At 65.8% G+C, this 54949-nt stretch carries 56 protein-coding genes (2 of these 56 cut by a window edge); 17 read left to right on the forward strand and 39 right to left on the reverse strand.

The genetic code is table 11. The features are described 5' to 3' along the window. The 11 genes from AC5P9W_RS04065 to AC5P9W_RS04115 all read right to left on the reverse strand — a co-directional run. Window positions 1-244, reverse strand: partial view of a PTS sugar transporter subunit IIA gene (locus AC5P9W_RS04065; RefSeq protein WP_111103436.1) — the 5' portion only. It extends 149 nt beyond the left edge of the window; the window shows 244 of its 393 coding nt (coding positions 1-244); it begins with the start codon at window positions 242-244; its stop codon lies beyond the left edge, outside the window. Between the two features lie 493 nt (window positions 245-737). Continuing rightward, window positions 738-1622, reverse strand: a complete 885-nt coding sequence (gene rapZ, locus AC5P9W_RS04070) for an RNase adapter RapZ (RefSeq protein ID WP_188250360.1) — start codon at window positions 1620-1622, stop codon at window positions 738-740. 27 nt (window positions 1623-1649) lie between these two features. After that, on the reverse strand, window positions 1650-2600 hold the full coding sequence (gene hprK, locus AC5P9W_RS04075) for an HPr(Ser) kinase/phosphatase (protein ID WP_019659452.1): 951 nt from the start codon (window positions 2598-2600) through the stop codon (window positions 1650-1652). Continuing rightward, a complete protein-coding gene (locus AC5P9W_RS04080; RefSeq protein ID WP_019659451.1) occupies window positions 2597-3049 on the reverse strand; it encodes a PTS sugar transporter subunit IIA in 453 nt (150 codons plus the stop codon). Before AC5P9W_RS04080 ends, hprK begins: the two co-directional genes overlap by 4 nt. A 21-nt stretch (window positions 3050-3070) precedes the next feature. Further along, window positions 3071-3388, reverse strand: a complete 318-nt coding sequence (gene hpf / locus AC5P9W_RS04085) for a ribosome hibernation-promoting factor, HPF/YfiA family (protein WP_004147311.1) — start codon at window positions 3386-3388, stop codon at window positions 3071-3073. Window positions 3389-3446: 58 nt separating this feature from the next. Further along, entirely contained in the window at window positions 3447-4868 is a 1422-nt protein-coding gene (locus AC5P9W_RS04090; protein WP_233653164.1) for an RNA polymerase factor sigma-54, read from the reverse strand. Window positions 4869-4907: 39 nt separating this feature from the next. Then, the gene (gene lptB, locus AC5P9W_RS04095; protein ID WP_019659449.1) at window positions 4908-5627 is read right to left on the reverse strand and encodes an LPS export ABC transporter ATP-binding protein; all 720 of its coding nucleotides are present in this window, start codon (window positions 5625-5627) and stop codon (window positions 4908-4910) included. Further along, window positions 5627-6178, reverse strand: coding sequence for a lipopolysaccharide transport periplasmic protein LptA (gene lptA / locus AC5P9W_RS04100; protein ID WP_019659448.1), 552 nt, complete (start codon window positions 6176-6178; stop codon window positions 5627-5629). The genes lptB and lptA overlap by 1 nt, the downstream gene beginning before the upstream one ends. 103 nt (window positions 6179-6281) lie before the next feature. After that, window positions 6282-6857: an LPS export ABC transporter periplasmic protein LptC gene (gene lptC, locus AC5P9W_RS04105; protein WP_021202590.1), complete on the reverse strand. Its 576-nt coding sequence runs from the start codon at window positions 6855-6857 to the stop codon at window positions 6282-6284. Continuing rightward, window positions 6854-7402, reverse strand: coding sequence for a KdsC family phosphatase (locus tag AC5P9W_RS04110; protein ID WP_019659446.1), 549 nt, complete (start codon window positions 7400-7402; stop codon window positions 6854-6856). Before AC5P9W_RS04110 ends, lptC begins: the two co-directional genes overlap by 4 nt. A 66-nt stretch (window positions 7403-7468) precedes the next feature. Then, window positions 7469-8470, reverse strand: a complete 1002-nt coding sequence (locus AC5P9W_RS04115) for a KpsF/GutQ family sugar-phosphate isomerase (protein ID WP_495218887.1) — start codon at window positions 8468-8470, stop codon at window positions 7469-7471. Between the two features lie 54 nt (window positions 8471-8524). Between AC5P9W_RS04115 and AC5P9W_RS04120 the strand changes: the two genes are divergently transcribed. Genes AC5P9W_RS04120 through AC5P9W_RS04130 form a run of 3 tightly spaced genes read left to right on the forward strand, consistent with a single transcriptional unit; the run spans window position 8525 to window position 10362 of the window. Next, window positions 8525-8755, forward strand: a complete 231-nt coding sequence (locus AC5P9W_RS04120) for a BolA family protein (protein WP_107230079.1) — start codon at window positions 8525-8527, stop codon at window positions 8753-8755. 21 nt (window positions 8756-8776) lie between these two features. Next, a complete protein-coding gene (gene murA, locus AC5P9W_RS04125) occupies window positions 8777-10048 on the forward strand; it encodes a UDP-N-acetylglucosamine 1-carboxyvinyltransferase (RefSeq protein ID WP_288041615.1) in 1272 nt (423 codons plus the stop codon). Then, on the forward strand, window positions 10045-10362 hold the full coding sequence (locus tag AC5P9W_RS04130; protein WP_155029068.1) for an EF-hand domain-containing protein: 318 nt from the start codon (window positions 10045-10047) through the stop codon (window positions 10360-10362). Before murA ends, AC5P9W_RS04130 begins: the two co-directional genes overlap by 4 nt. Window positions 10363-10476: 114 nt before the next feature. Here the strand turns inward: AC5P9W_RS04130 and AC5P9W_RS04135 are convergent, their stop codons facing one another. The 7 genes from AC5P9W_RS04135 to purM form a co-directional block, all read right to left on the reverse strand. Then, window positions 10477-11160, reverse strand: a complete 684-nt coding sequence (locus AC5P9W_RS04135; protein WP_171952374.1) for a DUF3108 domain-containing protein — start codon at window positions 11158-11160, stop codon at window positions 10477-10479. A gap of 2 nt (window positions 11161-11162) precedes the next feature. After that, on the reverse strand, window positions 11163-11981 hold the full coding sequence (locus AC5P9W_RS04140) for a DUF3108 domain-containing protein (protein ID WP_155029070.1): 819 nt from the start codon (window positions 11979-11981) through the stop codon (window positions 11163-11165). Between the two features lie 68 nt (window positions 11982-12049). Beyond that, window positions 12050-12709: a phosphoribosylglycinamide formyltransferase gene (gene purN / locus AC5P9W_RS04145; protein WP_495218888.1), complete on the reverse strand. Its 660-nt coding sequence runs from the start codon at window positions 12707-12709 to the stop codon at window positions 12050-12052. Beyond that, complete coding sequence (locus tag AC5P9W_RS04150; RefSeq protein ID WP_019659439.1) at window positions 12706-13365, reverse strand: DUF2238 domain-containing protein; 660 nt, start codon at window positions 13363-13365, stop codon at window positions 12706-12708. Before AC5P9W_RS04150 ends, purN begins: the two co-directional genes overlap by 4 nt. Window positions 13366-13405: 40 nt before the next feature. Further along, window positions 13406-13828, reverse strand: a complete 423-nt coding sequence (locus tag AC5P9W_RS04155) for a hypothetical protein (RefSeq protein WP_155029072.1) — start codon at window positions 13826-13828, stop codon at window positions 13406-13408. After that, window positions 13825-14313 carry a hypothetical protein gene (locus tag AC5P9W_RS04160; protein ID WP_019659437.1) on the reverse strand — a complete coding sequence of 163 codons (489 nt, stop codon included), beginning with the start codon at window positions 14311-14313 and terminating at the stop codon, window positions 13825-13827. The genes AC5P9W_RS04155 and AC5P9W_RS04160 overlap by 4 nt, the downstream gene beginning before the upstream one ends. Before the next feature lie 21 nt (window positions 14314-14334). Continuing rightward, window positions 14335-15393, reverse strand: a complete 1059-nt coding sequence (gene purM / locus AC5P9W_RS04165; protein WP_188250362.1) for a phosphoribosylformylglycinamidine cyclo-ligase — start codon at window positions 15391-15393, stop codon at window positions 14335-14337. 99 nt (window positions 15394-15492) lie between these two features. Here purM and AC5P9W_RS04170 point away from each other — a divergent pair, with 99 nt between their 5' ends. Genes AC5P9W_RS04170 through hda form a run of 3 tightly spaced genes read left to right on the forward strand, consistent with a single transcriptional unit; the run spans window position 15493 to window position 18505 of the window. After that, on the forward strand, window positions 15493-16632 hold the full coding sequence (locus AC5P9W_RS04170; RefSeq protein ID WP_019659435.1) for a DUF2066 domain-containing protein: 1140 nt from the start codon (window positions 15493-15495) through the stop codon (window positions 16630-16632). Continuing rightward, window positions 16629-17798 (forward strand): AI-2E family transporter, encoded by a 1170-nt coding sequence (locus AC5P9W_RS04175; protein ID WP_111099197.1) that lies wholly within the window; start codon window positions 16629-16631, stop codon window positions 17796-17798. Before AC5P9W_RS04170 ends, AC5P9W_RS04175 begins: the two co-directional genes overlap by 4 nt. Then, entirely contained in the window at window positions 17798-18505 is a 708-nt protein-coding gene (hda, locus tag AC5P9W_RS04180) for a DnaA regulatory inactivator Hda (RefSeq protein WP_021202582.1), read from the forward strand. Before AC5P9W_RS04175 ends, hda begins: the two co-directional genes overlap by 1 nt. Before the next feature lie 621 nt (window positions 18506-19126). On the opposite strand, the gene murU is transcribed toward hda, so the two are convergent. The 4 genes from murU to AC5P9W_RS04200 all read right to left on the reverse strand — a co-directional run bounded on the left by murU (window position 19127) and on the right by AC5P9W_RS04200 (window position 22756). Next, complete coding sequence (murU, locus tag AC5P9W_RS04185) at window positions 19127-19837, reverse strand: N-acetylmuramate alpha-1-phosphate uridylyltransferase MurU (RefSeq protein WP_188250642.1); 711 nt, start codon at window positions 19835-19837, stop codon at window positions 19127-19129. Then, entirely contained in the window at window positions 19834-20859 is a 1026-nt protein-coding gene (locus tag AC5P9W_RS04190) for an aminoglycoside phosphotransferase family protein (protein ID WP_495218889.1), read from the reverse strand. The genes murU and AC5P9W_RS04190 overlap by 4 nt, the downstream gene beginning before the upstream one ends. 63 nt (window positions 20860-20922) lie before the next feature. Next, window positions 20923-21192, reverse strand: a complete 270-nt coding sequence (locus AC5P9W_RS04195; protein ID WP_019659430.1) for a GlsB/YeaQ/YmgE family stress response membrane protein — start codon at window positions 21190-21192, stop codon at window positions 20923-20925. 70 nt (window positions 21193-21262) lie between these two features. Beyond that, window positions 21263-22756, reverse strand: a complete 1494-nt coding sequence (locus AC5P9W_RS04200) for a M20 family metallopeptidase (RefSeq protein WP_495218979.1) — start codon at window positions 22754-22756, stop codon at window positions 21263-21265. A 214-nt stretch (window positions 22757-22970) separates the two neighbouring features. Here AC5P9W_RS04200 and AC5P9W_RS04205 point away from each other — a divergent pair, with 214 nt between their 5' ends. From AC5P9W_RS04205 to AC5P9W_RS04220, 4 genes are all read left to right on the forward strand, one after another. Then, window positions 22971-23282 carry a ComEA family DNA-binding protein gene (locus tag AC5P9W_RS04205; protein WP_224329378.1) on the forward strand — a complete coding sequence of 104 codons (312 nt, stop codon included), beginning with the start codon at window positions 22971-22973 and terminating at the stop codon, window positions 23280-23282. 351 nt (window positions 23283-23633) lie between these two features. Beyond that, on the forward strand, window positions 23634-24719 hold the full coding sequence (locus AC5P9W_RS04210; protein WP_495218890.1) for a L,D-transpeptidase: 1086 nt from the start codon (window positions 23634-23636) through the stop codon (window positions 24717-24719). 17 nt (window positions 24720-24736) lie between these two features. Then, window positions 24737-25462: a murein L,D-transpeptidase catalytic domain family protein gene (locus AC5P9W_RS04215; protein WP_019659426.1), complete on the forward strand. Its 726-nt coding sequence runs from the start codon at window positions 24737-24739 to the stop codon at window positions 25460-25462. Between the two features lie 34 nt (window positions 25463-25496). Further along, window positions 25497-26105 carry a HutD family protein gene (locus AC5P9W_RS04220; protein ID WP_206621316.1) on the forward strand — a complete coding sequence of 203 codons (609 nt, stop codon included), beginning with the start codon at window positions 25497-25499 and terminating at the stop codon, window positions 26103-26105. Window positions 26106-26318: 213 nt separating this feature from the next. Here the strand turns inward: AC5P9W_RS04220 and AC5P9W_RS04225 are convergent, their stop codons facing one another. The 13 genes from AC5P9W_RS04225 to AC5P9W_RS04285 form a co-directional block, all read right to left on the reverse strand. Further along, complete coding sequence (locus tag AC5P9W_RS04225) at window positions 26319-27923, reverse strand: sulfite reductase subunit alpha (RefSeq protein ID WP_495218891.1); 1605 nt, start codon at window positions 27921-27923, stop codon at window positions 26319-26321. Next, entirely contained in the window at window positions 27920-28891 is a 972-nt protein-coding gene (locus AC5P9W_RS04230) for an FAD:protein FMN transferase (RefSeq protein ID WP_495218892.1), read from the reverse strand. Before AC5P9W_RS04230 ends, AC5P9W_RS04225 begins: the two co-directional genes overlap by 4 nt. A gap of 52 nt (window positions 28892-28943) precedes the next feature. Next, window positions 28944-29747 (reverse strand): DUF4198 domain-containing protein, encoded by an 804-nt coding sequence (locus tag AC5P9W_RS04235; protein ID WP_021202574.1) that lies wholly within the window; start codon window positions 29745-29747, stop codon window positions 28944-28946. 74 nt (window positions 29748-29821) lie between these two features. Next, window positions 29822-30340, reverse strand: coding sequence for a DUF2271 domain-containing protein (locus AC5P9W_RS04240; RefSeq protein ID WP_021202573.1), 519 nt, complete (start codon window positions 30338-30340; stop codon window positions 29822-29824). A gap of 26 nt (window positions 30341-30366) precedes the next feature. Then, window positions 30367-31005, reverse strand: coding sequence for a PepSY-associated TM helix domain-containing protein (locus tag AC5P9W_RS04245; protein WP_010483588.1), 639 nt, complete (start codon window positions 31003-31005; stop codon window positions 30367-30369). Between the two features lie 176 nt (window positions 31006-31181). Next, window positions 31182-33602, reverse strand: coding sequence for a TonB-dependent receptor domain-containing protein (locus AC5P9W_RS04250; RefSeq protein WP_495218893.1), 2421 nt, complete (start codon window positions 33600-33602; stop codon window positions 31182-31184). Between the two features lie 145 nt (window positions 33603-33747). After that, window positions 33748-34149, reverse strand: coding sequence for a hypothetical protein (locus tag AC5P9W_RS04255; protein ID WP_021202570.1), 402 nt, complete (start codon window positions 34147-34149; stop codon window positions 33748-33750). A 164-nt stretch (window positions 34150-34313) separates the two neighbouring features. After that, window positions 34314-34991, reverse strand: a complete 678-nt coding sequence (locus AC5P9W_RS04260; RefSeq protein ID WP_134735822.1) for a Fe2+-dependent dioxygenase — start codon at window positions 34989-34991, stop codon at window positions 34314-34316. 10 nt (window positions 34992-35001) lie between these two features. Then, the gene (locus AC5P9W_RS04265) at window positions 35002-35721 is read right to left on the reverse strand and encodes a tetratricopeptide repeat protein (RefSeq protein ID WP_206621313.1); all 720 of its coding nucleotides are present in this window, start codon (window positions 35719-35721) and stop codon (window positions 35002-35004) included. A 68-nt stretch (window positions 35722-35789) separates the two neighbouring features. Then, window positions 35790-38096 carry a TonB-dependent receptor gene (locus tag AC5P9W_RS04270; RefSeq protein ID WP_206621312.1) on the reverse strand — a complete coding sequence of 769 codons (2307 nt, stop codon included), beginning with the start codon at window positions 38094-38096 and terminating at the stop codon, window positions 35790-35792. A 148-nt stretch (window positions 38097-38244) separates the two neighbouring features. Then, entirely contained in the window at window positions 38245-38649 is a 405-nt protein-coding gene (locus AC5P9W_RS04275) for a hypothetical protein (RefSeq protein WP_111098221.1), read from the reverse strand. A 204-nt stretch (window positions 38650-38853) separates the two neighbouring features. Next, window positions 38854-39186 (reverse strand): non-heme iron oxygenase ferredoxin subunit, encoded by a 333-nt coding sequence (locus tag AC5P9W_RS04280; protein ID WP_010483575.1) that lies wholly within the window; start codon window positions 39184-39186, stop codon window positions 38854-38856. Further along, window positions 39183-39722 (reverse strand): GNAT family N-acetyltransferase, encoded by a 540-nt coding sequence (locus tag AC5P9W_RS04285; protein WP_021202565.1) that lies wholly within the window; start codon window positions 39720-39722, stop codon window positions 39183-39185. Before AC5P9W_RS04285 ends, AC5P9W_RS04280 begins: the two co-directional genes overlap by 4 nt. Window positions 39723-39963: 241 nt before the next feature. Here AC5P9W_RS04285 and AC5P9W_RS04290 point away from each other — a divergent pair, with 241 nt between their 5' ends. From AC5P9W_RS04290 to AC5P9W_RS04320, 7 genes are all read left to right on the forward strand, one after another. Then, window positions 39964-45294: a wall-associated protein gene (locus tag AC5P9W_RS04290; RefSeq protein WP_495218894.1), complete on the forward strand. Its 5331-nt coding sequence runs from the start codon at window positions 39964-39966 to the stop codon at window positions 45292-45294. 3 nt (window positions 45295-45297) lie between these two features. Further along, window positions 45298-46257, forward strand: a complete 960-nt coding sequence (locus AC5P9W_RS04295; RefSeq protein ID WP_495218896.1) for an RHS repeat domain-containing protein — start codon at window positions 45298-45300, stop codon at window positions 46255-46257. Next, window positions 46254-46721, forward strand: coding sequence for a hypothetical protein (locus tag AC5P9W_RS04300; protein ID WP_146256797.1), 468 nt, complete (start codon window positions 46254-46256; stop codon window positions 46719-46721). Before AC5P9W_RS04295 ends, AC5P9W_RS04300 begins: the two co-directional genes overlap by 4 nt. Window positions 46722-47206: 485 nt before the next feature. Further along, window positions 47207-47650, forward strand: a complete 444-nt coding sequence (locus AC5P9W_RS04305) for a hypothetical protein (RefSeq protein ID WP_146256798.1) — start codon at window positions 47207-47209, stop codon at window positions 47648-47650. Window positions 47651-47720: 70 nt separating this feature from the next. After that, window positions 47721-47915: a hypothetical protein gene (locus AC5P9W_RS04310; RefSeq protein WP_049413427.1), complete on the forward strand. Its 195-nt coding sequence runs from the start codon at window positions 47721-47723 to the stop codon at window positions 47913-47915. Window positions 47916-49648: 1733 nt separating this feature from the next. Next, a complete protein-coding gene (locus AC5P9W_RS04315; protein ID WP_111098227.1) occupies window positions 49649-50086 on the forward strand; it encodes a hypothetical protein in 438 nt (145 codons plus the stop codon). A gap of 699 nt (window positions 50087-50785) precedes the next feature. After that, window positions 50786-51088 carry a hypothetical protein gene (locus AC5P9W_RS04320; protein ID WP_021203140.1) on the forward strand — a complete coding sequence of 101 codons (303 nt, stop codon included), beginning with the start codon at window positions 50786-50788 and terminating at the stop codon, window positions 51086-51088. A 176-nt stretch (window positions 51089-51264) separates the two neighbouring features. Here AC5P9W_RS04320 and AC5P9W_RS04325 read toward each other — a convergent pair whose 3' ends face one another. The 4 genes from AC5P9W_RS04325 to sufB all read right to left on the reverse strand — a co-directional run. Beyond that, window positions 51265-52521, reverse strand: a complete 1257-nt coding sequence (locus tag AC5P9W_RS04325; protein ID WP_010483557.1) for a cysteine desulfurase — start codon at window positions 52519-52521, stop codon at window positions 51265-51267. Next, window positions 52518-53780, reverse strand: coding sequence for a Fe-S cluster assembly protein SufD (gene sufD / locus AC5P9W_RS04330; RefSeq protein ID WP_057502964.1), 1263 nt, complete (start codon window positions 53778-53780; stop codon window positions 52518-52520). Before sufD ends, AC5P9W_RS04325 begins: the two co-directional genes overlap by 4 nt. Further along, window positions 53780-54544: a Fe-S cluster assembly ATPase SufC gene (sufC, locus tag AC5P9W_RS04335; protein WP_111098228.1), complete on the reverse strand. Its 765-nt coding sequence runs from the start codon at window positions 54542-54544 to the stop codon at window positions 53780-53782. Before sufC ends, sufD begins: the two co-directional genes overlap by 1 nt. A 74-nt stretch (window positions 54545-54618) precedes the next feature. Continuing rightward, on the reverse strand, window positions 54619-54949 hold the final stretch of the coding sequence (gene sufB, locus AC5P9W_RS04340; protein WP_019659402.1) for a Fe-S cluster assembly protein SufB. It continues 1145 nt past the right edge of the window; 331 of the gene's 1476 nt are visible here — the last part of the coding sequence; its start codon lies off the right edge, out of view; its stop codon occupies window positions 54619-54621.

Raw genomic sequence — 54949 nt, forward strand, 5'->3', positions numbered from 1 at the left:
CCAGCTGCCCGGCTAGGTTGGCGGGGCTGGCGCCGTACAGGTCGGTCAGGATCAGCACGCCATCCCCTGCATCGACCCGCCGCAGGGCGGCCGAGGCGAGCGGGAGCAGGGCGTCCAGGTCTGCGTCGAACGGTACTTCGAAAGCTTCGGTTTTCAGCGGCAATTGCCGCAGGAGCCGGGTCGCCACCTCAAGCAGGGCGGGCCCGACCCCCGGATGTGTTACGAGGAGAATGCCACAGGTCATTACTGCACGTTAACAGGTCAAGGTGAATTGGCGATAGCAGCAGGAGAGGGGCACTGTGTCCCGTATTCAGTGTTGCTCGCGTGGGAGCCCTTTTCCGTTGGAGAAGAGATTCGACCCCATCCGTTTTTCGATGCCTGGCAGAGATTCATCCACGCATGGCGTGGATCGTGTCGACCAAGGTCGACACCCACCAACAGCACACGGAATCTGTCAGAGGCGGGGCGGTGTGGGCAGGAAGGACCGTTGGCGCCATGGATGGCGCCATCGAGCCCCCAGGGGTGAGGGCGCTTTGCTTGCGAAGCACTGCTTCGCAAGCGCCCGAACGCCCAGCCGCCAGCGGCTGGGCCGGACCGCGGAGCGTGGTTTACGGCGTGTCCTGCAGATCCACACCGCCCCGCCATCCCACGGAATGCCGCTTCTGCTGTTGCTGTTGCTGTTGCCGGCCAGCGGCCGGCACTCCCGGCGGGTGCCGGGCGCAGCCCGGCCGACTCTCTCAATCCTGTTCGCGGTGATACGTGGCCACATCTTCCCAGCCCATCTCGCGGGCATGCCGGGCCAGGCGCTCGGCCAGGAACACCGAGCGGTGCTTGCCGCCGGTGCAGCCGAACGCCACCGTCACATAGCTGCGCGTGCCATCACCCAGCTTCGGCAGCCACGTATCGAGGAAATCCATCAGCTGGCCCAGATAGCGCTGCACATCCGGCTGCGCTTCAAGGTAGTCGCGTACGCCCGGTTCGCGGCCGCTCAGCGCACGCAGATCGGGGTCCCAGTGTGGATTGGGCAGCACCCGCGCATCGAATACGAAGTCCGCCTCGGCCGGCACGCCGCGCTTGTACGCGAACGATTCGAACAGCAGGGACAGTCCGGTGGCATGGTCCAGCGTGAACTCGGTGATGATCCGCCGCCGCAGCTGATGCACGTTGAGGTTGCTGGTATCGATCACCGCATCGGCCTCGCGGCGCAGCGGTGCCGTCAATTCACGTTCGCGTGCGATCGCTTCGGGCAGCGACAGGCCCAGCTGGCTCAGCGGATGACGGCGCCGGGTGTCGGCGTAGCGCTTGAGCACAGCCTCATCGCTGGCCTCGAAGAACAGTACCTTCACTTCCACGCCGGCGTCAGTGGCCAGCTGCCGCCAGTTGCCCAGCTGGCTCAGATCGGCCTGTCCGCGAACGTCGATGCCCACGGCCAGGCGGCGCGGCGCGCTGCCGTCATGGTTGGCCAGCAGGCTGCGCACGAAGTCGGGCAGCAGATTGATCGGCAGGTTGTCCGAGCAGTAGTAGTCCTGGTCCTCGAAGGTCTTCAGGGCGACGGATTTACCCGAGCCGGACAGGCCGCTGACGATGATCAGGGTCGGGGCGGAGGGGGTGACGGTGCTCATGGACAGGCTCTTCGAGGGGCAGGGAAATCAGGGTGTTCGCCGTTCCAGCAGGTTGCTGTGGCGGGCGATGAACATAGCCGCCGGGTCGATGCCCTTGGTGCGCAGGATGTGCAGGCGGGTCGCGGCTTCGGTCAGTACGGCCAGGTTGCGGCCGGGCATCACCGGCAGGGTGATCAGCGGAACGTCCAGGTCCAGCACATGGCGGGTGCCCGAATCGCCGGTCAGGCGTTCGTAGCCATGTGGGGTGGGTTCGGTCATCGGCTTGGTCAGGTGGACGATCAGCCGAAGGTACTTGTTCTTCTTTACAGCCGTGTCGCCGAACATCTCGCGCACGTTGAGCACGCCCAGGCCGCGCACTTCCAGCAGGTCCTGCAGCAGTTCGGGGCAGGTGCCGTCGAGTACGTCCGGGGCGATCTGGGTGAACTCGGGGGCATCGTCGGCGACCAGGCGATGGCCGCGGGTGAGCAGCTCCAGCGCCAGCTCGCTCTTGCCCGATCCGGCCTCGCCGGTGATCAGCACGCCGATGGAATAGATCTCCATGAACACGCCGTGCAGGATCACCCGCGGCGCCAGCGTACGCGCCAGATGGTAGGACAGGTGGTTGAGCAGTTCGTGGCCGCGCTTGGGCGAGAGCCACAGCGGCGTGCCGGATTCGTCAGCAGCGGCGCGGAGGTCTTCCGGGCAGGGCTGGTTGCGGGTCAGCACCAGCGCCAGCGGGTGCGACTGCATGATCTTTTCGATGGTCTCCCAGCGCTGGCGTGGTTCCAGTGCATCCAGCCAGGACAGTTCCTCGGTGCCCAGGATCTGCACCTTGTTGGGATAGATCGCGTTGAGGTAGCCGGCCAGCGAGGGACGCCGCGAGACGGTATTGCCGGCCTCCAGCTCGCGCTTCTCACCGGACTTGCCGGCGGCCCAGCGCAACCCCAGCCGCTCGCGCTGCTGTTCGAACAGTTCACGGGCGGTGATGCTGGTATTCATGCGGCACTCGCAGGAGGGGTCATGTCCAGCGCCTCGCGCAGCGCCCGGGCATCGCCCGCTTCGCGCAGGGCCTGGCGGATGTCCGGCGCGGAAAACAGTTCGGCCAGCTCGGACAACAGCATCAGGTGCTGGTGGGTGTAGTGGGCGGGGACGGCCATGGCGAACACCAGGTCCACCGGTTCGTCGCCGCCGAAATCGACCGGGGCGGCCAATCGCAGCAGGGCGCCACGGGGGCGATCAAGGGTAGGCGCGCGGCCGTGGGGGATGGCGATGCCGTGGCCGATCGCGGTGCTGCCCAGGGCTTCGCGCTGGCACAGGTTCAGGTAGATCTGTTCGGCATTGGCCTGGCGGCAGGCCAGCAACCCGGCGGCGGCCTGCAGGACGCTGTCACGGTCGGTGGCCGTGCAGAGCTGGGTCTGCACGGCCGCCAGGAGGTCAGTCAGGGGCATGTCTGCGGGGAACGGTGGCGATCAGCCACCATTGTCGCCCACCGGCAGCGGCGCGTGCTGCTGTTTTTTCTCCTTGTGCTTGATCACCAGGCGGTCAAGCTTGTCCGCAAGCAGGTCGATCGCGGCATACATGGTCTGGGCATTGGCCTCCGCGTGCAGGGTCTGGCCCGGGATGTTGAGGCTGGCGTCGACATGGTGTTCGGTCTTCTGCAGCTTGAGGGTCACCCGCGCTTCGCAGTGCTGGTCGAAGTGCTTTCCGATCCGGGCCAGCTTTTCCTCCACATAGGACTGCAGGGCCGGGGTGACTTCGACATCTTTGCCAAACGTTTCGATGCGCATCGGGTTTCTCCTGTGTTCGGATGTGCCAATGAACCTCTCCGCCGGGCGCGGCGGCGCGTCAAGCGATTCTGACCCTTTCGTGCGAGGCGGAAATGTTCATGGCTTCACGATACTTCGCCACGGTGCGCCGCGCTACTGGGATTCCCGACGATTTGAGCAGGTCAGCCAGCTTGGCGTCAGAAAGCGGCTTGCGCGGATTCTCATCGTCGATCAGGCGCCGGATCATCGCCTGGATGGCGGTGCTGGACGCCTCGCCGCCGCCGTCGGTATCGATGCCGGAGGCGAAGAAGGCCCGCAGTGGCAGGGTGCCGCGCGGGGTGCGCACGTGCTTGCGGGCGATCGCACGCGACACCGTGGATTCGTGCAGGCCCAGTTCGGTGGCAATCTCGCGCAGGGTCAGTGGGCGCAGCGCCTGCTCGCCGAATTCAAGGAAGCCGGCCTGCTGCAGGATCAGGCTGCGCACGACGCGCAACAGGGTTTCGCCGCGCTGCTGCAGGCCTTTCAGCAGCCAGCGTGCTTCCTGCAGCTGGGCACGCAGGTAGCCGGCATCGGCGTCGCCGCAACGCCGGATAAGCTGTTCGTAGCCGCGGTGGATCACCACCTTCGGCCCGGCATGGGCGGCCAGTGCAGCGCGCCACACGCCGTTCTGCCGCCATACCACCACGTCCGGCACCACGTAAGTGTCCTGCGACAGCGGTGCGATCTGCGTGCCCGGGCGCGGGTCCAGCGAGCGCAGCAGTGCGACGGCAGTCTCGACCTCGTCCATCGGCTGCTTCAACTCATGAGCAAGCCCGGCGACGCCACTGCGTGGCAGCCGTTCCAGCGGGCCTGCGGCAATCTGTCGCGCCAGCGCCAGCCCGGGCGTTTCGCCGGGCAGCACATCCAGCTGAAGCAGCAGGCATTCGCCCAGCGTGCGTGCAGCCACACCCACCGGATCGAAGCGCTGGATGCGATGCAGCACGGCGAGGATCTCGTCCTCGCCGGCGTGGATCGCCGGCAACAGGGTGTCGGCGATGGTGCCCAGCGGTTCGCGCAGATAACCGTCATCGTCCAGTGCATCGATGAGCGCGGCACCGATGCTGCGATCACGTGGGGACAGATGCGACAGATGCAGCTGCCACAGCAGATGGTCGGCCAGCGTTTCGGTTTCGGCTACGCGCTCGGCGGCGCTGCCATTGTCGTCGTCATCGTCGAAGCTGCCGCCGCTGCCGGACGCGTTCCAGTCCAGTTCCGCCGGCGCCCAGTCGTCGCCGGCATCGGCGCGTTCTGCGGGCGCATCGTTGCCGTTGTCGTCGCCTTCGCCGGCAGGACTGCTGCTGTCACTGCTGTCGGCCCAGTCCAGCAGCGGATTGCTTTCCACCGCCTGGGCGATTTCCAGCTCCAGCTCGGTGGTGGACATCTGCAGCAGCTTGATCGCCTGCTGCAACTGGGGCGTAAGCACCAGTTGCTGTCCCAACGATGTCTGCAGCCGAGTCTTCATGCCTGTGCCGAAAGGAAGGAAAGGGACCCGGCGACTGCTTCACAGCTTGAAGGAATCCCCGAGGTAGACGCGGCGTACATCGGCGTTGTCCAGGATCGCTTCCGGCGAACCCTGGGCCAGCACGCTGCCCTCGGCGAGGATATACGCGCGGTCGCAGATACCCAAGGTCTCGCGCACGTTGTGGTCGGTGATCAGCACGCCGATGCCACGCTGCTTGAGATGGGTGACGATGCGCTGGATCTCGCCGACCGAAATCGGATCGACACCGGCGAACGGCTCGTCAAGCAGGATCAGGCGCGGCTGCGCTGCCAGGGCGCGGGCGATCTCGCAGCGGCGGCGTTCGCCACCGGACAGGCTGGCGCCAAGCTGGTCGGCAACATGGCCCAGCTGCAGTTCGTCGAGCAGGCTGTTCAATTCGCGCTCGCGGCCGGCCGCATCCAGGTCTTCGCGCAGCTCCAGCACCAGGCGGATGTTGTCGGCCACGGTCAGCTTGCGGAATACCGACGGTTCCTGCGGCAGATAGCCCACGCCCTGCTTGGCGCGGGTATACATCGGGTCGCCGGTGATGTCCTTGCCGTCGAGCACGATGCTGCCAGCGTCAGCCGCAACCAGGCCGACGATCATGTAGAAGCAGGTGGTCTTGCCGGCACCGTTGGGGCCCAGCAGGCCGACCACTTCGCCGGCGTCGAGGGTCAGCCCGAAATCCTTGACGACTTCGCGCTGCTTGTACTTCTTGCGCAGGCCCTTGGCGACGAGCATTACTTCCTGCTCCCGGCCGGCTGCGCCGGCGTGGTGGCCTTGGGCTGTGCCGCAGGCGCGGCCGGGGTCTTGTTCTTCGGCGGGATGACGGTGCGCACACGGCTGCCGTCACCACCGGAGTTCATTTCGCCGGTGCGGGTGTTGTAGACCATGCGCTGGCCGGCATTGGTGCCGCGCGCGCTGGTGACCTTGTAGTTGCCGGTCAGGGTGATGATCTCGGTCTTGATGTCGTAGTCGATGCGGTCGGCAACGGCATCCATCCAGGTGCCGTCATCGAGCTGCTGCTTCATCTTGGCCTGCTTGCCAGTGAACACCGCGCGCACGGCTTCGCCATCCTTGAGGTAGATCTCGGCCTCGGACGAGCGCAGGTCCAGCGTGCCCTGGGTGATGATCACGCCCTGCGACAGCACGGTCTTGCCGTCGCCGGTGAGCGTGCCGGACTGGGCGCCGGAATCGATGTGCATGTCTTCGTTGCGGTCGGTGGACTTGGCGAAGGCGGCGCTGGGGACAAGAAGACCGAGCGCGAGTACGGCGGCAAAGGAAATCTTCATCGGGGTCCGTTCTACCGGTGGGGGCCTCCCGGGCGGGCCGGGGGCGGAGGGTGGGGCTGCCGGCCCTGCGCCTGTCCGGAGACGTCGCGGGCTGGCGGCGGAATCAGCGTTTGGGCGTGTAACGGCCCTTGGACTGGCTGAGGAAATGATACGTGTTGTTCTTCGAATCCACTTCGAAGCCGACGCCGGACTGTTCCATGCCCGGGCGGGTCATGGTCACCAGAGCGTCGGTGCGGGCGCGGTTCTCCTTCGGGAACACGTCCAGATGGTCGGTGCGGAAGGTGGTCGGCACCACGCCCGGACCGGCCGGGCTGTCGCCGGCCACATTGCCGCGCAGCTTCATCTGGTCGCCCTTGGCGCTGAGCCAGCCGGTCTCGGCCCGCAGGGTCCAGTGCTTGCCATCCTTGTCCGGCATCTCGAACAGCGGCGTGGCGATGTTGATGGTCTGGTCGCCACGCTGGCGCTCCAGCCGCGGCGCACGCAGGGTGGTCGACTCCTTGCCGTGCTCATCCAGGGCCACGATCTGGAAGTCGTGCAGAACGTAGTCCACACCCGGCTCCTGGCTGTCGTTGGCCGGGCCCTTGTCGCGGTTGCGCAGGGCGGCCCAGCTGCTGAGCAGCGCCGCCAGCAGCAGGCCGACGCCCAGCAGGGTGCGCCAGTTCAGTGTCGGCAGGCTCATGCGCCGAACCTCGCCAGCACCGCATCCACGTGGCCCTGTGCGGCCAGCAGGATGTCGCACAGTTCGCGGGCGGCGCCACGTCCGCCGTCGGCGCGGGTCTGCCAGTGCACGCGCTCGGCGATCCACGGGTGGGCGTTGGCCGGGGCCACTGCCAGGCCGACCGCGCCCAGCGGCGCCAGGTCCGGCAGGTCGTCGCCCATGAAGGCCACCTGCTCCAGGCCGACGCCGTGCTGCGCGCACAGCGCCTGCACGCTGGCCAGCTTGTCGCCCACGGCGATCTGGGTGTCGATGCCTAGGTCGGCGCCGCGCTTGAGCGCGGACTGGCTGTTGCGCGCGGTGATCAGCACGGGGTGGATACCGTGCTGCTGCAGCAGTTTCAGGCCCAGGCCATCCTGCACGAAGTACGCCTTGCTCTCGTTCCCTTCCTTGTCGTAGTACAGCCGACCGTCAGTGAGGGTGCCGTCCACGTCGAAGCAGGCCAGGCGGACGCGGGCCGCAGCGGCATGCAGGTGGGCAGGGAAGGCGGGCAGCGGGGACCAGGGCATCAGGGCAGCAGGCTCGGTGGGGTCGGGTGGGGCATTACAGACTGAATGGGGTCTACGGACTGTCGGTTAAACCACCCGGGCCCGCAACAGGTCATGAATGTTCAGGGCGCCTACCGCACGGCCCTGGTCATCGACCACGATCAGGCCGTTGATTTTCTGGGTTTCCATCTGCCGCGCGGCCTCTACGGCCAGCTGGTCGGCCCCGATGGTGCGCGGGTTGCGGGTCATCACGTCGGCGATCTTCGCGGTGCGCACGTCAAGCGCGCTGTCCAGCGCGCGGCGCAGGTCGCCGTCGGTGAACAGGCCGATCAGCACGCCATCGGCGTCGACCACGGCGGTCATCCCGAGTCGCTTGCGGCTCATTTCCACCAGCGCCTCGCTGAGGCTGGCGTCGGCACCCACGCTGGGCAGGTCCTCGCCGCTATGCATGACGTCGGTGATGTGCAGCAGCAGGCGGCGGCCGAGGCTGCCGGCCGGGTGCGAGCGGGCGAAATCGTCGGCGGTGAAGCCGCGTGCGTCGAGCAGGGCCACGGCCAGCGCATCGCCCATCGCCAGCGAGGCGGTGGTGCTGGAGGTCGGCGCCAGCGCCAGCGGGCAGGCCTCGGCCGGCACGCTGACGTCCAGGTGGATATCGGCGCCGGTGGCCAGGCTGGACTGCGGGCGGCCGGTCATGGAGATCAGCAGGTTGCCCTGGCGCTTGAGCACCGGCAACAGCATGAGCAGCTCGTCCGACTCCCCCGAATAGGACAGCGCCAGCACCACATCGTCCTCGGTGATCATGCCCAGGTCACCGTGTCCGGCCTCGCCAGGGTGCACGTAGAACGCCGGGGTGCCGGTGGAGGCCAGGGTGGCGGCGATCTTGCGGGCGATGTGCCCGGACTTGCCCATGCCGGTGGCCACCACACGCCCGCGGCTGGCCAGGATCGCCTGGCAGGCCTGCTGGAAGGCCTCGCCGAGGCGGTCAGCCACGGCCTCCAGCGCCTGCCGCTCGATCTCGAACACGCGGCGGCCACTGGCGATCAGGCCGGCAGGGTCGGCAGAACGGGGGGGCAACAGGGATTCGGCCATGCGGACGCCACGCAGCGGAAGTAGAATGGATGCACATTTTATTAGGAAAGCCCGTTGGACGCCGACACCATCCGCAATCTGATCGAAACCGGCCTGCCTGGCGCCCGCGCCGATGTGCGTGGCGACGATGGCGTGCATTTCGAAGCGACCGTGGTCTGCGAGGCCTTTGCCGGCAAGATGCCGCTGACCCGCCACCGGATGGTCTATGCCACCCTCGGCGACCTGATGGGCGGCGCGATCCACGCGCTGGCGCTGAAAACCGTGACCCCGGCCGAAGCCGGCTGAACCGCAGAAGATTCCCAATACATGGCCAAGATCGTTGTGACCGGCGGCGCTGCGCTGCACGGTGAAGTGAGCATCTCCGGCGCCAAGAACGCCGTCCTTCCCATCCTCTGCGCGACCCTGCTGGCCGATGCGCCGGTGGAGATCACCAACGTGCCGCACCTGCACGACGTGGTCACCACGGTGAAGCTGCTGGGCGAACTGGGTGCCAAGGTCACCATCGACCAGGGCACGCTGTCGCGCGGCAGCGCGATCGTGGTCGACCCGCGTTCGGTCAACCAGCACGTGGCACCTTACGAGCTGGTCAAGACCATGCGCGCCTCGATCCTGGTGCTGGGCCCGCTGCTGGCCCGCTTCGGCGCGGCCGAAGTGTCGCTGCCGGGCGGCTGCGCGATCGGTTCGCGTCCGGTCGACCAGCACATCAAGGGCCTGCAGGCACTGGGTGCCGAGATCGTGGTCGAGAACGGCTTCATCAAGGCCAGCGCCAAGCGCCTGAAGGGCGGCCACTTCACCTTCGACATGGTCAGTGTCACCGGCACCGAGAACGTGCTGATGGGCGCGGTGCTGGCCGAAGGCACCACCATCCTCGACAACTGTGCGATGGAGCCGGAAGTGACCGATCTGGCGCATTGCCTGATCGCGCTGGGCGCGAAGATCGAAGGACTGGGCACCGCCCGCCTGGTGATCGAAGGCGTCGAGCGCCTGTCCGGTGGCCGCCACGAAGTGCTGCCCGACCGCATCGAGACCGGCACCTTCCTGGTGGCCGCAGCGATGACTGGCGGCAAGGTCACGGTCAACCGTGCGCGCCCGAACACCATGGACGCGGTGCTGTCCAAGCTGGTCGAGGCCGGTGCGAAGATCGAGACCACCGACGACACCATCACCCTGGACATGCAGGGCAAGCGGCCGAAGGCGGTCAACCTGACCACCGCGCCGTACCCGGCATTCCCGACCGACATGCAGGCCCAGTTCATGGCGCTCAACTGCGTGGCTGACGGCGTGGGCGTGATCAACGAAACGATCTTCGAGAACCGTTTCATGCACGTCAACGAACTGCTGCGCCTGGGCGCGGACGTCCAGGTTGAAGGCCACACCGCCATCGTGCGTGGCAGCGAGCACCTGAGCGGTGCGCCGGTGATGGCCACCGACCTGCGTGCGTCGGCCTCGCTGATCCTGGCCGGCCTGATGGCCAGCGGCGAGACCACCATCGACCGCATCTACCACCTTGATCGTGGCTACGAGAACATCGAAGAGAAGCTGTCTTCGCTCGGCGCCACCATCCGGCGCGTGCCATGATCCTGCGCGGCAAGTTCAGCCCGCGCCGCAAGGCGCTGCTGGTCCTGGTGCTGATCGTGCTGGCGTGGCTGGGCTATGCCTGGTACGCCAACATCGCCATCACCCAGGGCATCGAGCAGAAGGACATGGACTGGAATGGCGACGGCACGGTCTCGCGTGACGAGATCATCGAATCGTTCTACGCGGTCGCGGTGAACGACAGCCAGGACGGCAACCGCCATTGCCGCACCTTCGTCTGGCGCAGCACCGGCGAGCAGATCCGCGTGGACTGCCGCACCGAGTTCAAGCCCGCTGCGGCCGAGGAAAAGAAGTAAGAAAAACGCCCGCGAAAGCGGGCGTTTTTCCCGGGGCGTCCATCCACGCATGGCGTGGATCTACTCCAGGTTTCCAGTAGATCCACGCCATGCGTGGATGACGTGGATCTCCGGTCAGTTCAGCGCCTTGATGGTCAGGTCCAGCGCATCGCGTCCGCCCTCACGCTGCAGCATGCGCGCCGGCACCGGGAACTCCGGCACGATCCAGGCGATCAGCTCCTTGTTGCCGTCGGCGCGCGAGACCTTGGTGGCCTCGTAGCTCTTGCCGCCCACGCTGATCGATTCCTTGCCGACCACGCGGTAGGTCATGTTCTTGATGCGGCCTTCGTCGACCATGCGATAGGTCAGCGGCTTGCCGGCGGCCAGGTCACGGGTGATCGCCAGGTTGATCAGCAGCGCATCCATGTCACCGGCCTTCAGCGCGATGGGGCCGGCACGGTCCGGCTTGATGTCGCCGGTCCAGGTGGCCTGGTTGCTGGTCCAGTTGTAATTGGCCTGCACGTTGCGCTTCTTCACCAGCAGCGCCGAGCGGTCCTGGCTGCTCAGCGGGCGCAGTTGCCCACGCACTTCCTCGAACACGGTGCTCTGGCTCAGGTCGGCCAGCTGGTTCTTCACCTGCAGGCTGTAGCGCCACTTGTTGCTGCCTTCGTTGGACAGGGTCATCGTGCCGTTGGCCTGCATGCCCATGTAGCTGGCCAGGTAATCCGCCTTGAAAGGTTGCAGGGCCATGGCCGGCAGGCTGGCCACGGACAGGGCAGCGGCCGCGATCCAGGCGAGGGGGCGGGTCGGGATGCTCATGCTCAGACTCCTTGGTATTCGATCAGGCGCAGATCGACGCGGTCTTCGCCGTCTTCGCGTTGCAGGATGCGCACCGGGGTGGGGACCCCGTTGGCGATCCAGAGGATGGTTTCATTTTTGCCGCCGTTGGTCCGGTAGACCCGCAGCGCGTTGTAGGACAGGTCGCCGACCTCGACGTTCTCGGTCTGCGGCGCGGCCTGGTAGTCATGCTGGCGGACCTTGCCCATGTCCACGTAGCGGTAGTGCATCGCGGCGCCTGGGCGGGCGTCGCGCATGATTGCCAGATTGATCAGCAGCGCACTCTGGTCGCCCGGCTGCAGCGGAATCGGCTGTGCGCGCTTCTTCTCGACATCGCCACTCCACTGCGCGGTACCGGCCTGCCAGTTGTACGTGCCGACCGCCTTCTTGCCGAGAAACAGGCCCTTGCGCACCGTGCTCTGGCTCAGCGGTGCATAGGTGCCAGCGCGCTCCTCGAAGACCGTGCTCTGCTCGATGTTCAGTCCCAGCACGCTGGCGAACCCGCGGCGGCCGACCACCTGCATGTCCACCCGCCACTGGTTGCCGCCGGTGTGGGTGACCTGCATGCTGGCGTCGCCGGCCTCCTTGCCCTTGTAGAAGGCCTGGTAGGTGGCGCTGAACGGCTGCAGCGGCGGCGGTTCCCACGCCAATGCCGGCAGGGCCGGGGCCGTCGTTTCGGCCGGCGGTTGCACCGCTGGCGCCGGAACCGGCGAGGCAGGCGCCTGTGCCTGGCCCCAACCCACGCCGGGAAGCACGACAAGCGACAGCAGCAATGAAGTGGACAGCAGGGTCGTGGTCTTCATGGAGGACAGGAGCTGCAGGAGGGGGGCAGGATGCCAGCCCCGCAGTCAGCGGGGCGTGTGCGTGGGCGTTACCGGTTCAGGTTCCCGGCGGAATCTAGGACCAGTGGGCTAAACAGGGGGTGACCATCCAGCAGTGGCTGGCCCTCCCGTTCAGCCAGGCGGCCGGCGCACAGCAGCTGCAGGGTGGCGATCAGCAGCGGATGCTCCACCGCCAGCACACGCGCCGCCAGGCTGTCGGCGTCATCGCCGGGCATCACCGGCACCCGCGCCTGGGCCAGCACGGCGCCGGCATCCAGCTCGGGCACCACCAGGTGCACGCTGGCCCCATGCTCCGCATCGCCGGCGTGCAGCGCCCGCGCATGCGTGTCCAGCCCCTTGTGCAGCGGTAGCAGGGAGGGGTGGATGTTGACCAGCCGGCCATTGAAGCGCTGCACGAAGTCGGCGCCGAGAATGCGCATGTAGCCGGCGCAGACGATCAGATCCGGCGCGACCGCGGCCAGTGCATCGCCCAAGGCCTGCTCGTAGGCGGCGCGGTCACCGAATTCTTTCGGTGCATGCGCCCAGCGCAGGCTGTCGCCGACCCGTTGCAGCGCGGCTGCGGCTGGGCGGTCGGAGAACACGCCGACAACCTCGGCGGGCAGGCGGCCGTCAGCAATTGCGTCAAGGATGGCCTGCAGGTTGCTGCCGCGGCCGGAGGCGAGCACGGCAATGCGGCTGGGCGTGCTCATTGCCGGGCACTCCGGCGGATCAACGGCCAGGTCAGCAGACTGCCCAAGGTCGCCAGCAGCATGTCGGCATGAGCGTCCCACATGTCGCCCTGCTGCCCGTTGTAGGCCTCGGCGGCGTCGGGCGACAGGGCCAGCGCGATGGCCCACTCGAACCACTCGTAGACCAGGCTGGCGCACATCACCGTCATCACCGCCAGGCTGAAGGCCTGGCCCAGGCGCAGCGCCGGCCAGGCATGCCGGGCCAGCTGCAGCAGCGCGGGGGTGAAGCAGACGCCGAACAACAAGTGGATGAGACGGTCGAAGTGGTTGCGCTGCCAGCCGAAGGCGGCATTCGGCGACCAGCCGGCCAGCGCCTGTGCCCAAGCGTCGTAGGGCACGTTGGAGTACAGCCAGCGCGCGCCCACGCAATGCAGTGCGATGAAGCCACAGATCGCGATGAAGGCGCCATTGCCCAGCCAGCCACGCCGGTCCACCCAGAGCAGGGCAGCCAGGCCGACGACGGTCAGCGAGCTGTGCAGGGCCTGTTCGACGGGCCACAGCGGATCGATCCAGCTGACCAGGAACACGGCCAGTACGGCGGCGAAGGCCAGCTTCTTGGGCAGTGAAACACGATAGCCGCGGGCAGTGGCGTTTGCGGCGGTGGCGGGCGCGGACATGTCGGATCGGTCAGGAGGAAGCGATGGGTTGCCTGCGGGCTCAGGCACTGAGGTGGTCGCCGCGGTCGAACAATGCGGCCATGTCAGGCTTGGACAGAAACACCCAAGCATAGGCGGTCAGGGCCATGCCCAGCGGGCCAGCCAGTACCGCCAGCCAGGCCGCGCGCTGGCACCAGGCCAGCCCGGTGCGGCGCGACAGCAGGCGTGCGGTGTGCAGCTGCACGACGCCAAGCGCGGCCGCCAACAGCGAAATGACCCCGTACACCGTGGCCAGTACCGCGCCATCGGCCAGCCCGCGTGAGCTGGCGACCAGGCCGATGAAACCGAGGAAGGCCAACGCGGCCAGCCAGTGGAAACCTGCCAGCGCGTAGAACAGCACCTTCAGCGTCTGCAGGTGGCTGGCCAACTGCAGCTGCGCCAGGGTCTGCTGTGGCAATGGCGGAGGCGCGCCCGGCATCGTCATGCAGCCGTGCCAGCTGCATCGAAGGCGGCCTTCACCTGCGGGCGCAGCAGTGTGACCAGGGTGAAAACCCCTAGAACGGTGCCCAGCGGCGCGAACAGGCAGAGCAGGCCGGCCACGATCAGGCACAGCAGGTAACGACGCCGCCGGGCCACGCAGCGGCCGGCATGGATGACGAATGCGGCCATGCCCAGGCCGCCGGCGACGAACACGGTCCCCAGGACCGTGAACACCCAGCCGAACAGGCGCTGTTCGGCCGGCGACGAGGGCTGGCCCCCGGAGTTCATCGGCAGATGGCCGCTCAGCGCACTGATGCCGAGCACGATGTACAGAATGAAAAACAGCGAGAGCAGCGCAATCAGGCCACCGAACACATAGTGGGCGATGGACAGCGCGCGCAGGTGGTCAGCGTCCTGCCTGCTGAAGACCGGCACCGCCGCCAACGGCGGTGGTACCGGGGTGGGTGCCAGGGGGGGCGTTGCGTCCATGCGGGCTCCTGGTTGCCGGGCTCAGCCGATGTGGACGCGCTCGGCGCCTTCGGCGGTGACCACCTGGCCGATGGTCCAGTGCTCCAGGCCCTGCGCCCTGACCGCCTCGGACACGGCAGCCTCTTGGTCCGGCGCGACGATCAGCACGAAGCCGATGCCGCAGTTGAAGGTGCGCCACATCTCGCTGTCGGCCACGGCGCCTTCCTTCTGCAGCCACTGGAATACCGGTGGCAGGGTCCAGGACGAGGCCTGGATGTCCAGGCCGAGGCCGTCGGGCACCACGCGGATGATGTTCTCGGTCAGCCCGCCACCGGTGATGTGGGCCATGCCGTGAATGGCCTCGCCGTGTGACTTCAGCAGCGCCAGGATCGGCTTGACGTACAGGCGGGTCGGCGCCATCAGCGCATCGACCAGCTTCACGCCGCCTTCCAGCTCCAGATCGGCCGGGCGGCCGGCACGGTCGTAGATGCGGCGCACCAGCGAGTAGCCGTTGGAGTGCGGGCCGGACGAGGCGATGCCGATCAGCACGTCGCCGGCAGCCACGCTGGCGCCGTCCTTCAGCTCGCTCTTCTCGACCGCGGCCACCGTGAAGCCGGCCAGGTCGTATTCGCCCGGGGCATACATGTCGGGCATTTCAGCGGTTTCACCACCGATCAGCGCGCAGCCGGCCTCGGTGCAGCCGTTGGCGATGCCGCCCACGACCGCCGCGGCGGTGTCGATGTCCAGCTTGCCGGTCGCGAAGTAGTCCAGGAAGAACAGCGGCTCGGCACCCTGTACCAGCACGTCGTTCACGCACATGGCGACCAGGTCGATGCCGATCGTATCGTGGCGGTTCAGCTGGTGCGCCAGCTTCAGCTTGGTGCCCACGCCGTCGGTACCCGACACCAGCACCGGCTCGCGGTACTTGTTGGACAGGTCGAACAGGGCGCCGAAGCCGCCCAGGCCGCCCATCACTTCCGGCCGGAAGCTGCGCTTGACCAGGGGCTTGATCCGCTCGACCAGCTCGTTGCCGGCGTCGATGTCGACACCCGCGTCACGATAGGTAAGGGGGGAGGGGGCGGAAGACGGGGTGTTGGTCACGGGCGTCGGCGCTGGCAGGGGTTGAACGGGCGATTTTAACAGGCCGCATTGGCGCAAAGGCCGTATTCGGGCAACAATTCCCCCGGATACGTCGAGCCAATGGATGTCCTGATGCGCCGCAGCCTGATTCTGACCCTGCTCCTTGCGCTGAGCCTGCCGGTGGCCACGATGGCCCAGAGCGGCCTTCGCACCGAGGGAGATGTTGCCACTGCCTCGGGTGCGTACGAGGCCGAAGTGCCCGTCAACAGCCAGGCCGAAGCCGATCGCAACGGCGCCCTGGCCCGTGCCCTGAGCGTGGTGCTGGGCAAACTGTCCGGCGACCGCAACGTGATGTCCCGCCCCGGCGTGGTGCAGGCGCTGCGCAACGCCAAGGACTACGTGGCCAGCTACGACTACAAGCAGGACCAGAGCGTGGGCGCCAGTGGCGCGCCGAGCTTCAGGACCCTGCTGGTGGCCCGCTTCCGCGAGGATGATGTCGACTCGCTGGTCTCGGCGCTGGGCCTGCCGCTGTGGCCGCAGCCGCGACCAAAGCCGGTGGTGTGGCTGGCCGTGGATGACGGCAGCGGACCGCGCCTGGTCAGCGTGCAGCAGGCCAATGCCGCCCGCCCACTGCTGAACCGCGCCATCGAGCGCGGCTACAAGCTCGGCCTGCCCAGCGGCGGTGCCGCCGAGCAGGCGCTGGCCGGTGCCATCTGGCGCCAGGACAGTGCCGCCGTGGCCCGCGCTTCCTCGCGCTACTCACCGCCGATGCAGCTGATCGGCAAGCTCTACCGCGCCAACGGCGGCTGGCAGGCGGACTGGGTGTTCGTCGACAACGGCCGTGAGCTGAACAAGTGGACCAGCAAGGACGCCAACGCCATGCGGGCGATGGCGGCCGGCGCCGATGGCGCCGCCGATGCGCTGGTCAGGCGCTATGCGAAGGCCGGCGCCGCCGTCGGCCAGGCCGGAACCTACCGCGTGGTGGTCACCGGCATCAACAGTGCCGACGACTACCTGCGCCTTGCCGCCGGCCTGCGCGAGGTGCCGGTGGTGCGCAACGTCACCCCGCTGCATGCTTCGGCCGGCCAGCTGGAGCTGAGCCTGGAGATGACCACCGGCCTGGCCGGCTTCAACCGCATGCTGGGCGACAACGGTGTACTGGTGCCGAGCGCGCCGCTGCCGGCCCTGCCGACGCCGATCGACGACACCACCGGTGCCCCGGTCGCAGCACCGGTCAGCAATGAGTACCGCCTGCGATGACCCTGACCCCGGAAGCGGAAATCGCGCAGTTCCTGCGCCGGCTGAAGTACATCCTGTTCGCCGGCCTGGTCGGCTGGGTGGTGTGGCTGCTGGCCCCGATCCTGACCCCGTTCGTGCTGGCGCTGGCACTGGCCTGGCTGGGCGACCCGCTGGTGGACCGCATCGAGGCCACCGGCCGCTCGCGCATGACCGGCGTGGTGCTGGTGTTCGCGGCGATGGTGCTGGTGATCGTGGCGCTGCTGCTGGTGCTGGTGCCGATGATCGAGCGCCAGATCACCACCCTGATCGCGGTCGCGCCGCAGGCGCAGGCGTGGCTGATGGAAAAGGGGATTCCCTGGTTCGAGCAGAAGACCGGCCTGGAAGTGATGCAGTGGCTGGATCCGGACCGCCTGATCGAGTGGGTGCGCAGCCACTGGCAGCAGGCCGGCGGCGTCGCCACCACGTTCATGGGCTACGTCTCGCGATCGGGTTTTGCGATGGTGACCTGGGTGGTCAACATCCTGCTGCTGCCGATCCTGGCGTTCTACTTCCTGCGCGACTGGGACAAGCTGGTCGAGCGGGTGGCCTCGGTGATTCCGCGCAACCACATCGGCACCATCACTGCGCTGGCGCGTGAGTCCAACGAGGTGTTGGGGGCGTTCATCCGCGGCCAGTTCCTGGTGATGCTGGCATTGGGCGTGATCTACGCCGGCGGCCTGTCGTTGGTAGGCCTCAAGCTGGGCCTGCTGATTGGCCTGATTGCCGGCCTGATCAGCTTCATCCCCTACCTGGGCGCGACCACCGGCGTGCTGATGGCGGTGATTGCCGCGCTGGTGCAGGCACAGGGCTTCGACCTGAAGCTGCTGATCCTGGTCGGCGTGGTGTTCACCGTGGGCCAGCTGCTGGAGAGCTACGTACTGACCCCGCGCATTGTCGGCGACAAGATCGGCCTGCATCCGGTGGCGGTGATCTTCGCGGTGATGGCCGGCGGCCAGCTGTTCGGCTTCCTCGGCATGCTGCTGGCGCTGCCGGTGGCGGCGGTGACCAACGTGCTGCTGCGCTATGCCCACCAGCGTTACCGCCAGAGCGAGCTGTACGTGGGCGAGAAGCCGGCGATCGTGCTTGATGGCGTGGTCGACGCCCCCCATATCATCGTTCCGACCGACAAGGGCCCCGACCTGAAGTGATGGGCGTGCCGCAACTGCCGCTGGCCCTGCATTACCCGCGGGACCAGCGCCTGGAGACCTTCATCGGTGCGCCGGATGGCGCGCTGGCGCAGCTGCGTGCGATCGCGGTCGGCGCCAGCCACGATTGGGTCTACCTGGAAGGCGCGGCGGGCACCGGCAAGACCCACCAGGCGCTGGCGACGTGCTCCAGCGCCGAGCAGGCCGGGCGCCTGCCGACGTACGTGCCACTGGCCAGCGCCGCCGGCCGCGTTCGTGCAGCGCTCGACGGGCTGGACGCACGCGAACTGGTGGCGCTGGACGGGCTGGACGAGGTTGCCGGCAACCGCGAGGACGAGATCGCGCTGTTTGATTTCCACAACCGCGCGCGTGCAGCAGGCGTGACCGTGCTGTACACGGCGCAGAAGGCGCCGGAAGAACTGGGCCTGGTACTGCCGGACCTGCGTTCGCGGCTGGGCCAGTGCGTGCGCGTGCTGCTGCAGCCGCTGGATGAGGAAGGTCGTGCTGCGGTGCTGCGCGAGCGCGCGCTGCGACGCGGCCTGGCCATCGACGAAGCGGCCATCGAGTGGCTGCTGTCGCACACCGGGCGCGAGCTGGGTGGGTTGATCACGCTGCTGGACTGGCTGGACCGCGAATCGCTGGCGGCGAAGCGGCGGATCACCGTGCCGTTCCTGCGCCAGGTGCTGGAAGAAGGCCGGCCCCGTTACTGAGGGTGGGGTTTGTTTGCAGGGCTGCGCCCTGCACCCGCGGTAGTGCCGGCCGCTGGCCGGCAGCTTCAACAGCAACGTCAAAAGCGGGCTTCCTGAGGGGAGGCGGGGTGGCTCAGGTTGCGGGGGACGGCGCAAGTACGTCCCTGTAGCCTCGATCGCGCCATCCATGGCGCTCACGCCCCCGCAACCTGAGCCACCCCGCCTTCGACAGGTTCCCGCGATCTGCCGGAACTGCGTACTGCACTGCTGTTGGTGGGTGTCGACCTTGGTCGACACGTGTCTTGCTTGTGGTGGGTGACGACCGTTGGTCGTCACCAGAGCAAGCGCAGCGAAGCGACCCGCTCTTGCTTTTCTTTCTTTCTTCCGTGGCTGGACGCGCACGGAAACTGTCAGAGGCCGGTCGGCGTGGGCTGCGCAGGGGCGTGAGCCGCATGGATGCGGCGACCGAGCTTACAGGGGTGAGGGCGCTTTGCTTGCGAAGCACTGCTTCGCAAGCGCCTGAACGCACAGCCGCCAGCGGCTGGGCCGGGCCCCGGAGGGGGACTTGCAGCGTCCCCTGCGCAGCCCACCCCGACCGGCCAAGCACGGCTTCTGCTTTCAATGAGTCCAGCCACGAGGGGCTCAGCCGTTCGCCGCCAACTCAGCATCCAGCGCGCGCAGGCGATCCACGGTGCCCACATCGGTCCAACGCCCGCGATGGTGCTGCCCCGTCATCAACCCCTGCGCCATGAAATGCTTCTGCAGCGGCACCACCGAGAACTTCGGCGGCAGCCGCTCGCTGCCCGGCGCATCGCCGATCACCGCGCGCCAGTCGGCCACGATCGAAGGACGGTACACGCCGATGCCGGCATAGGTCAGGCAGGGACCTTCGCGGTCATGGTGCAGCACCCCCTGCGTATCGAGGCGGTAGTCACCGTCCGGGTGCTGAACCGGATTGTCGACCAGCACCAGGTGTGCCTGGCCCTGCGGCTCGCGCGGCAGCGTGGCGAAATCGAAATCGGTCCAGATGTCGCCGTTCACCACCAGGAACGGGGCATCGCCCAGCACCGGCAGTGCATTGAGGATGCCGCCGCCGGTTTCCAGCGGGGTCTGCCCTTCGTAAAGGAAATGCAGGCGCAGGCCCCACTGGCTGCCATCACGCAGCGTCGCCGGGAACTGCTCGGCCAGCCATGCGGTGTTGACCACCACCTCGCGCACGCCGAGTGCGGCCAGGCGTTCCAGGTGCCAGACGATCAGCGGCTTGCCAGCCACTTCCAGCAGCGGCTTGGGCGTGTGCAGGGTCAGCGGGCGCATGCGCTCGCCGAGGCCGGCGGCAAAGACCAGCGCCTTCATCGGGCCACGCGCATCGGTGCACCCAGCTCGGCCAGCGCCGGCTTGATGCGCTCGCCCAGCAGCTGCTGCAGCGGTGCCAGCTCGCGGTAGCGCGGCAGTACTTCATCCAGGTAGCCGATGAAGCGCGGCGCGTCGTCCAGGTAATGGCCCTTGTTGTCGCGGTAGCGCAGGCGGCAGAACAGGCCAAGGATCTTCACGTGGCGCTGGATACCCATCCAGTCGGCATCGCGCAGGAAGGTGGCGCGGTCGGGTACCGGCAGGCCGGCGTCGCGTGCGCGCTCGTGGTACTGCGCCAGCCACTCGTCCACGCGCTGCAGCGGCCAGCTCAGGAAGGCGTCCTTGAACAGGCTCACCGCATCGTAGGCGATCGGGCCACGCACCAGGTCCTGGAAATCCAGCACCGCGGGGCCGTCGTCGACCGGCATCAGGTTGCGCGGCATGTAGTCGCGGTGGGTCATCAGCTGGGCCTGGCCCAATGCGTTGTCCATCAACCGGCGGTGTACCAGCTGCAGCCCTTCGATCTCGCCGCAGTCCAGTTCCAGCTGCAGGTGGCGTTGCAGGAACCATTCGTCGAACAGGCCGGCATCGCGCTGTAGCAGCGCTTCGCCGAACTGGCCGAAGTCGGCCGGTACCGGGATCGCCTGCAGGCGCAGCAGCTGTTCGATCGAACGGCCGAACCATTCATCGGCGTTGCGCTCGTCGAGGATCCTGGCCAGGGTCGGGCCGCCGAGATCTTCCAGCAGCAGGAAGCCGGCTTCCAGGTCCTGCGCCAGCAATGCAGGCACGCGCAGGCCGTTGTCGTGCAGCAGGCCGCGCATGCGCAGCCACGGCCGCGGATCTTCCAGCCCCGGCGGAGCGTCCATCACGATGTGGCTGCCGCGCGTGCTGGTGGTACGCCAGTAGCTGCGCATGCCGGCATCCACCGAAGCGCGTTCGACTACCGCGTTGGCGTCATCGAGCTGGGTACGGGCCCACTGCAGGCGCTGCGCGCCGCGCTGGGGATCGGAGGCGGGTTCGGTCATGCGGGCATATCCGGGCGCGCCGGGCGCGCCAACGTCGGGAGCAGGGGGGAAGGAGGGACGGGGTCAGCGGCGGCCGCTGAACAGGCGCAGGACGGCCAGCACGGCCACCGCGCCCACTACCGCACCGAGGAAACCGGCCGGTTCGCCGGGAGCGTACCAGCCCATGTACTGGCCGAACCAACCGGCCACCAGCGCGCCAATGATGCCCAGCACGATGGTCAGCAGGCAGCCCATGCGGTTGTTGCCGGGCATGAAGAAGCGCCCGAGCAGGCCGACGACGAAGCCGACCAGCAGGATGTACAGCCAGCTGCTGCTGCCGAACAGACCATTCATGTGCATGTGTTCCGCTTTGGGTGGACGCAGCCTAGCAAGGCCAGGCTGCGTCCGTCACGGTGTGCCGTAATCAGCAGCAGCCGTGGTCGCCGTGGCGGGTGCCGCTGTCGGCAGCCACCGGCGAACCGCTGGTCTCGCCGCGCAGGCTGGCGGCATAGTGCTCGCTGATCACCTTGGACACGCAGGCGGTGACCTTCTTGCCCATCGGGATGTGCAGGAACTCGTTGGGGCCATGTGCATTGGAATGCGGGCCGAGCACGCCGGTGATCATGAACTGCGCGCCCGGGAACTTCTCGCCCAGCATGCCCATGAACGGGATCGAGCCGCCTTCGCCCATGTACATCGCCGGCTTGCCGAAGAAAGCCTGGCTGGCGTCGTCAATGGCCTGGGTCAGCCACGGCGCCATGGCCGGTGCGTTCCAGCCGGTGGAGGCCTTTTCCAGGTCCAGGGTGACCTGCGCGCCGTTCGGCGGGTCGCGCAGCAGCGCTTCCTTCAGCAGTTCCCCGCAGGTCTTGCCATCGGCAGTCGGCGGCAGGCGCAGCGAGAGCTTCACCGAGGTCTGTGGACGCAGCACGTTGCCGGCCGATTCCAGCGGCGGCATGCCACCGACGCCGGTGACCGACAGCGCCGGGCGCCAGGTGCGGTTGAGCACCAGCTCGGTCAGGTCCTCGTTCATGGGGCGCAGGCCGTCGACCATCGGGAACTTCTCGAAGATCTCGGTATCCACCACTTCGGCCGCGCGCTTGGCCTGTTCCAGGCGTTCGGCCGGGATTTCCACGTTCATGCCGTCGATCAGGATGCGGCCGGTGTCCTGGTCCTCGATGCGCGACAGCAGCTGGCGCAGCAGGCGGAAGCTGGACGGCACCACGCCGGAGGCATCGCCGGAATGCACGCCTTCGTTGAGCACCTTCACGGTGAAGTTGCCGCCGGTCAGGCCGCGCAGCGAGGTGGTGCACCACAGCTGGTCGTAGTTGGCGCAGCCCGAATCCAGGCAGACCACCAGCGACGGCTTGCCGATGCGGTCGGCCAGGTGGTCGACGTAGGCCGGCAGGTCGTAGCTGCCCGATTCTTCACAGGCTTCGATCAGCACCACGCAGCGGGCGTGCGGCAGGCCCTGGGCCTGCGGCGCCAGCACCGCGGCCAGCGAGCCGAAGATGGCGTAGCCGTCATCCGCACCGCCGCGGCCATACAGTTTGTCGCCGCGCAGGACCGGGGTCCACGGGCCGAGATCGTCGTCCCAGCCGGTCATTTCCGGCTGCTTGTCCAGATGGCCGTAGAGCAGGATGGTGTCGTCGCCGGTTTCCGGGCCGGAGGCCGGAATTTCCAGGAAGATCAGCGGGGTGCGGCCTTCCAGGCGCACCACTTCAACCTTCAGGCCGGGCAGCTGCTGGGCCCTGGCCCAGTTCTCCATCAGCGTGACCGCCTGTTCCATGTAGCCGTTCTGCACCCAATTGGCGTCGAACATCGGCGACTTGTTGGGAATGCGGATGTAGTCGACCAACTGCGGGACGATTTCACTGTCCCACTTGTCATTGACGAATTGGCCGAGCTTGGCGCTGTCCATCTGAAACTCCGGTTGCATGGGCTGATCCCGCCATTCTACGCCTGTGCCACGGGTAGGGTTTTTCCTACATCACGTCGGGTATTTGGCTGGCTTTTAGAAATCCAGGAAACCGATAGGCTGTGAGCATGTGGTGACGGACACTGTTCCTACCGACGGGATTGCCGGTCGGGACGTCCAGAATCACAAGGAGATACACGTCGTGCCTTGGAGTGTCGTGTTGAGGGCACTGGTGCTGGTCGTGTGGATCGCTGGGGCGCATGCCGCCGAACCGATCGACATCAACCGCGCCGATGCCCAGGCGCTGCAGCAGGGATTGACGATGGTCGGAGCCGCCAAGGCCGAGGCGATCGTCGAGCACCGGCGCAGACACGGCCCGTTTCATCGCGTCGAGGACTTGGCGCAGGTGAAGGGGATAGGGAAAGCCATCGTCGAACGGAATCGACAGCGGATCACCGTAGGCAACAGGTTGTTGCCGGCGGATCCGGTACCCGGATCGGTACCGGTGCGAACCGTACCGAGGCGCTGACAGCAGGAATCGTCGGAACCGGCAGGACGCTGGTTCACCGGTCACGGACAGGACGCCCGTGACCACCGACCGCCGCAGGACGCGGCACCACTCACCAGGATGGTGGCATCACAGACCTGTGGAAGGGGCTGAGATACAAACAGGACAGACGCGGCCGCGTGCAGGATGCAACGCTACCCCCACAGCGCAGGATGCGAGGGGGCGGCAGCAGGCCGACAAGGACGTAACGATTGCCCGGTACGACACATGGCTGTGTCGCCGGGCAATTTCATTTCCGGCGCCTGGTTTTGCCGCGGCCACCACGGGCCGATGGTGTACGGTGGCCGCTCCGCATGGAAAGGACCCCGCTGGATGCTTGTGCACCGCCCCACCACCCTGATGCTCGCCTTGGCACTGACCCTGCCACTGCAGGCCCACGCCGCTGCGCCTACGCCGGCCGCCAAGCCTGCAGCTGCCGCTGCGGCCACCGCCGAGGTACGCGGACCGACCGACCTCAAGCCGGGCGAATACCTGTGGCATCCGGAAATCTCGCCGACCGGCCCGATCGTGCTGGTGGTCAGCCTCGATGAGCAGCGCGCCTATGTCTACCGCAACGGTATCGCCATCGGCCTGACCACGATCAGCTCGGGCAAGGCTGGGCACGAGACGCCAACCGGCGTGTTCACCATCCTGCAGAAGGACAAGGACCACAGGTCCAACCTCTACAACAGCGCGCCGATTCCGTACATGCAGCGGCTGACCTGGGACGGTATCGCTCTGCATGGCGGCAGCCTGCCCGGGCATCCCGCCTCGCACGGCTGCGTGCGCCTGCCGCAGGCCTTCGCGCAGAAGCTGTTCAGCGAAACCCAGCGTGGCGATACCGTGGTCGTGGCCGACGCCAAGAGCTCGCCGATGACCCTGGCCTATCCGTCGGTACTGGCACCCGTGAATGCGCGTGGGCAGGCCCTGCCGGAGGCAGAGGGCGGAGCGCCGGCGCAGGCGTGGTGGAACGACAGCGTGGCCCCGGCCGGGCAGGTCGGCATCCTGGTCAGCCTGCACGACCAGCGCCTGTACGTGCTGCGCGATGGGGTGATGATCGGCGAGTCGCCGTTGAAGGCGGACGCGCTGCCGGCCTTCCAAGGGACCACGCTGTTCGTGATGGGGCAGGGTTACAGCGACACCCCCAGCCCGCTGGACGTGAACCAGCGCCTGCACCAGTGGACGGCCTACCCGTTGCTGGGCCAGGACCGCGCCCAGGCCACGCCGGACCTGCTGGCCACGCCCTCGCTGCCGATGGCGCTGCCGGCCGATTTCGCCCGCCAGCTGTACCAGGTGCTGGTGCCGGGCACGACCCTGCTGGTGACCTCGCTGCCGGCGGTCCGCCCAAGCCCGGCTGAATCTGGAATGCAGCCGGTCTTGGAATCCGAGCCGCCAGGGTCCACCCTCAAGGGCAACTGAGTCCCCTCGTTGTGCCCATGACTGCATCCCGCCTGTGCCGGCTGGCCGCGTTCGGCCTGCTGGCGACCTCGGCCAGCGCCCCGGCGCTGGCACAGACGCCCGCCCTCGCCACCTCTGCCGATGATCTGGCTGCCCTGCTGTCGCGCAGTGCGCCCAAGGCCGACCGCCACGTGTTGCAGCTGGCGGCGCGCGCCATGCGCTGCGCGCTGCAGCGGCCGGAGCTGGGCATCAACGGTGATCGGCTCAGCGTGATCGATTACTCGCGCCCGTCCACCGAGCCGCGCCTGTGGGTGTTCGACCTGGCCCACCAGCGCCTGCTGTTCGAGGAATGGGTGGCGCATGGCCGCAACAGCGGCGAGAACCGCACCGAGCACTTCTCCAACCGCGACGGCAGTTTCATGTCCAGCCTCGGCGCGTTCACCGCGCAGGAGACCTACATGGGCGGCAACGGCTATTCGCTGCGCCTGGCCGGCCTGGAACCGGGCTTCAATGACCGTGCGCGCGATCGCGCGATCGTCATCCATGGTGCGCCGTATGTGAACCCGGCCACCGCGCAGCTGCAGGGGCGGCTGGGACGCAGCCTGGGTTGCCCGGCGGTGCGGCTGTCGGTGGCCAAGCCGCTGATCGATGCGTTGCGTGGTGGCACGATGGTGTTTGCTTACTACCCCGACCAGGATTGGCTGAAGCACTCGCAGCTGCTGGCCGGTGGGTGCGGTGGCCAGGGCACGCTCGCCACGCGGTGATGCACGACGGCGCGCGGCATGATGCAATGCGCGGATGAACATCGACTCCCTGCTGCACACTCCGACCCAGGTGATCTCCCGCCTGGACTACCGCCGCGAACGCTGGCGGAATGGACTTGGCTGGACCCGCGAGATCCTGCGCCTGCCTGCGCAGGGGGATGACTGGGCGCTGCGCCTGTCGGTGGCCGAGATCGAGCAGGACGCCGCGTTCTCCGCCTTCCCCGGCGTGGAGCGCGAGCTGGTGCTGCTGCAGGGCAATGGTGTGCGCCTGCGCTTCGACGGTGGCCGTGTGGCCGAGGTGCTGCCGCCGCATGGACGGGTGCGCTTTGCCGGCGAGGAAACCCTGCATGGTGAACTGGTCGATGGCACCACCCACGACTTCAACCTGATGTGGAAGCGCGATCTGCTGCAGGCCGAACTGCTGCACCGGCCGCTGGTGGGCGCGATGTTCTTCTTCTGCGAACCGGGCGTGGCCTGGGCGTTGCATCTGTTGGCCGGTCAGGCGGCGTTCGGTGCCGACAGTGGCCTGCCGCCGCTGCAGGCCGGCGATACCGCGTGGTTGGCGGCCGGCGAACGTCAGCGGCACGCGTTGCAGGGCGGTGGCGAGTTGTTGGCGATACGGGTCAGTGCGGCGGCGGGATGATGCCTGGGCGCCCGTGGCTCAATCCACGCATGGCGTGGATCTACTGGGGTGTAGTTGCCATGCCTGGACACGCCGCGCAGTAGATCCACGCCATGCGTGGATACGGCCGCCAATGCTGCGTCATGGTGCGAACCAAGGTTCGCACCCACCAGAAGGCGGTTCGCAGGCGTCGGTGCGTTCAGTAGATCCACGCCATGCGTGGATGCGGCAACCTCAATACACATCGCGCCGGTAACGACCGGCCAGCAACAGCGCTTCCTTGCCCGCAACACCCAGCACCTGTTCGATCACCGCATCCACCGCCGGGGCCATGCCCTGCAGGCTGCCGCAGACCAGGATCGTGGCGCCCTCATCCACCCACCGCCGCAGTGTTGCCGCTTCGGCCAGCAACCGGTCCTGCACGTAGCGATGCGCACCGCCATCGCGGCTGAACACTGCATCCAGCCGCGCCAGCGTGCCGTCGGCCAGCATCGCCTGCAGTTCTTCACCGAAGTGGAAGTCGTGCGTGGCGGTGCGCTCACCGAACAGCAGCCAGGTGCGGCGGGCGCCACTGCGCACGCGTTCGTGCAGGTGTGCGCGCAGGCCGGCGATGCCAGTGCCGTTGCCGATCAGCAGCAGCGGTACCTCGGCGGGCACGCCGTGGAAATTGTCGTTGCGGCGCAGGCGCAGCTGCACCGGCTCGCCAATGGCCGCGTGGTCGCACAGCCAGCCACTGCCGATGCCGGGTGTTCCGTCGGCGCGCAGCTGGCGGCGCAGCAGCAGCTCGACCGCACCGTCGGCCATCACCGAGGCGATCGAGTACTCGCGATGGGGCAGCGGTTGCAGGGTCGCCAGCAATGCGGGCAGATCACCCGGGGGAACCAATGAGGGCAGGTGCGAGCGCGCGACGCGTGCCAGCAACGTCTGCCCGTCATCCAGCACGGTATCCGCATCGAAGCGTTGTGCGTCCAGCCAGGCACGCACGGTGTGCGGTGCGTGCTGCGGGCCGATCTCGGCGATGTCACCGGCCTGCCACTGCGCATCTGCATCGGCCGGGGGCTGCAGGCGCAGCCAATACACCGCGCCGCCTGGGCTGCCCGGGTTCAGATGCTCACGTTGCAGCAGCGTCCACGGCTGGTATTCGGCCGGGCTCCAGTCGGGCAGTTCGCTGGCGCCGCCGCCGAGCTGGCCCAGCAATTGCTGCCAATGGCGCAGCGCGGCCGGATCGGCGTTGTCGACCTCGATCGCATCGAACAGCGGATGCGCACCGTGCTGGCGCAGCCACTGGTCGAGCTGGTGGCCGAATCCGCAGAAGTGGCCGTAACTGCGGTCGCCCAGTGCGAGCACGCCGTACTGCAGGTGCTGCAGCGCAGGCGGTGAGGTCATCACGCCGCGCAGGAACGGCAGCGCATGATCGGGTGGGTCGCCTTCGCCAGTGGTGCTGGCGATGAACAATGCACGCTGGCTGTCGGCCAGCAGCGTGGCGTCGACCTCATGCAGGCCGCGCACACGCACCGGCACGCCGGCACCGCGCAATGCCTCGGCACTGCGTTCGGCCAGTTCGCGGGCAAAACCGGTCTGGCTGGACCAGACCATCAGGATCGGTGCGACGTCGCCAGAGGCAGCATCGTCGCGCGGTCGCCCACGCCACCACAGTGCGGCGCAGGCCAGCGCATACAGTGCGGTGGCGATGATCGCGATCTGCGTTTGCCGTGCCGGCGGCGCGCCCTGCCACCAGGTTTGGCCGAGGTGCAGTCGCAGCAGCGCCCAGGCGATCAGCGCCAGCAGGAGCAGGACCAGTGCGTTGCCAAGCCACGCGCGCGATGGACGTGCGCTCATGCGTCCTGCTCGTCGAGCAGGCGCTGGAAGGCGCTGCTGAGAAATTCCCGCGGGCCGTCTGCTGCACGCTGCAGGTAGCGTGCAGCCAAGCCTTCGCGTTCGGCCAGCGCCATGCCCTTTTCGTGGCCGAGCACGGTCAGTGCGGTGGCCCAGGCATCGGCGTGCATGGCGTCGTCGGCCACCACGGTGACCGCTGCGGCGACCTGCCGCACCGGTCTGCCGGTACGCGGATCGAGGCTGTGGCTGTAGGCCTCGCCATCGGCGTGGTACTGGTGCCAGCGATCGCCGGAGGTGGCCACCGCCCGGCCATCCAGTGCCAGCACGCGAGGTGGGGTATCGGTCCGCGCATCTTCTTCCGGTGCGGACTCCACCAGCACGCGCCACGGCTGGCCATCCGGTTTCCGGCCATAGCCGGCCAGTTCGCCACCGACCTCGATCAGCGCGGCAGCGATGTCTTGTCCGCGCAGCCACGCGGCGACGTGATCGACGCCGAAGCCCTTGGCGATCGCAGAGAGATCCAGTTCCAGCCCACCCGGTTGCAGCAGCGCATCGCCCTGCCACTGCAAGCGCTGCCAACCGCAGCGCTCGCGCGTGGCCTGTACGGTGGTGGCATCGGGTTGACGGCGTTCGCCGGCGTGTGCACCGAAGCCCCACAGCGCAACCAGCGGACCGACGGTGGGATCGAATGCACCTTCGCTGGCGGCGGCGATGGCCTGTGCGCAGGCCAGCACCTGGCGGGTCTCAGCCGGCAGCGCGCACCATTGGCCCGCGTTGGCGCGGTTGTAGCGGCTCAGGTCCGAGCCGGGCTCCCAGGTGCTCATCTGCGCGACCACCTCGTCCAGCCGCGCCTGGATGCCGGCATGCAGCGGGTGCAGGTCGCGCCGGCGCGGCGCGACCAGCGACACGCTCCAGGTGGTGCCCATGGTGGTGCCGCCGAGGCGGGCGATGTCGAGCTGGGAATCGGTCATGGTGATGCGTTGCGGCGGCGATGCCGGGGAATGCCCGGCATCGCGGTCCACATTACTGCGGCAGCACTTCCAGCGTGGCCACGTAGCTGAGGCGGCGCTTGGCGGCCTGCTTCACCGAGGTCTTGTTGTCCTCGGTGCCGGTCTCCAGCCAGTACATGCCGGCTTCCGGCCAGGTCACCTTGATCTCGCCCTTGGCATCGCTGGTGACCTTCAGTTCGTCCTGTGCGTTGCGGTAGCGGGTGGCACCACGCACGATCTCGAATTCCAGGCCGGCGGCCGGCTTGCCATCGACCAGCACGCGGAAGGTGGCTTCCTCGCCGGCGAACAGGTCATTCGGGTGGCCGACGGCGACCAGCTCGATGCCGCGGTTGGTCGGCTTCAGCGCGGTGTCGTTCGGCGCGCCGTTGGTGACGAAGGTCTCCACGCGGCCGACCGACTGGCTCACTTCCAGCTTCTTCGCATCCTTCGGCAGTTCACCGAAAGTGGCAACGCTGCCACGCCAGCGCTTGCGCTCGCCGTTCTGCTCGTAGGTGGCGAACAGGCCGTCATTGACCGACGCGATGCGGTAGGTGCCCGGCTGCTTCAGTTCGATGTCGAACACGCTGCGGTACTTGCCGGTCGCTGCGTTCTGCGGCTGCACGGTGCTGCCGTCCGGCGCGGTGATCACCACCGATTCCAGGCGCAGCGGCACGTGGTTGAAGTAGAACAGGTCGTTGGAGACCGCACCGTCGACGGTGATCCACGGTGCGTTGCCGGCGATCACGGTCTGCGAGGGCAGCAGCCAGGCCTTGTGGGCCAGGGCGGAGAAGGGAAGGGCAGCGGCCAGGGCGGCGGCGAGGACGAGCGTGCGCTTCATGCGGAGGACTCCAGTGGATGCGGGGTGATGCGGCAAGGAGAAGGGGATTACGACTTGATCCCCTCCGTCCCCTCTCAGGGTTTGACGGACAGGGTGACCTGGCCCAGTTCGGTGGCGCCCTGCGCCTTGCCGTTCTGCGCGGCGGTGGCCGGCCAGGTAAAGGGGATCTTCAGCAGTTCACGGCCGCCGACTTCGCGCACCGCCTCGACCACCAGGGTGTAGTTGCCGGGGGCCAGCTGCTTCAGTGCCGGCTGCTTGTCGTTGAACGACAGCGCGTGCTTGCCGGCCGGGCGGGTCGGGCCGGTCACGCCGTCCACCGGCACCTGCAGGGTGCGGCCGCTCTTGCGCCACCACTGGCGCAGGTCGGGCAGCCACTTGGTGCCATGGCCTTCGCTGTTGCTGGTCTGCTGGTACCAGACCGACAGGTTGGCCGCGACCTTCTGGTCGGCGCCTTCCAGCCACACCGCCACGTACGGGCGGTGGTACTCGGCCACGTTGAGCTTGGGCACTTCGACGTTGATGTCGAGCGTGGTGGCATAGGCCGGCGAAGTGGCCAGCAGGCCGCTGAGGGCGATGGTCAGGGTGACGCGCATGGGGCGGCTCCAGGAACGAAGGAAAGTCAGTGGATCAGCAGCAGGGCGATCAGCAGCGGGATCATCAGGCCGAGGCCGACCAGCGGCCAGGTCATGCGCCGCTGCCGCGCATGCAGGTGCAGCAGGAACAGGCCGGTGATGCAGAACACCAGGCAGGCCACGGCGAACAGGTCCAGGAACCAGCCCCACGCCGGGCCGGCATTGCGGCCCTTGTGCAGGTCGTTGAGGTAGGACACCGCGCCGCGCGAGGTTGATTCGTATTCCACCGCGCCGGTCTGGCGATCGATGCTCAGCCAGGCATCGCCACCGGGGCGCGGCAGCGACAGGTAGATCTCTTCGGCCGACCATTCGGCCGGGCGGCCGCCAATGGCGATGCCCAGCTGCGTATCCAGCCATTGCCGCGCCGGGCGCGGGATCGGCGCGTTGCCGTCTTCGCGGGTGCCCAGTTGGCCCAGCAGTTCGGCCGGCAGCTCCAGATGCTGGTTCTGCACCTCGGGCTTGGCCTCGATCTTCGCGGCATGGTTGAGGGTCAGGCCGGTCACCGCGAACAGCAGCATGCCGATCAGGCACACCGCCGAGCTGATCCAGTGCCACTGGTGCAGCGTCCGCAGCCAGAAGCCACGGTTCTGTTGCTGCTGCACGGTGGAAGAGGCAGGACGGCTCACGGCACGGTTCGGGGCGGACGGGGACTGCCCATTACATCATTGATGAGAATAGCTCGCAATTGCGTGTCGTTCTGTATCCCTGGAGGGCGATTGCCGGCCAGCGGCCGGCACTACCGGGGTTCCGGGAAACAACGTCGGATTGCCGGCCAGCGGCCGGCACTACCGGTGCGTGGCGGTCAGAACTTCGCGTTCAGCGAAATCCAGTAGCTGCGGCGCTGGTCCTTGGTCGCGTAGTCGTCCACGCAGTTGAACTCGCTCTGGCTGATCAACAGGCACGACTGCGAGACGAAATCCTTGTCGAGCAGGTTGTTGACCCGTGCGTTCACCGTCAGCCAGGGCGTGGCCTTCCAGCTGCCACCGAGATGGAAGATGGTGTAGTCCTCGTAGTAGCGGGTGTGGCTGGCGCCGTTGGCGTCCAGCAGCGTGTCGCGGTAGCGGTCGTAGCGGCCCTCGCCGATCAGCGACAGGCTGACTGCTTCGTTGACCTGCCAGTTGAGGCTGGCGTTGGCCATGTGTTTTGCCGGCATGGTGCCTGAGATCGGGCGCCCCTTGTCGGGGCCGCTGGTCTGCTCGCTCCTGGTCCAGGTGTAGTTGCCGCGCAGCTGCAGAGTGTCGAGCAGGTCGACGTGGGCGGCCAGTTCGGCACCCCGCGTTTCAGCCTTGTCGATGTTCACGCTCTGGGTGAAGGTGCTGTAGCCCAGCGCGGCCCAACCCGGACCGATGTCCACGCAGTAACCGCTGCCGGCCGGCGCCACTTCGCAGTTGGGGAAGGTGCCGCCGCTGGCGATCTTGTCCTCGAATTTGTTGAAGAAGCCGGTCACGTTGAAGCCCCAGCGCTGGCCCTCGTAGTAGGCGGCCAGCTCGTAGTTGGTGCTGGTTTCAGGCTTCAGGTTCGGCGAACCCACCAACGGCAGCACGCCCTGGCCACCGAAGCCGGTGATGCCCGGGAACAGCTGGTCCGGTCGCGGGGTCTTGTAGCCGGTGCTGACGCCGCCCTTGAAGGTCCACGCATCGCTGGCGTTCCACACCAGGTAGCCACGCGGACTGACGTGGCTGCCGAACACGTTGTGGTCGTCGTAGCGCAGGCCGAAGGTGGCGGTGAGGGTTTCGGTCAGCGCCCAGTTGTCCTCGGCGAACAGCGCCCACATGCGGTGCTTCTGCTTGGTGTTGCTGCGGTAGCCGGCGCCATCCATGCCGAACACGCCGTCAATCATGTCGGTGTCGTTGTACTGGCCGCCGACGGTCAGCGTGTGCGCGCCGAAGTCCAGGTCGAGCATCGTGTCGAGCACGTAGCCTTCCAGCTCCATGGTGCGCAGCGGACGCGGCAGGAACGCCTGCAGGCGCGCCATCTCGCTGGGATTGAGCGCAGTCAGCGCATTGCCACGGCCGGCCGCGCAGTTGTTGGCAGCACCGGTACGACGGCAGACGTCATTCCACAGCGTCTGCAGGTTGGCGCGCTCGTCCAGGGTCAGCGGCAGCGAACGACCGAGGTTGCTGCTCTTGCTGTGGGTCAGTGAGGTCTGCCAGGTGCCGAAGCTGTAGCGGCCCTGGTGGGTCAGCGACAGCTGATCGCGCTCGTAGCGCTGGTAGGCGGTGTAGCCCACGCGCGGCTGCACCACGCGGCGGGTGACGGTGCCGCTGCCGCTCGGGTTGGGGATGACCGCGTTGCCGACGCGCCAGAGGCTGGCCAGGCTGTCCAGCGTGCCGGTCTGTCCTTCGCTGTTGTCGTACTTCTGCCGCGACACGTCGTAGTCCAGCCACAGTTCGTGATCATCGTTGACGCGGAAATCCAGGCGTACGCCAGTGTTCCAGTTGGTGTTGGCCACCGACTTGCCACCGCCGCCGAAGCCGATGCTGCGCTCCCACAGGCTGCCGTCGGGCAGGGTCAGTGCATCCCACTCCGGGTTGGAGGCCTTGGCGTCGTAGTAGCTGCCGCGCACCGCCAGGCTGAGGCGGTCCTTCAGCAGCGGGCCGCTCAAGTAAAGGTCGGTGGTGCGCGCATCACCGAACTGGTCATCCTGCTGCACGGTGAAGCCCTGGGTCACGGCGCCGTGCCAGCGGTCCTGGTTGCGTCGGGTGATGATGTTGATCACGCCGCCCATCGCGTCCGAGCCGTACAGCGTGGACATCGGGCCGCGCACCACTTCGATGCGTTCGATCGCGTCCAGCGGCGGCAGGTAGGCGAACTGGCCGCCACCGAAGTTGTTCGGGTACAGCTGGCCGACATTGCTCTGGCGGCGGCCGTCGATCAGCACCAGGGTGTATTCGGACGGCAGGCCGCGCATGGAGATGGTGGCGCGGCCGTTCTTGTCGCTGGCCTCCAGGCCGACGTCGATGCCTTCGACGTCGCGCAGCGCGTCGACCAGGTTGGTGTAGGGGCGCTTGCTGAGTTCCTCGCGGCTGACCACGCTGATGCTGGCCGGTGCATCGACCACCTTCTGCTCGAAGCCGGAGGCGGTGACCGCCACCTTGTCCAGCGTCTGTGGCGTGCCGGAAGCGTCACCGTGGGCGAAGGCAGGGGCGGTCATGGCCACCAGCACGGCGCTGGTCAGCAGGGTACGGGACAGGGACGAACGGACACGATGGCGCTGGGCCATGGCAGTAACCTCGAAGGATGCAGGGTGGTGCGATGCCAGGCGCGAACGGTCGGCATGCACGGGGAGGCCCGGTCAGGGGCGGCAGGGATGAAGCAGGCAGCGGCGCGCTGACGCGACCGTGCAGGTGGTCACGCGGGGCCGTGAATCAGGCGAGCGGCGGCGCCTGGCCGCGTTGCTGGCGGCGTCCGGGCGCGTCGGCCCAGGGCGTGTCCGGAGCGGCCAGCGGCCAGTCCGGGCGCACGCCGGGCATGGCCGGCGTAGCGGGTACGAGTTCAAGCTCGGTGCGCAGCCATTGGCTGGCCAGCAGCAACGGCGGGCGTGCCTTCTCGGCTGATTTCACCGGGGCGGCAGCACAGCGGCGCAGCTTGGCCGGTGCCTCTTCCAGCAGGGGGGCTTCGCCACCGCGCTCTTCCAGCGGCATCTGCACGGCCATTCCGGCTTGCCCGTGTGGCAGCAGGGGCAGGGTGCCCAGCAGCAAGGCCAGCATCGCCACCCACGCCAGCAGGCTGGCCAGCGCAGGACGCTGGCCGCGCATGGCGGTGCCCATCTTGCGATGGATGAGTGGGCGAGGGCGAAGCGGGCGCAGCAAGCAGGGGTCCCCAAGGGTCTGCCGGCAGCGGCCGGCATCAACGGGGCGTGATTGTAATGAGAGCTGTTATCTGTTGCAAATGAGAATGATTGCCAAAATGTCGCGGACTGGCCGGATGGGGCTCAGACTTCGCTCCATCGCCGCAGCAGGTTGTGGTACACGCCGGTCAGCTGCAGCACCGCCTCGGCGTCGCCGCCGGTCTGCCGCAGGCGCTCGATCGCGCCATCCATTTCCCACAGCAGGCGGCGCTGCACATCGTCGCGGACCATGCTTTGTACCCAGAAGAACGAGGCCACGCGCGCACCTCGGGTGACCGGCCGCACCTGGTGCAGGCTGCTGGACGGGTACACGATCAGGTCGCCAGCGGGCAGCTTCACTTCATGCTCGCCGTAGGTATCGCTGATGATCAGTTCGCCGCCCTCGTACTCGTCCGGCGCGGACAGGAACAGGGTGCAGGAGATGTCCGAACGCAGCTGTTCGCCGTTGGCCAGGTTCATCACCGCGCCGTCGACGTGGAAACCATAGGTGCCGCCGCCGCTGTAGCGGTTGAAGCGCGGTGGCAGGTACTTCAGTGGCAGCGCGGCGCTGAAGAACAGCGGATGCCGGGCCAGCGCGACGAGGATGATCTCGCCCAGTTCGCGGCGCAGCGGCGAGGCCTCGGGCAGCTGCTGGTTGTGCTTGGCCTGCGCGCCCAGATGGCCGACGGTCTCGCGGCCATCGGTCCAGTCGGCGGCATCCAGCCGGCGGCGGAAGTCGGCCACCTGGTCGGCGCTGAGAACGTCGGGGATGTGCAGCAGCATGCGGGACTCCTCAGAGGGACGGCGGTGCGACCAGGGCGCGCACCTGTGGATGCGGCGATGCGGCCAGTTCCGGCACGAGATGCGCCATGAACGCCGGGCTGCCGTGGGCCAGTGCAAGCCGCAGCCAGTGCACGGCCTGCTCGACCTGGCCGGCCTGCAGCAGGATCGAGGCGTAGTTGGCCTGGCCGCGGAAATCACCGGCCTCGGCCGCGCGCTGGTACCAGTCCAGCGCCGCCTGCGGATCGCGCTCGATCTCCAGTCCGTCTTCGAGGTGGCGGGCCAGCAGGTTCATCGATTTGGCGTGGCCCAGGTGCGCGGCACGCGTGTACAGCGCCAGCGCCTGCGCGCGGTCCAGCGGCACGCCGCGGCCGGTGGCCAGCAGGTTGGCCAGGTTGTACAGGCCCCAGTCCAGCCCGGTGTCGGCCGCGCGCCGGTACCACACCGCGGCCAGCGTGGGATCGGGCGTGGTGCCCTGGCCCAGCTCATGGCAGCGGCCGAGCATGTTCATCGCCATAGGCGCGCCGTTGTTGGCGGCGGTTTCGTACCAGAGCAGCGCAGCCGAGGCGTCCTGCGCGGTGCCTTTGCCTTCCATGTGCATCTGCGCGAGCAGCAGTTGTGCATCGACCTGCCCGGCCTGTGCGGCGTCGCGCACGCGTGCGAACGCGGCTGCCGGGTCGTGCTGCAGCAGTTCGGCCAGGGCGTCGCTGTCGATGGGGGTAAGGGTCGCCATGGGGTGAGTATCGCCGGAAACAAAAACGGCGGCAGGAGCGCCTGCCGCCGTGGTGGAGCGAAGTTACATCAGAACTTCACGTTCAGTGCCAGGGTGGCCGAGCGACCCGGGGCGATGCTCGCGTAGTGCGAGGCATAGGCCTTGGTGAAGTAGGTCTTGTCGGTCAGGTTCTGCACGTTGAGCTGCAGGCTGATGTTGTCCTGGATCGCGTAGCTGGCCATCGCGTCGAAGCGGGTGTAGCTGGCAATCCACTTGGTGTTGGCCACATCACCGTACTGCTTGTCCGAGTAGAACGCACCGGCGCCGACGGTCAGGCCGATCGGGAAGCGGTACGTGGTCCACAGGTTGGCGCTGTGCCTGGCGGTGTTCGGGAATTCGTTGCCGTTGTTCGGCGATGGCACGTAGACGTTGGACGGGCAGGTGCGGCCCACCGGTGCGCCACAGACAAAGCCATTGTCCTTCAGCTCGGAATCGAGGTAGGTGTAGCCGCCGTACAGGCTCCAGGCCTCGGTCAACTGGCCGTTGAAGCCCAGCTCGAAACCGTTGATCTCTTTCTTGCCGGCGTTCTGGCTGGTGCCGTTGTCGATGGTCACGCGCGCGTTGTTCATCACGGTGTGGAAGATCGCAGCAGTCAGGTTCAGGCGGTTGTCCAGCAGGTCCCACTTGGTGCCCAGTTCGAGGTTCTTCGTGTCCTGCGGCTTGAGGTCGGCAACGGCCGCGCTCAGGCCGTCCGAACCGTCACCACCGTCCATGCCCGGCGGGGTCGAGGAGGTGCCCCAGGACAGGTAGATGCTGCCGTTGGCGGCCGGCTTGAACACCACGCCGGCCTGGTAGTTCAGGAAGTCGTTGCTGTTGCGCACGCGGGTCGGTGCCTTGCCGGCCACCGGCGTGGTCAGGGTGGTACGGAAGTCGTCGTAGCGCAGGCCGAGGTTGATCATCCACTGCTCATTGAGCTCGATGGTGTCGAACACGTAGGCCGAGGTGGTCCTGGTGCGCTGCTCGACGTCCAGCGCCTTGTCGCTGCGATAGACGATCTGACCGGCCGCCCACGGATCGTTCGGGTTCGGCTTGTTGAAGTCGGTGCAGTTGTAGCCGGTGGCCGCGCCGGACACCTGGCAGCGAGTGCTGTTGGCGCTGTTTTCAAGGGGATTGGCGGTGCCCGGCGACATCAGGTAGCTGCCACGGGTCATCTTCTCGTCGCTGTACTCCAGGCCCGCGCTGTAGCTGTGCTTGAGCGCGCCGGTCTGGAACGCACCGGTCAGGCCCAGCTGGTCGGCGAAGCTCTTGACGTCGACCGCACGGGTGTTGGTGCGACGCCACAAGGTGCCGTACAGGTTGGGGTTGCCCTTGCTGTCGTCCGGCTGGGTCCACAGGTAGTCGTTGCTGGTGTTGCCCAGGCGCGCGATGTTGCGAAGCTTGTGGCCACCGAAGTCGTAGCTGGCGTCCAGAGTGCTGATGTCGGCGCGGGTGCGCTGGAAGTCACGGTCGACCAGGCCGTAGTAGTTGTTGCGGTCCGGCACCACTGGGCGGCCATCACCGTTCCTGGCCACGTTCGGGCCGCTGGAGAACGGATTGTTGTAGGGGAAGCCACCCGCATCGGGCAGGTCATCGCTCTGCATGTGGTAGTGGCTGGCGATCAGCTGCGCCGGGCCGTTCAGGCCGAACGCGATCGACGGCGCGATGCCCCAACGGCTGACATTGGCCGCATCACGACCGGCGATGTCCGACGCGTGCTTCATCAGGTTCAGGCGGGCGGCGATGCCGTCGCCCAGCACGTAGTTGGCGTCCACGGTGCCGCGTGCGTAGCTGTCGGTACCGATGCCCATGCTGGCGCTGGTCTCGTTCTTCAGCTTCGGCGTCTTGCTCACCAGGTTCAGGCTGCCACCGCCGGAGTCACGGCCGCCGTAGGCCGAACTCGGTCCCTTGACCACTTCCACCTGCTCCAGGTCGAAGATCTCGCGGGTCTGCGAGCCGACGTCGCGCAGGCCGTCGACGAACACGTTGCTCTGCGAATCGAAGCCCCGGATGAACGGGCGGTCACCGGTCGGATTGCCGCCTTCGCCGGCACCGAAGGTGATGCCCGGCACCATGCGCAGCGCATCCTGCAGGTTGGTCGCACCGGTTTCGGCGATCAGCTTCTCCGACACGATCGACACTGACTTCGGGGTGTCCAGCAGCTCGGCGGTGAACTTCGGCGAGGACGGGTTGAACCAGCTGCCGCGCACCTGCACCTTGTCCAGCTCAGTGGCGTTGCGGGAGCCGGCGTCGGCGCTGTCGGCGGCCTGCGCAGCCAGCGGCGCGAAGCCCGCGGCCAGGGTGGCGGTGGCGAGCAGGGAAACGCGCGGGGCGTGCTTGCGGGACGTGATGTAGGTCATGGCGATGGGTCGTGGCGTGGATCGGGAAAGGGGGAGAGCCGCAGCGCAGGCAGCGCGTGGGCACGTGGAGGGCTTCGTCTGTAGAGCCGAGCCGATGCTCGGCTATGGGCGAATGACGTCAGACGCACGGCAACAGCCGCAGGGCGTCTCAGCTGGCGTGCGGTGCGGGCGGTGCGTGGCCGGGGTTCAACCGCAGTGCGGGATCGTGCAGCTGCCAGCGCAGGGCGTTGGAGCGCCACAGCGGAACATGCACGACCAGGGCGGCGCGCGGGGGAGCCAGTCCGGTACAGGGCGTGGTGCCCTCGCCATCCAGCGGCGGCTCCGGTGCTGGCGCGGCAGGGTGCGGGCACTCGTCCGCCGGCGGGGCCGGCATCGGCATGACCTGCTGCAGATCTTCAGCCTGTGCCTGCCAGCCGTTGGCAGCAGTGCCGTTGTCGCGTCCTTCGTGCAGTGCCGACCAGCCCAGCAGCAGCGTCAGCAGCACGGCCACAAGCAGCGGCCACCCTTGACGGGCAAGCTGGCACAGCGTGGCGGTGGGCGCGGGCGAAGCCATGGCGCGAGGGGCGGAGTCGTTACGAAGATGTTACGTAGAATAACATCAACGATAATGATTCGCATGTACGGGGCGTGGCGGCCCCCCGAGGCGGCCACGGGGCGCCCTGGAAGGGTCCTCATGGCTTTCCGATAGATCCACCCCATGGGTTGATGCTCTCTGGCGGGGCGCCCCGTGAATGATCTCTCCGGGCGGAGCGCCGCCTCAATCCCGGTCGTCGCGGGTCCAGATGGCGTCGTGCTCGCGCTTCACCGGAAACTTGGGCACAGGGCTGTAGGCCGGCGCGCACAAAGCGCGCCCGTCACGCACGTCGAAGCGCGCCCCGTGCAGCACGCACTCCACACTGCCTTCGGTGGTGTTGAACTCGCCCGAGGACAGCTCGAACTCTTCATGCGTGCACTGGTCTTCCAGGGCGTACAGCTCGCCGTCGAGGTTGAATACCACGATCGGCGTGCCGGTCACCTCGTCGAACACACTCTTCATTTCGCCCGGCAACAGCTCGGCGCCGGCACAGACAAAGGTCCAGGCCTCGCTCACGCGACGGCTCCGGTCAACGGCTTTTCAAGGATCTCGAAGCGCAGGTCGTCGCGCTTGGGGATGCCGAAACGCTCGTCGCCATACGGGAACGGCTTCTTGATGCCGGTGCGGCTGTAGCCGCGACGCTCGTAGAAGGCGATCAGTTCGTCGCGCACGTCGATCACCGTCATCTGCATCACCGGCACGTTCCATTCGCGTGCGGCGTGCGCTTCGGCGGCGTCCATCAGCTGCTTGCCAACGCCGCCACCCTGCTGGGCCGGGTCGACCGAGAACATGCCGAAGTAGCCCTTGCCGTCGACATCGGCGACATGGGCGCAGGCCACCAGCTGGTCCCCGCGCTCGGCCAGCAGGATGGTGGAGCGCGGGCGGTCCAGGTCGGCCTGGATGCCTTCGGCGTCGATGCGGGCGCCGTCCAGCAGGTCGGCTTCGGTGGTCCAGCCGACGCGGCTGGCATCGCCGCGGTAGGCCGAGGTGACGAGGGCAATGAGGGCGGGGATGTCGGCCGGCGTGGCGGCGCGGAAGGTCAGGGTGCTCATGGGGACATTCTAGGTGGAGCAGGGAAGGGCACGGGAGGCTGCTGGCTGACGTGACTTTGCCGAGTGTGGCCAATGCGTGGACTTGACGCCATCTTCATTATTCGTTCATATCTGTGACCAGCACCCGCCCACCGTGAAGCAACGCGTGGCTGTCTGCCGGCGTGGGTGCCGCCTGGTCGAAGGCCAACTGCCGTTCGGCGCGGGTGGGGCACACAGGGACGTCGATCCAGGGAGGATCTGCATGCAGTCTGGCCTCATTTCTCATCCGCGCGCGGCAATGGCTGCCAAGGGTCTGCTTCTCGGTGTCGTTGCCCTGTGCGTGCTGGCACCGGTCGGCGTTTCCGCCCAGATCGTTCCCACCTGGCGGCAGGAGTACGACAAGCGACTGAAGTACGGGGACCTTGTCGAACCGCTGAAGGGCGAGATCTTCGGCGAGCAGGTCAATCTCTACGACGGCTCGATCAGCTTCAAGGCCACGGATGTTTCGATTCCGGGCAATGGTGGGCTCGCGGTTTCGCTCAGCCGCAGTTATGGGGATGTCAGCGGCAGTGCAAATGACAAGGAGTATGGAAACTGGGATCTCGACATTCCGTCGCTTTCAGGCACTTACGGAGACCAGCCGGAAACTGCGATCGGCGGGCATTGGACGCCAAGCGCCCGTTGCTCGACAGTTTCCGCACCTCCGTCGCTGGATGTCTGGAACTACAAGCATACCCAGACCATCAATTTTTCTCCCCACACCTATTGGGATGGGGTGAGGCTTTCATTGCCGGGCGGAGGGGGTGAAACCGTCCTGGCGGGCAGCGGGGACGCGCGCCAGCCAACTCCGCAGGTTGGCACGCCAACGCCCTGGAACACAAAAGGGGGATGGTTCTTCTCCTGCCTCAGTGCGCTCAAGAGCGGCCAGCCGGGCGAAGGCTTTCTGGGCCACGCGCCGGATGGAACCAAGTACTACTTCGACTGGATGGTGGCGCGCGAGAACGAGTCTGCCGTTCTCCAGCCCTACGACACCATCACCCATGCCACGCTGAAACGGAAAAAGGTCTTCCTCTATCCATCCCAGGTTGTCGATCGTTTCGGTAACTGGGTCCGCTACGAATGGAGTGGCGGGCGGCTGGATCGAATCGTTGCCAACGATGGGCGCAGCATCAGCCTTGCCTATGACTCCCTGGGCCGTATCGCAACGGCGACGGCAGCGGGTCGAACCTGGACCTATGGCTACACCCCGGCCGGTGTGTTGCAGTCGGTGACGCTGCCGGACGGGACGGCGTGGAGCTACAACCTGCCGCCTGTCAATGTGACGAAGAAGTATCAGGAGTACACCGGGCAGGACGTTTGGGCCTATATGGAGGTCCCGGCTCTTTGCGCGAAGACGAACAAGATTGTGGAGACCGAGGTTGCAGCCTCCATCACGCACCCATCAGGCGCGGTGGGAACCTTCGTGTTCCGACCCTTCCGGCATGGCCGCAAGAATGTTCCATTCAACTGCCAGACTTCCGGCGACGACCAGTTGCTGGCCGACGGATGGAATCTCACGCCTATCTATCGGGACGCGATGTCGCTGGTGGCAAAGCGGATAAGTGGCCCGGGGATGCCCACGGCGGAGTGGAGCTATCAGTACACCAATCTGGGGTGGGAGTACGACAGGAGAGTCGACCAGGCTGGGTGGCCGGCGATCCCGGTGGGGCAGGCAGAGCCCAAGATAACGATTGAAACCCTGCCGGATGGCACGATCCGGACATACGAATTCGGAAAGGAAGTTGGCTATAACGACGGTCTGCTGCTGTCGACGACAACCAGCTCTGGTGGCGCGGTGGTTCGAACCGAGCGCAGTAACTACTACCCGGACGCGCAGCTTGCCAGCGCACCGTTCCCGCGCGAGGCGGGTCGGAATCTCAAGTACGGGGCCACGGAGCTGGGAGAGCATCTGAACCGCCCAGTGCAGAGCACGATCATCAATCAGGACGGCGTGCAGTTCACCCGTACGGTGCAGGCCTTTGATGCCTTCGTCCGCGAAGTTTCCGTTGTCGAAGCGAATTCCGCCGGCCAGAGTCGCACCAGCAGCACCAGCTACTACGACAATCCCGCGCTATGGGTGAACGGCCAGGTGGCGCGCAGTGTGCTCAATGGCATCGAGCAGTCGCGAACCGAATTCGATACGGCCAAAGCACTGCCGTTACGCGCCTATGCATTCGGCCGCCTGGCGCAGCAGGTGACCTACGCAGCCGACGGCACGGTTGCCTCGGTGGCCGATGGCCGCGGCAATACCAGCCATCTTTCGGGATGGAAGCGTGGCGTTCCGCAGCAGCTGCGCATGCCGGCCACGCCCGAAGCGCCCAATGGCGCGGTGCGCACGGTTGCCGTCGACGACAACGGTTGGATCACCTCGCTGACCGACGAAACCGGCGCAACCACCAGCTTCAGCTACGACAGCATGGGCAGGCTGCGCAGCCAGCAGTTCCCTGGCGGCGACAGCGTGAACTGGAATGGCGTAACCATGGACCTGCAGCGGCTGGGTGGCGCGCAGCTGGGGGTGCCCGCCGGTGCGTGGAAGCACTCTCGCACGCAGGGCGGGCGGCGCACGGATACCTACCTGGATGCGATGTTCCGCCCGGTGCTGGTGACCGAAAACGCCAACAACGTGCTGGACAGCGCCGTGGTGACCCGCTACGACACCAGCGGCAAGACCGTGTTTGCCTCGTATCCCACGCGGCAGTTCTCCGATATCAATGCCACCCTGGCCGGCACCACGACGCAGTACGACGCGTTGGGCCGCCCCACCGTGGTCAGTCAATCGTCCGAGCTGGGGGCACTGGTTACCCGCACCGAGTACGTGGGCAATCTGTCGGTGAAGGTGACCAATCCACGCGGCCAGGCCACGACGACCCGTCATCTTGCCTACGACCAGCCCAGCTATGAGATGCCGCTGACGCTGCAGCATCCGGAAGGCGTGGTGACCGAGATCCAGCGAGACACGTTGGGCAAGCCGCTGGCGATCACCCGCCGCAGTGCAGACGGCAGCCAGTCGCTGACCCGCCGCTACGTCTATGACGGCTACCAGCAGCTGTGCAAGACCATCGAACCGGAAACCGGCGCGACCGTGCAGGACTACGACGCGGCAGGCAACGTGCTGTGGTCGGCGGCCGGCACGGGTTTGACCAGCACCACCGACTGCAACCGCAGTGAAGCGCTGGCCAGTGGACGTGCGGTGAAGCGCAGTTACGATGCTGCCAACCGCTTGTCGACCCTGATCTTCCCGGATGGGCGCGGAAATCAGAACTGGTCCTACGCGCCTGATGGTCTGCCTGCCGAGATCAATACGCAGAACGACCCGGCCCGGCCGATGGTCGTCAACCGCTACCAGTACAACCGCCGCCGCCTGCTCAGTGGCGAAACCCTGCAGCATCCGGATCTGGGAAGCCTGAGCCTGGCCTATGGCTACGATGCCAACGGCACACTGGCCAGCAATATCTACCCGGGGGGGCGCGTCGTCAGCTATACGCCGGATGCACTGGGTCGGGCGACGACGGTCGGTGGCTATGCGAAAGAGGCCAGTTACTTCGCCAACGGCGCATTGGCCCGCTTCGTCTATGGCAACGGGATCGTGCACACGTTGACCCAGAATGCCCGCGGGCTGCCCGACCGCAGCCGCGATGCCACCGCAGCGGCCGCAGTGCTGGATGACAGCTACGACTACGATGCCGGCGGCAACGTGATGGCCATTTCCGATGGCCTGCCCGGGGCGCCCGGTAACCGGGACATGACCTATGACGGCCTGGACCGGTTGCGGACGGTCACTGCACCGGGCTTCGGCAACGCATTGTATGAGTATGATGCGCTGGACAACCTGCGCCGTGCCAAGGTCGGCAGCCGCGATCGTACGCACTATTTCGATCCGACGAATCGGTTGGTCAACGTGATCGAAACCGGAACCGGGGCAACCGTGACCGGTCTTGGCTATGACGTGCAGGGCAATCTTTCGGTGCGCAATGGCCAGGCTTTCGCGTTTGACTACGGCAACCGGCTGCGTGCGGCGGGTACAGCAGAGAGCTACGAGTATGACGCCCACGGGCGCCGGGTGAAGGCCAGCGCCAGTGGCAAGGGGGCAATCTACTCGTTCTACGACAACGGCGGTGTGCTGCGATTCCAGCGCAACGAACGTACCGGCAAACAGACCGACTATCTCTACCTGTCAGGCAGCCTGGTGTCCCAGGTGCATGGCGAAGCCGCACCCGGCGTTCCCGCGCTGAGTGCGCCGGGCTACATCACCCAGGGCAGCGTGAACCTGACCTGGAGCCCGGCCGGTGGTGCCAACCGCTATGAGCTGCAGCGTGCGCTTGCGGGCACCTGGAGCACGGTCTTTGATGGCGCGGCGCAATCGTTCACCAGCACCGGCCTGGTCACGGGAACCTATCAGTTCCGCGTGCGCGGCTGCCGGGCGGTGTGCGGCGGATGGAGCAATGTCGCATCAGTGGCCGTGGCATTGGCGCCATCCACTGTGCCGACCTTGAACCTGCCTGCCACGGCCTTCAACGGCAGCTACAACGTGGCCTGGTCTGCGGCTTCCGGTGCCGAGCGCTATGAGCTGGAGGAAAGCGCCAATGGTGGCGCATGGGCCCAGGTGCACAACGCCATCAGTCAGTCCAAGGCCTTCAGTGGCAAGGCAGCGGGAAGCTACAACTACCGGGTTCGCGCATGTAACCCGGTGGGGTGCACGGGATACAGCGCAACGGCTGCGGTGACGGTGGTGTATCCGCCTGCCACTGCGCCAGGTCTTTCTGCGCCGGCACGCGCTGCGCCGGGCAGTATCGGCATTGGCTGGAACGGGGTGGCTGGTGCCACGCGCTACACCCTGCAGGAAAGCAGCAATGGTGGTGGATGGGTCACGCTGTTCGACGGCAACGCGGGTTCCTATGCCACCGCCGCGCGTGGTGTGGGCAACTACGGCTATCGGGTTGCCGCCTGCAACGGCGCGGGCTGCGGACCCTGGTCGGCCACGTCGACGGTAGCGGTGATCGGACCGCCGACGATCGAGCCGGTGATCAGCGCGCCGGGCCTGGTGAACGTGCCGCAGTACAGCCTGAGCTGGTCGGTGCCGGCCAACAGCGAGAGCTTCGTGCTGGAGGAGAGTGCCAACGGTGGTGGCTGGACGGTGGTGCATAACGGCGGCGGGAACAGCTTTGGTGCCAGCCGTGGCAAAGGCAGCTACGCCTATCGCGTGAGGGCGTGCAATTTCGCGGGGTGCAGTCCGTACTCGGGCATTGCGACGGTTGTGGTCGCACTTCCGCCAGGGACACCCTACTTCTATCTTGCGGAATGGCTGACCACTCGCAAGGCACCGTATCAGGTGCAGTGTTCGGTGGGATGGAATCAAGTGCCTGATGCCACCGAGTACCAGCTTGAGAGTGGCGGCGGAGGAAAGCGTTTGTATACCGGGCCCAACGCCTACGTGAGTGCAGACGGGAATGCCTACTGCGCCGGCGACTATCGCGTGCGTGCCTGCAATGCCGGTGGTTGCTCGCCGTGGTCGGCCGATCATCCCGTCACCCGCGGCGTACTGAGCTGGGACTAACCCATGAATGGACTCTCTTTGCTGTTGATTCGGGCGGTGCTCACGGTGGTGGTGCTGGCGGCCTGTGTAGCTCCGGCGGCCGCACAGGAAGTCGTCGAGTACATCCACACTGATGCACTGGGTTCACCGGTGGCGATCACCGATGCCAGCGGAAACGTCATCGAGCGTACGGTGTATGAGCCGTATGGGGCGGTGGTGAATCGGCCGTTGAAGGATGGGCCGGGATATACGGGGCATGTGACGGACTCCGGGACCGGGCTGAGTTACATGCAGCAGCGGTACTATGACTTCCAAACTGTCGCATTTCTGGGGGCTGATCCAGTTGCAGCTAGTTCGGAAGGGGCTTCATTCAATCGCTATCGCTACGCTTCTGCCAATCCGTATAAGTTCAAGGATCCGGACGGCAGGGCAGACATGAACGTGTTCAGTGAAGCTGATCCGAACGGGCTGAGAGCGGCAGGAGATGCGCTCAACATTCCGGGCAAGTTCACGGTCGCAGGGCACGCCAATAACATGGTCATTCAGGACCAGCGAGGGGGGCGCATGGAAAACTACTCCACAGTCAGCTCATGGGATATGGCTCGGACCCAGTTTGGGCTAAAACAGGGCCAGGAAATATTCATGGCAGGTTGCCACCTTGGGGCGGAAATCGGTCAGGCAAAGGCTTTTGCTCAGGGATGGGCGAACCTGAATAAGTCGTCCGTATATGCTCCCAACGGATTCGTTCGCTATCCAAAAAACTACAAGCCTGGAGATGATATGACGCTCCGTGTCAGTATGGGTGAGAACGGAACCGGAGGTGCAGGTGTATGGCAAAGGTTCTCGCCTGGAGGGACGGGGCCGACGGGTCCCGCCATTCGTTCGATTACGATCAAAGCTGATGGTTCAATATCCTATCAGTTTGCTGAGCCTGAATTGGGGTCCAGAATTCGTAGAATAGAAACGGTGAAGGTGAAGCAATGAAAATTCTTTCGAATTCCGTTGTTTTGTCTTTGCTGCTTGTTGGCTGCGGTAACGGGGAGCCCCAGGAAGAGCGGCTTTCCCGAAATGAGAAACATGATGAAGCGCCAAGTTTGGCCCTTTCCCAGGAAGAATTGGAACATCAGATTTCGATGGCTGAAAACGGGAATGCAGAGGCCCGTCTAAAGCTCGAATGGCACTACTCGACGCGTGGCGACATGGAGCGGTATCGCTACTGGCTTGAGGAGGGGGTCGCACGAATGGACGTTAGTTCAATGCAGCGATTGGCACTGTTCCTCTCCCTTGAGCAAGGCGGGGGGGACTGTAAGCGCGCAATGCAAATCCTCGAGGAAGGCTTGCGTCTTGATCCGCCGGAGACTACGCGCGAACTGATGGAGATGGATCTTCAGAGATTGCGGCATGAACGGGTCGGGGTTCCACCTTGCGGGGTGGGGCTCTCCAATTAGAGGCAGCAGTTGCGCGAATGCCGATAATAATTCGTTCGGATTCGATGATAGGAACGGGTGGTGCGGAGCGCATTCTGGTTTGAACTCGAGGTTATTGGTTGGGCAGGTCTCGATGAAGATCATAATTTCTCTATCTGCTGCCTTACCGATGCTGCTTCTTGCCTCCTGTGTGCAGGACCGCGGTTGTCTTCTTCGGGTGGCCAACCAGGACCACGACAGCTCCTCATCTCAGAAGATCCATGCTGATATGGATGAACTCATACATTCGCGCCCTGTGGATGGGGAGCGGGAAGTGAATGCAGAGTTAGTGGTATCGCAGCTCGAACTCTCTCGGGAGGGGCGGAGAAATAGAAGGATTTTCTATGTATTGACTGATGGTAGCGGGAAACTCTTGACTGCGGGGACTTGTGGTATTGACGAACGCCAGTGTGCCTCGATCATTGTGAAGCGAATGCTCGGGTTCTGTGAAAGGATGTAGATTGCGGGTGCGCCAAGTTTTGGGAGGTATTTCAGTGAGAAATTCCCAAGTGCTTGATCGCTTTGGGTGGCTGGCCGGTATTATTGTGGCGGCGCTTTGTTTTTTAGGAATTGCCGCCTGTGGCGGAAGAGATAAACGTTTGGATGTGGTCATGAATCATGATCCGGGAAACGCAGCGGCTAATCAATACGAATTGGCGATCGAGTCAGTTTTCAATTCTTTCGAAAATGTGCCAGAAGCACAAATATGCAGGGTGCATTTAATTGATGTCAGGAGATCATTTGATCAGGATGGAAGCGAAAGGTTAAGGGTATATTTCGTCTTGGTCGATCGTTATGGTGTCGTCAAGTCGGCTGACACCTGTGGGCTTCCTTTGAATGAGTGTGTGACGATTATTGCCGAGAGGTCGAGGGTGGGCTGTCGGAGGGAAAAAGGGCTGGCTTTCCACTGATTCGGGCGGCACTCGCGGTGTTGGTGCGCATGGCCTGTATATAGTGCTGGGCGCTGCCGATGAAGTGGTCATGTACACTTGCACCGATGCGTTGGCTTCACCGGCGGTGATTACCGCTGTCAATGGAAATGTCATCGAGCGTACGGTGTATGAGCTTTCTGGTGAGGTGGTTCGGATGGTCATGGCTGAAGGGGTGATGGGCGAATGGCTATCCCAAGTAGAATGGGAGCACGTTGTCGTCAAACAGTGGCTGACGCGCTATTGATAGAATCACCACCGCAAACGCGGGTGGACACGCGGCCCACGGTGTTCCTTCCTGGGTTTCTCGACAAGTGGCGGGAGTGCTGTGAAATCTACAAGTTCATCTCGATGCCGACGACCAGCGATGGTTCTTCAAGGGTTTGCGCGCACTTCAGTGCTATGTCTTGTATCTGTCGCTGGTTGTTCGCTACATTAAATAGGAAGCGGTCGGCTGGATGACAACTGTCTTTTGGTGGTGGCCGACTATGTAAAGTCGTCGCGGGGGTGGGGTGGGGATGTCTACGACATTGCTCCTGAGGGGACGGTGGCAGGGCTGCGAGGATATGCAGTAATGCATCGCTCGGACGACGGAAAACTGCCGTCCGGGGAGTTGAAATCATTTCATGTCGATTTGGATCCCGAGTGCAAGGCTATTGTTGATGAGCTTGGCTATCAATGATTCCGCGCACTTTTCGGCTGGCAGGAGGAGCTTGGGTTTATGGGTGTGGAGCGAAGAAGGTGAGCGGTATCCCATGGCGCTGGATGGCGACGCAGAGGTGTGGGCGTGAATGTTGATTTCCGGTTTTTCATGGTTATTTTTTTTATTTTCTACGGGGCTGGTTGCAGGCATCAAGAAGGCGGGGGCGAACCGTCTGGAAAGAGCTGTGGGGTCGAGGGCAGCTCCGCTTGCCGAGTCAGCTTCCGGGAACTAGCTGCTACGCCCCGGCTATTCGATGGAAAGTTGGTGCGGATGGAGGGGTATCTCGGGGTGAGTGGGGGGCTCTTTGTACTGAATTCAAGCAAAGAGTTGTTTGAGGCCGGAGTGACTGAGGAGACTCAAGTTCGAATTAGAGGTCCAGTAGATATGCAGCGAGGCGTATTTGACGAATACGCGTATTCATGGGTTTCGATAATTGGGGTGTACAGGACAAGAGAAGCTGACAATTCGACAGGTGATCTGCTGCTTGGCGAAATTCACGCCCCCCTTGAAGTTCGCTCCCTACGAATCCCTGGTCCCGTGCCACGTGCGAAATTTGGGGACGTGCTCGTCAATCTTGAAGATCTGAAGTGAGTGATAGGTTGTGGAAATGACGTCATGTGCTTTCATTTCTGCCTTCTATGGCAGGAAAGCGGGATGATTCAAAGGCGCGCCTAACATGTGATCACATGTTCCCCGTGTTAGGGGTGAAACTTGCCAGGAAGGGGCCTCGGAACGTTCTCGATCGCTGGTAGAGTCGCAGATGTCACAGTACGCCATGGCACTCCTGGGCAGCTCAGTTCTCCACGTTGCGCGATTGCGTCTGTGTCATTGCGAGCTGATCGATCACGCCGATAGGCTTTGGGGGAATTTCCCCTTGGTTGAATAATATGAGGTTTCGCATTGAGCGCTATCGATGAAAAGAATATCGTTCTAGCCTGTCTGCGGAGGCTGTTGGAATCCGAGCCTGCTTCCGAGGAACAGGTGTCTGGCTGGTACCAGAGGGCGGAATTTATCAAGAACGTGATTCGGTCAAGTTCGTATGAAATAGGGGGTCCTCACGTGATATGGCACTATCTTGATGATGCCGATATCCGTATTCGCGATCCCCGCTATGCCGAAGCACAGGTGTTGGCCGTTAGGCGGAGTATTGATGAGTGGGCTTGAGTGCAGTCAGAAAAGCCATGAGCAATAAATGTTGCTTGCCAGACTGCATTGCGGCATCCCTCTCGGATGCTAACCCTCCGGATCTCCCTCTCCTCCGGGAGGACTGGGCAGGGATGGCGTTTGATCGCAACCTGTATGAGGACTTTGCTCCGAACGATGTTTGGGCGGCGTGGCTGAGCGCACTTTCGGAGCACTTTGCAGATATCGCAATGTGCGCGGTTCGATGTTCAGAGTGCTCCGACAGGGGAAGCCCCGTGGAAATTGAGCGAGGTCTGGATGGCCTGCGCTCCTACTGGCTGGAAGATGGGAACTTCATGCGTGATCATTTCTTGTTTTCGCGTGATGGTCGCTGGGTTGTAAAGCTGGATCAGGACGTGACGTTATTTGCGGGAGATGTCACTTTCCTTGCGGATGTTGTCGCGCGACTTGGTGGTGTAGAGCATGTCGAGAAGATGATGCGACGGGACCTGATTGGTACAGCTGAGGACGTAGTTGGTCTCGGTGGGTACGTCAAGGGGCTTCTTGCGCCATTGAACGCATCGAATCCATAGCTGATTGCTACGTAGAAGATTGGGTGTGCGGGCGCTATGTGATGGAGTAGCTTCAAAGGGCCTGCAACGCCGGTGATTGTTCGGCATGCTCCGCAGGCTTTTCCGTCACCCGCGGCGTATTGAATTGGGACTAAGCCATGAATGGCTCTGTTTGCTGTTGATTCGGGTGGTACTCGCGGTGGGGCCGTGGCTTGTGTGGCTCCGGCAGTCGCACAGGAAGTCGTTTCAATGTTCGGAGGCTGCAAGAAATGGCGAAATGCAAGCTGGGTGCTGAGCACTCAACCGCGTGGAGTGGTCGAATCCAATCATGCCTGGCTGCTGTGGTTCTTTCGCTGGGGTTGCAGGGTTGTGATTGGTTGTCGGATCCGGTGATTGTTGTAAAGAATGTTGGAAGGGGCGTGATTTATGGCGTCAGCTTGGAGGTTGGCGGTGGTGTGGTAGGCGTAGGATCAATTCCTGTCGGTGAAAGCAGGGTTGTGAAGCCTGAGGTCGCTACTGATTCCTCACTTCTTGTAACTTACTACGAGAGCAGTGTCCGCGTGGTTTGCCATGGGGATGTGTATTTTACGAATAATCTCTACGTCAGAGTTGAGGCGGATGTGGGTGGAGGGGTTTGCCGTATTGCAGAAATTGCGGATTGATTTGATCTTCGGCGCCTGTTTGACGAGTTTTTATAGCGCGGTGCCAGGGTGAAGAACGATGAAAAGCCTTGTTGAGAGCTTCCCCATTTGGGCTTCCATCATTCTAGGTGCCATGTGGATAAACGCATTTGCGGCTCACAGGATGTTGCTTAAAATCGAGCGTGAACGGCCGGAAGTACTCGCTGCAGTTGGAATCATCAAGGTTGATTGGTGGCTTAGGTGCTTGCGCGGTATTGCAGTGCTTGCCCTTACTTCCAAAGGGCAGACGCTCCATCAGGGGGAACGGTGGGTGCTGAGGGGCGTCGTGATGATGTACGTCTTCTTGATTGCATCCGGGGTATCCATGCTTGTTGGCATGTAGGAGACGGTGCCTCAAGGCCGTTGATGGTGGATGGATCGGCATTAGGGTGAGATTGCCCGTTCCTGGCATCACTCGGTGCTTCCCGGTCACGCCTCTGCTTGGTTGCGTTCAGTGCGCAATAAAAAACGCCGCAGTTTCCTGCGACGTTCTCATACTTCCTCGATTCTGGCGAATCTTCAGCCCAGCAGCTTTCGCACCTTCGTCAACGCCGTCATGAACCGCTCGATCTCGGCATGCGTGTTGTAGAACGCGAGCGAGGCGCGGCAGGTAGCCGCGACGCCGAAGTACTGCAGCAGCGGGTGTGCGCAGTGCTGACCCGAGCGCACGGCCACGCCTTCCAGATCCAGAAGGGTGGCCAGATCGTGCGCATGCGCGCCATCGATCAGGAACGAGACCACCGCAGCCTTCTCCGGCGCTTCGCCGATGATGCGCAGGCCGTCGACGCGGCGCAGTTCTTCGGTGAAGTGCGCCAGCAGTTCGGCTTCGCGTGCTTCCACGTTCTCCTGGCCAAGCTGCTGCAGGTAGTCGGCAGCCACACCCAGGCCGATGAAACCGGCGATGTTCGGGGTGCCGGCTTCGAATTTGTGCGGGGCATCGTTGAACACGGTGCCGTCGAAGCTGACTTCCTTGATCATCTCGCCGCCACCGAGGAACGGCGGCATCGCGTCCAGGTGCTCGCGGCGCGCCCACAGCGCACCGGTGCCGGTCGGGCCGCACATCTTGTGGCCGGTGATGGCGTAGAAGTCGCAGCCGATCGCGGCCACGTCGACCTTGCGGTGCGGCACGGCCTGCGAGCCATCGACCACGGTGATGATGCCGCGCTTGCGCGCTTCGCGGCAGATCTCGCGCACCGGGTTGACCGTGCCCAGCACGTTGGAGACGTGGGTGACGGCCAGCAGCTTGACCTCCGGGGTCATCGCCGCGCGCAGCGCATCCAGGTCCAGCGCGCCATCGGGGGTGATCTCGGCCACGCGGATGGTGGCACCGGTACGCTGCGCGACCAGCTGCCACGGCACGATGTTGGCGTGGTGCTCCATGCGCGTGATCAGGATCACGTCACCGGCCTTCAGCCGCGGCAGCGCCCACGAGTAGGCCACCAGGTTGATGGCGAAGGTGGTGCCGCTGCACAGCACCAGGTCGCTGGGGCGCACGTTGAGGAAGCGTGCCAGCGTGTTGCGTGCGCCTTCGTAGGCGTCGGTGGCTTCGCTGCCCAGTGCATGCACCGCGCGGCTGACGTTGGCGTTGTAGCGGCGGTAGAACTCGTCCACCGCGCCGATCACCTGCACCGGCTTCTGGCCGGTGTTGGCATTGTCGAAATAGACCAGCGGCTTGCCATGCACTTCACGCATCAGCAGCGGGAAGTCGAGGCGGACGCGGTCCCAGTCGGGGGCGCCGGTGCGTTCTTCGATCGGTCGCGGCGTGGACAGGTTCATGCCACACCCGCCTCGGCGAGGGCCTTGTCCAGGCGGCGTGCCAGCTGCGCACGCAGTGCGTCCGGCAGAATCTTCAACGGCTCGTGGCAGAACGCGGCGCTCAGCAGTGCCTGCGCCTGTGCCTGCGGCAGGCCGCGCGAGCGCAGGTAGAACAGCGCATTGGCGTCGAGCTGGCCGACGGTCGCGCCATGCGCGGCCTTCACTTCATCGGCGTCGATCACCAGCGTTGGCTGGGTGTCGATCTCGGCATCGGCCGACAGCAGCAGGTTCTTGTTGGACAGGTTCGCGTCGGTGCCATCGGCGCCTTCGCGGATCTGGATGCCACCATGGAACACCACGCGGCTGCGGTTGGCGGCGACGCCGCGCCACAGCAGCTCGCAGGCGGTATCGCGTGCAATGTGGTCGATACCCAGGCGGGTTTCGACGTGGCGGCGGCCATTGCCAAGCAGCACGCCGTTGGCGGTCAGCTGGGCGTTGTCACCTTCCAGGCGCACGTTCAGTTCATGGCGGCTGAGTGCGGCGCCCAGTTCCAGGTCCACGCGGTGGTACTGCGCGTCGCGGGCCAGCACGGCGTCGGTGCGCAGGAAGCTGGTCTGGCGCGCGCTGCCGGCCTGCACGCGGGCGTGCTTGAGCACGGCATCGCGAGCGACGTGGGCATGCAGCACGGTGTTGTCCAGGTGGGCGGAGTCACCCACGCTGAAGCGGTGCTCGACCACGCCCAGGCTGGCGCCGGCACGCAGTTCGATCAGGTGGCGGTGATGCCAGGCCAGGTCGGTGTCGCCGGCGACGCTGGCGAATACCAGCTGCAGCGGCGTTTCGACCTGCACGCCTTCATCCACGCGCAGCACCACGCCTTCATCGGCCAGCGCGGCATTCAGGCGGGCGAAGATCTCCTCGCTGCGCTCGTAGCGGCGGCCGAGGAAACGCACGGCATCTTCGCCAGCGGCCAGTGCGACCGACAGCGGCTGCAGCTGCACGCCGGCCGGCAAGGCCTGCACGTCGCTCAGCGCGGCATCCAGACGGCCGTTGACGAACACCAGGCGCGGTGCCGGAATGTCCTCCAGCAGGGCGGCGTCCAGCGCCGGGCCCTGCAGCGGTGCCGCAGCGAACGCACGGCGTTCCAGCTGCCGCAGCGAGGTGTACTTCCAAGCCTCGTTGCGGGCGGCCGGCAGGCCGTCACGCAGGGCCGCATCCAGCACTTCGCGGCGCGCATCGCTGCCGCAGAAGGCCTGGGCCATCGAATCAAGCAAGGCGCTCATCAGACCGCCGCCTCGGGCACGACCCGGTCCTTCAGGAAATCATAGCCGTGCGCTTCCAGTTCCAGGGCCAGTTCCGGGCCACCGGTCTTGACGATGCGGCCATCGGCCAGCACGTGCACCACGTCCGGCTTGATGTAGTCCAGCAGGCGCTGGTAGTGGGTGATGACCAGGAACGAGCGGTCGGCGGCGCGCAGTGCGTTGACGCCATCGGCCACGCTCTTCAGCGCATCGATGTCCAGGCCCGAGTCGGTTTCGTCCAGGATCGCCAGCTTCGGTTCCAGCACGGCCAGCTGGAAGATCTCGTTGCGCTTCTTCTCGCCACCGGAGAAGCCTTCGTTGACGCCACGGTGCAGCAGTTCGTCCTTCAGGTGCAGCACGGCCAGCTTCTGGCGCACCAGCTTGAGGAACTGCATGGAATCGAGTTCTTCCTCGCCGCGTGCCTTGCGCTGGGCGTTCAGTGCCGCGCGCAGGAAGTAGGTGTTGTTCACGCCCGGGATTTCCACCGGGTACTGGAACGCCAGGAACAGGCCGGCGGCGGCGCGCGCTTCCGGGTCCTGGTCGAGCAGGTCGACGCCGTCGAACTGCACGCTGCCTTCGGTCACTTCGTAGCCGTCGCGGCCGGCCAGGACATTGCCCAGGGTGGACTTGCCGGCGCCGTTCGGGCCCATGATGGCGTGCACCTGGCCCGGCTGGACGTCCAGCGACAGGCCCTTGAGGATTTCCTTGTCGCCGATGCGGGCGTGGAGGTTTTCGATCTTCAGCATGGTGGGGATTTCCGTGGGGCGGGCCGCGGCCCGCCGGTAAAGAGAATGCGTTTGCGAGGGGCAGGGGCGGGCGGTCAGCCCACCGAACCTTCCAGCGAGACTTCCAGCAGCTTCTTGGCTTCCACCGCGAACTCCATCGGCAGTTCGCGGAACACCTGCTTGCAGAAGCCGTCGACGATCATCGACACCGCGTCTTCCTGGCTGATGCCACGGGCGCGGCAGTAGAACAGCTGGTCGTCGGAGATCTTGGAGGTGGTGGCCTCGTGCTCGACGGTGGCGCCCGGGTTCTTCACCTCGATGTAGGGGAAGGTGTGCGCGCCGCACTGCTTGCCGATCAGCAGCGAATCGCACTGGGTGTAGTTGCGCGCGCCATCGGCGTTGCGGTCCACCCGCACCAGGCCGCGG

It is taken from the genome of Stenotrophomonas sp. YJH_SMC_33 (genome assembly GCF_059372295.1).

What these genes read in the sequence shown, in the direction of transcription:
- purN (WP_495218888.1), bottom strand. Translation starts at nt 12,709, where the DNA reads ATGAGCACGCCCAGCCGCATTGCCGTGCTCGCCTCCGGCCGCGGCAGC.
- AC5P9W_RS04135 (WP_171952374.1), bottom strand. Translation starts at nt 11,160, where the DNA reads ATGAGCATCCCGACCCGCCCCCTCGCCTGGATCGCGGCCGCTGCCCTG.
- sufD (WP_057502964.1), bottom strand. Translation starts at nt 53,780, where the DNA reads ATGAGCGCCTTGCTTGATTCGATGGCCCAGGCCTTCTGCGGCAGCGAT.
- AC5P9W_RS04320 (WP_021203140.1), top strand. Translation starts at nt 50,786, where the DNA reads ATGAAAAGCCTTGTTGAGAGCTTCCCCATTTGGGCTTCCATCATTCTA.
- AC5P9W_RS04090 (WP_233653164.1), bottom strand. Translation starts at nt 4,868, where the DNA reads ATGAAGACTCGGCTGCAGACATCGTTGGGACAGCAACTGGTGCTTACG.
- AC5P9W_RS04255 (WP_021202570.1), bottom strand. Translation starts at nt 34,149, where the DNA reads ATGGGCACCGCCATGCGCGGCCAGCGTCCTGCGCTGGCCAGCCTGCTG.
- AC5P9W_RS04310 (WP_049413427.1), top strand. Translation starts at nt 47,721, where the DNA reads ATGTACACTTGCACCGATGCGTTGGCTTCACCGGCGGTGATTACCGCT.
- AC5P9W_RS04265 (WP_206621313.1), bottom strand. Translation starts at nt 35,721, where the DNA reads ATGGCGACCCTTACCCCCATCGACAGCGACGCCCTGGCCGAACTGCTG.
- hprK (WP_019659452.1), bottom strand. Translation starts at nt 2,600, where the DNA reads ATGAATACCAGCATCACCGCCCGTGAACTGTTCGAACAGCAGCGCGAG.
- murA (WP_288041615.1), top strand. Translation starts at nt 8,777, where the DNA reads ATGGCCAAGATCGTTGTGACCGGCGGCGCTGCGCTGCACGGTGAAGTG.
- AC5P9W_RS04190 (WP_495218889.1), bottom strand. Translation starts at nt 20,859, where the DNA reads ATGACCGAACCCGCCTCCGATCCCCAGCGCGGCGCGCAGCGCCTGCAG.
- AC5P9W_RS04200 (WP_495218979.1), bottom strand. Translation starts at nt 22,756, where the DNA reads ATGGACAGCGCCAAGCTCGGCCAATTCGTCAATGACAAGTGGGACAGT.
- AC5P9W_RS04235 (WP_021202574.1), bottom strand. Translation starts at nt 29,747, where the DNA reads ATGAAGCGCACGCTCGTCCTCGCCGCCGCCCTGGCCGCTGCCCTTCCC.
- AC5P9W_RS04275 (WP_111098221.1), bottom strand. Translation starts at nt 38,649, where the DNA reads ATGGCTTCGCCCGCGCCCACCGCCACGCTGTGCCAGCTTGCCCGTCAA.
- AC5P9W_RS04130 (WP_155029068.1), top strand. Translation starts at nt 10,045, where the DNA reads ATGATCCTGCGCGGCAAGTTCAGCCCGCGCCGCAAGGCGCTGCTGGTC.
- AC5P9W_RS04110 (WP_019659446.1), bottom strand. Translation starts at nt 7,402, where the DNA reads ATGCCCTGGTCCCCGCTGCCCGCCTTCCCTGCCCACCTGCATGCCGCT.
- AC5P9W_RS04140 (WP_155029070.1), bottom strand. Translation starts at nt 11,981, where the DNA reads ATGAAGACCACGACCCTGCTGTCCACTTCATTGCTGCTGTCGCTTGTC.
- AC5P9W_RS04285 (WP_021202565.1), bottom strand. Translation starts at nt 39,722, where the DNA reads ATGAGCACCCTGACCTTCCGCGCCGCCACGCCGGCCGACATCCCCGCC.
- AC5P9W_RS04175 (WP_111099197.1), top strand. Translation starts at nt 16,629, where the DNA reads ATGACCCTGACCCCGGAAGCGGAAATCGCGCAGTTCCTGCGCCGGCTG.
- hpf (WP_004147311.1), bottom strand. Translation starts at nt 3,388, where the DNA reads ATGCGCATCGAAACGTTTGGCAAAGATGTCGAAGTCACCCCGGCCCTG.
- AC5P9W_RS04290 (WP_495218894.1), top strand. Translation starts at nt 39,964, where the DNA reads ATGCAGTCTGGCCTCATTTCTCATCCGCGCGCGGCAATGGCTGCCAAG.
- AC5P9W_RS04225 (WP_495218891.1), bottom strand. Translation starts at nt 27,923, where the DNA reads ATGAGCGCACGTCCATCGCGCGCGTGGCTTGGCAACGCACTGGTCCTG.
- AC5P9W_RS04230 (WP_495218892.1), bottom strand. Translation starts at nt 28,891, where the DNA reads ATGACCGATTCCCAGCTCGACATCGCCCGCCTCGGCGGCACCACCATG.
- AC5P9W_RS04220 (WP_206621316.1), top strand. Translation starts at nt 25,497, where the DNA reads ATGAACATCGACTCCCTGCTGCACACTCCGACCCAGGTGATCTCCCGC.
- AC5P9W_RS04295 (WP_495218896.1), top strand. Translation starts at nt 45,298, where the DNA reads ATGAATGGACTCTCTTTGCTGTTGATTCGGGCGGTGCTCACGGTGGTG.
- rapZ (WP_188250360.1), bottom strand. Translation starts at nt 1,622, where the DNA reads ATGAGCACCGTCACCCCCTCCGCCCCGACCCTGATCATCGTCAGCGGC.
- AC5P9W_RS04315 (WP_111098227.1), top strand. Translation starts at nt 49,649, where the DNA reads ATGGCGTTTGATCGCAACCTGTATGAGGACTTTGCTCCGAACGATGTT.
- AC5P9W_RS04210 (WP_495218890.1), top strand. Translation starts at nt 23,634, where the DNA reads ATGCTTGTGCACCGCCCCACCACCCTGATGCTCGCCTTGGCACTGACC.
- AC5P9W_RS04115 (WP_495218887.1), bottom strand. Translation starts at nt 8,470, where the DNA reads ATGGCCGAATCCCTGTTGCCCCCCCGTTCTGCCGACCCTGCCGGCCTG.
- AC5P9W_RS04080 (WP_019659451.1), bottom strand. Translation starts at nt 3,049, where the DNA reads ATGCCCCTGACTGACCTCCTGGCGGCCGTGCAGACCCAGCTCTGCACG.
- AC5P9W_RS04260 (WP_134735822.1), bottom strand. Translation starts at nt 34,991, where the DNA reads ATGCTGCTGCACATCCCCGACGTTCTCAGCGCCGACCAGGTGGCCGAC.
- lptB (WP_019659449.1), bottom strand. Translation starts at nt 5,627, where the DNA reads ATGCTCGTCGCCAAGGGCCTGCGCAAGAAGTACAAGCAGCGCGAAGTC.
- AC5P9W_RS04300 (WP_146256797.1), top strand. Translation starts at nt 46,254, where the DNA reads ATGAAAATTCTTTCGAATTCCGTTGTTTTGTCTTTGCTGCTTGTTGGC.
- AC5P9W_RS04160 (WP_019659437.1), bottom strand. Translation starts at nt 14,313, where the DNA reads ATGGACGCAACGCCCCCCCTGGCACCCACCCCGGTACCACCGCCGTTG.
- AC5P9W_RS04250 (WP_495218893.1), bottom strand. Translation starts at nt 33,602, where the DNA reads ATGGCCCAGCGCCATCGTGTCCGTTCGTCCCTGTCCCGTACCCTGCTG.
- hda (WP_021202582.1), top strand. Translation starts at nt 17,798, where the DNA reads ATGGGCGTGCCGCAACTGCCGCTGGCCCTGCATTACCCGCGGGACCAG.
- AC5P9W_RS04150 (WP_019659439.1), bottom strand. Translation starts at nt 13,365, where the DNA reads ATGTCCGCGCCCGCCACCGCCGCAAACGCCACTGCCCGCGGCTATCGT.
- AC5P9W_RS04170 (WP_019659435.1), top strand. Translation starts at nt 15,493, where the DNA reads ATGGATGTCCTGATGCGCCGCAGCCTGATTCTGACCCTGCTCCTTGCG.
- lptA (WP_019659448.1), bottom strand. Translation starts at nt 6,178, where the DNA reads ATGAAGATTTCCTTTGCCGCCGTACTCGCGCTCGGTCTTCTTGTCCCC.
- murU (WP_188250642.1), bottom strand. Translation starts at nt 19,837, where the DNA reads ATGAAGGCGCTGGTCTTTGCCGCCGGCCTCGGCGAGCGCATGCGCCCG.
- lptC (WP_021202590.1), bottom strand. Translation starts at nt 6,857, where the DNA reads ATGAGCCTGCCGACACTGAACTGGCGCACCCTGCTGGGCGTCGGCCTG.
- AC5P9W_RS04240 (WP_021202573.1), bottom strand. Translation starts at nt 30,340, where the DNA reads ATGCGCGTCACCCTGACCATCGCCCTCAGCGGCCTGCTGGCCACTTCG.
- sufC (WP_111098228.1), bottom strand. Translation starts at nt 54,544, where the DNA reads ATGCTGAAGATCGAAAACCTCCACGCCCGCATCGGCGACAAGGAAATC.
- AC5P9W_RS04270 (WP_206621312.1), bottom strand. Translation starts at nt 38,096, where the DNA reads ATGACCTACATCACGTCCCGCAAGCACGCCCCGCGCGTTTCCCTGCTC.
- AC5P9W_RS04195 (WP_019659430.1), bottom strand. Translation starts at nt 21,192, where the DNA reads ATGAATGGTCTGTTCGGCAGCAGCAGCTGGCTGTACATCCTGCTGGTC.
- AC5P9W_RS04155 (WP_155029072.1), bottom strand. Translation starts at nt 13,828, where the DNA reads ATGACGATGCCGGGCGCGCCTCCGCCATTGCCACAGCAGACCCTGGCG.
- AC5P9W_RS04215 (WP_019659426.1), top strand. Translation starts at nt 24,737, where the DNA reads ATGACTGCATCCCGCCTGTGCCGGCTGGCCGCGTTCGGCCTGCTGGCG.
- AC5P9W_RS04325 (WP_010483557.1), bottom strand. Translation starts at nt 52,521, where the DNA reads ATGAACCTGTCCACGCCGCGACCGATCGAAGAACGCACCGGCGCCCCC.